Annotated in this window: 52 protein-coding genes; 18 read left to right on the top strand and 34 right to left on the bottom strand. The window is 57.4% G+C overall.

Annotated features, from left to right (window positions below; translation table 11 throughout):
• On the bottom strand, positions 1-726 hold a 726-nt coding region (locus ABGT74_RS02530), incomplete at its 3' end, for a M42 family peptidase (RefSeq protein WP_346704331.1).
• Entirely contained in the window at positions 723-1,757 is a 1,035-nt protein-coding gene (locus ABGT74_RS02525) for a M20/M25/M40 family metallo-hydrolase (RefSeq protein WP_346704330.1), read from the bottom strand. The genes ABGT74_RS02530 and ABGT74_RS02525, both read right to left, overlap by 4 nt.
• A gap of 247 nt (positions 1,758-2,004) precedes the next feature.
• Here ABGT74_RS02525 and ABGT74_RS02520 point away from each other — a divergent pair, with 247 nt between their 5' ends.
• Both ABGT74_RS02520 and ABGT74_RS02515 read left to right on the top strand, forming a co-directional pair.
• A complete protein-coding gene (locus tag ABGT74_RS02520) occupies positions 2,005-2,316 on the top strand; it encodes a DUF6442 family protein (RefSeq protein WP_297284266.1) in 312 nt (103 codons plus the stop codon).
• Positions 2,317-2,319: 3 nt separating this feature from the next.
• Positions 2,320-2,529 (top strand): helix-turn-helix transcriptional regulator, encoded by a 210-nt coding sequence (locus ABGT74_RS02515; protein ID WP_346704329.1) that lies wholly within the window; start codon positions 2,320-2,322, stop codon positions 2,527-2,529.
• Positions 2,530-2,581: 52 nt separating this feature from the next.
• On the opposite strand, the gene ABGT74_RS02510 is transcribed toward ABGT74_RS02515, so the two are convergent.
• The 19 genes from ABGT74_RS02510 to ABGT74_RS02420 form a co-directional block, all read right to left on the bottom strand.
• Positions 2,582-3,001 (bottom strand): hypothetical protein, encoded by a 420-nt coding sequence (locus ABGT74_RS02510; protein ID WP_346704328.1) that lies wholly within the window; start codon positions 2,999-3,001, stop codon positions 2,582-2,584.
• Positions 3,002-3,124: 123 nt separating this feature from the next.
• Positions 3,125-4,549 carry an Asp-tRNA(Asn)/Glu-tRNA(Gln) amidotransferase subunit GatB gene (gatB, locus tag ABGT74_RS02505; RefSeq protein WP_346704327.1) on the bottom strand — a complete coding sequence of 475 codons (1,425 nt, stop codon included), beginning with the start codon at positions 4,547-4,549 and terminating at the stop codon, positions 3,125-3,127.
• 15 nt (positions 4,550-4,564) lie between these two features.
• A complete protein-coding gene (gatA, locus tag ABGT74_RS02500; protein ID WP_346704326.1) occupies positions 4,565-6,034 on the bottom strand; it encodes an Asp-tRNA(Asn)/Glu-tRNA(Gln) amidotransferase subunit GatA in 1,470 nt (489 codons plus the stop codon).
• Between the two features lie 15 nt (positions 6,035-6,049).
• Positions 6,050-6,337: an Asp-tRNA(Asn)/Glu-tRNA(Gln) amidotransferase subunit GatC gene (gene gatC, locus ABGT74_RS02495; RefSeq protein WP_125114661.1), complete on the bottom strand. Its 288-nt coding sequence runs from the start codon at positions 6,335-6,337 to the stop codon at positions 6,050-6,052.
• Position 6,338: 1 nt separating this feature from the next.
• On the bottom strand, positions 6,339-8,327 hold the full coding sequence (ligA, locus tag ABGT74_RS02490; RefSeq protein ID WP_346704325.1) for an NAD-dependent DNA ligase LigA: 1,989 nt from the start codon (positions 8,325-8,327) through the stop codon (positions 6,339-6,341).
• Between the two features lie 65 nt (positions 8,328-8,392).
• Positions 8,393-9,085: a sporulation protein YunB gene (yunB, locus tag ABGT74_RS02485; protein WP_346704324.1), complete on the bottom strand. Its 693-nt coding sequence runs from the start codon at positions 9,083-9,085 to the stop codon at positions 8,393-8,395.
• A gap of 86 nt (positions 9,086-9,171) precedes the next feature.
• Positions 9,172-11,106 carry a bifunctional 4-hydroxy-3-methylbut-2-enyl diphosphate reductase/30S ribosomal protein S1 gene (locus tag ABGT74_RS02480; protein ID WP_346704323.1) on the bottom strand — a complete coding sequence of 645 codons (1,935 nt, stop codon included), beginning with the start codon at positions 11,104-11,106 and terminating at the stop codon, positions 9,172-9,174.
• Positions 11,103-11,690: a lysophospholipid acyltransferase family protein gene (locus ABGT74_RS02475; RefSeq protein WP_346704322.1), complete on the bottom strand. Its 588-nt coding sequence runs from the start codon at positions 11,688-11,690 to the stop codon at positions 11,103-11,105. The genes ABGT74_RS02480 and ABGT74_RS02475 overlap by 4 nt, the downstream gene beginning before the upstream one ends.
• On the bottom strand, positions 11,687-12,367 hold the full coding sequence (cmk, locus tag ABGT74_RS02470; RefSeq protein WP_297283678.1) for a (d)CMP kinase: 681 nt from the start codon (positions 12,365-12,367) through the stop codon (positions 11,687-11,689). Before cmk ends, ABGT74_RS02475 begins: the two co-directional genes overlap by 4 nt.
• Before the next feature lie 2 nt (positions 12,368-12,369).
• Positions 12,370-13,599 carry an NAD(P)/FAD-dependent oxidoreductase gene (locus ABGT74_RS02465; RefSeq protein WP_346704321.1) on the bottom strand — a complete coding sequence of 410 codons (1,230 nt, stop codon included), beginning with the start codon at positions 13,597-13,599 and terminating at the stop codon, positions 12,370-12,372.
• Entirely contained in the window at positions 13,596-14,465 is an 870-nt protein-coding gene (locus tag ABGT74_RS02460; protein WP_297283680.1) for a MurR/RpiR family transcriptional regulator, read from the bottom strand. Before ABGT74_RS02460 ends, ABGT74_RS02465 begins: the two co-directional genes overlap by 4 nt.
• Before the next feature lie 84 nt (positions 14,466-14,549).
• Complete coding sequence (locus ABGT74_RS02455) at positions 14,550-15,275, bottom strand: pseudouridine synthase (RefSeq protein ID WP_346704320.1); 726 nt, start codon at positions 15,273-15,275, stop codon at positions 14,550-14,552.
• 23 nt (positions 15,276-15,298) lie between these two features.
• Complete coding sequence (locus ABGT74_RS02450) at positions 15,299-16,384, bottom strand: D-alanyl-D-alanine carboxypeptidase family protein (protein ID WP_346704319.1); 1,086 nt, start codon at positions 16,382-16,384, stop codon at positions 15,299-15,301.
• 73 nt (positions 16,385-16,457) lie between these two features.
• Positions 16,458-16,889 (bottom strand): GerW family sporulation protein, encoded by a 432-nt coding sequence (gene ytfJ, locus ABGT74_RS02445; protein ID WP_297283683.1) that lies wholly within the window; start codon positions 16,887-16,889, stop codon positions 16,458-16,460.
• Positions 16,882-17,532, bottom strand: coding sequence for a DUF2953 domain-containing protein (locus ABGT74_RS02440; RefSeq protein WP_346704318.1), 651 nt, complete (start codon positions 17,530-17,532; stop codon positions 16,882-16,884). Before ABGT74_RS02440 ends, ytfJ begins: the two co-directional genes overlap by 8 nt.
• Positions 17,533-17,539: 7 nt before the next feature.
• On the bottom strand, positions 17,540-18,181 hold the full coding sequence (gene scpB / locus ABGT74_RS02435) for an SMC-Scp complex subunit ScpB (protein ID WP_346704317.1): 642 nt from the start codon (positions 18,179-18,181) through the stop codon (positions 17,540-17,542).
• A gap of 6 nt (positions 18,182-18,187) precedes the next feature.
• Entirely contained in the window at positions 18,188-18,898 is a 711-nt protein-coding gene (locus ABGT74_RS02430) for a segregation/condensation protein A (protein ID WP_297283686.1), read from the bottom strand.
• A 12-nt stretch (positions 18,899-18,910) separates the two neighbouring features.
• Positions 18,911-19,567, bottom strand: a complete 657-nt coding sequence (locus ABGT74_RS02425) for a site-2 protease family protein (RefSeq protein ID WP_297283687.1) — start codon at positions 19,565-19,567, stop codon at positions 18,911-18,913.
• A gap of 229 nt (positions 19,568-19,796) precedes the next feature.
• Positions 19,797-20,372 (bottom strand): hypothetical protein, encoded by a 576-nt coding sequence (locus tag ABGT74_RS02420; RefSeq protein ID WP_346704315.1) that lies wholly within the window; start codon positions 20,370-20,372, stop codon positions 19,797-19,799.
• Between the two features lie 248 nt (positions 20,373-20,620).
• Here ABGT74_RS02420 and ABGT74_RS02415 point away from each other — a divergent pair, with 248 nt between their 5' ends.
• Positions 20,621-21,703: a DUF4118 domain-containing protein gene (locus ABGT74_RS02415; protein WP_346704314.1), complete on the top strand. Its 1,083-nt coding sequence runs from the start codon at positions 20,621-20,623 to the stop codon at positions 21,701-21,703.
• A complete protein-coding gene (locus ABGT74_RS02410; RefSeq protein WP_297283689.1) occupies positions 21,700-22,407 on the top strand; it encodes a response regulator transcription factor in 708 nt (235 codons plus the stop codon). The genes ABGT74_RS02415 and ABGT74_RS02410 overlap by 4 nt, the downstream gene beginning before the upstream one ends.
• Before the next feature lie 89 nt (positions 22,408-22,496).
• Here the strand turns inward: ABGT74_RS02410 and ABGT74_RS02405 are convergent, their stop codons facing one another.
• The 3 genes from ABGT74_RS02405 to ABGT74_RS02395 form a co-directional block, all read right to left on the bottom strand.
• Entirely contained in the window at positions 22,497-24,422 is a 1,926-nt protein-coding gene (locus ABGT74_RS02405) for a WG repeat-containing protein (protein ID WP_346704313.1), read from the bottom strand.
• Positions 24,423-24,652: 230 nt separating this feature from the next.
• Entirely contained in the window at positions 24,653-25,075 is a 423-nt protein-coding gene (locus tag ABGT74_RS02400; protein WP_297275672.1) for an HIT family protein, read from the bottom strand.
• 70 nt (positions 25,076-25,145) lie between these two features.
• Positions 25,146-26,213: an FkbM family methyltransferase gene (locus tag ABGT74_RS02395; RefSeq protein ID WP_346704312.1), complete on the bottom strand. Its 1,068-nt coding sequence runs from the start codon at positions 26,211-26,213 to the stop codon at positions 25,146-25,148.
• Positions 26,214-26,365: 152 nt separating this feature from the next.
• Between ABGT74_RS02395 and ABGT74_RS02390 the strand changes: the two genes are divergently transcribed.
• Both ABGT74_RS02390 and ABGT74_RS02385 read left to right on the top strand, forming a co-directional pair.
• Entirely contained in the window at positions 26,366-26,974 is a 609-nt protein-coding gene (locus ABGT74_RS02390; RefSeq protein WP_346704311.1) for a hypothetical protein, read from the top strand.
• The gene (locus tag ABGT74_RS02385) at positions 26,974-27,837 is read left to right on the top strand and encodes a hypothetical protein (protein WP_346704310.1); all 864 of its coding nucleotides are present in this window, start codon (positions 26,974-26,976) and stop codon (positions 27,835-27,837) included. Before ABGT74_RS02390 ends, ABGT74_RS02385 begins: the two co-directional genes overlap by 1 nt.
• Before the next feature lie 51 nt (positions 27,838-27,888).
• Here the strand turns inward: ABGT74_RS02385 and ABGT74_RS02380 are convergent, their stop codons facing one another.
• From ABGT74_RS02380 to ABGT74_RS02350, 7 genes are all read right to left on the bottom strand, one after another.
• On the bottom strand, positions 27,889-28,851 hold the full coding sequence (locus ABGT74_RS02380; RefSeq protein ID WP_346704309.1) for a carbohydrate kinase: 963 nt from the start codon (positions 28,849-28,851) through the stop codon (positions 27,889-27,891).
• Positions 28,852-28,853: 2 nt separating this feature from the next.
• Entirely contained in the window at positions 28,854-29,714 is an 861-nt protein-coding gene (locus tag ABGT74_RS02375; protein WP_346704308.1) for a Cof-type HAD-IIB family hydrolase, read from the bottom strand.
• A gap of 2 nt (positions 29,715-29,716) precedes the next feature.
• A complete protein-coding gene (locus ABGT74_RS02370) occupies positions 29,717-31,123 on the bottom strand; it encodes a glycoside hydrolase family 32 protein (protein ID WP_346704307.1) in 1,407 nt (468 codons plus the stop codon).
• A gap of 15 nt (positions 31,124-31,138) precedes the next feature.
• Complete coding sequence (locus ABGT74_RS02365; RefSeq protein WP_346704306.1) at positions 31,139-33,025, bottom strand: glucose PTS transporter subunit IIA; 1,887 nt, start codon at positions 33,023-33,025, stop codon at positions 31,139-31,141.
• A 207-nt stretch (positions 33,026-33,232) separates the two neighbouring features.
• Entirely contained in the window at positions 33,233-34,237 is a 1,005-nt protein-coding gene (locus tag ABGT74_RS02360) for a LacI family DNA-binding transcriptional regulator (protein ID WP_297283698.1), read from the bottom strand.
• Complete coding sequence (locus ABGT74_RS02355; protein WP_346704305.1) at positions 34,234-34,749, bottom strand: M48 family metallopeptidase; 516 nt, start codon at positions 34,747-34,749, stop codon at positions 34,234-34,236. The genes ABGT74_RS02360 and ABGT74_RS02355 overlap by 4 nt, the downstream gene beginning before the upstream one ends.
• Positions 34,736-35,620 (bottom strand): DMT family transporter, encoded by an 885-nt coding sequence (locus ABGT74_RS02350; RefSeq protein WP_346704304.1) that lies wholly within the window; start codon positions 35,618-35,620, stop codon positions 34,736-34,738. The genes ABGT74_RS02355 and ABGT74_RS02350 overlap by 14 nt, the downstream gene beginning before the upstream one ends.
• Before the next feature lie 172 nt (positions 35,621-35,792).
• Between ABGT74_RS02350 and selD the strand changes: the two genes are divergently transcribed.
• Positions 35,793-36,830 (top strand): selenide, water dikinase SelD, encoded by a 1,038-nt coding sequence (gene selD, locus ABGT74_RS02345; protein ID WP_346704303.1) that lies wholly within the window; start codon positions 35,793-35,795, stop codon positions 36,828-36,830.
• Here selD and ABGT74_RS02340 read toward each other — a convergent pair.
• Complete coding sequence (locus ABGT74_RS02340) at positions 36,817-37,968, bottom strand: aminotransferase class V-fold PLP-dependent enzyme (RefSeq protein WP_346704302.1); 1,152 nt, start codon at positions 37,966-37,968, stop codon at positions 36,817-36,819. The genes selD and ABGT74_RS02340 overlap by 14 nt on opposite strands.
• A gap of 127 nt (positions 37,969-38,095) precedes the next feature.
• Between ABGT74_RS02340 and yedE the strand changes: the two genes are divergently transcribed.
• From yedE to yqeC, 4 genes are read left to right on the top strand one after another with little or no spacing between them, the layout of a single operon-like run.
• Positions 38,096-39,187: a YedE family putative selenium transporter gene (gene yedE, locus ABGT74_RS02335; protein WP_346704301.1), complete on the top strand. Its 1,092-nt coding sequence runs from the start codon at positions 38,096-38,098 to the stop codon at positions 39,185-39,187.
• The gene (locus tag ABGT74_RS02330; RefSeq protein ID WP_346704300.1) at positions 39,184-39,396 is read left to right on the top strand and encodes a sulfurtransferase TusA family protein; all 213 of its coding nucleotides are present in this window, start codon (positions 39,184-39,186) and stop codon (positions 39,394-39,396) included. The genes yedE and ABGT74_RS02330 overlap by 4 nt, the downstream gene beginning before the upstream one ends.
• The gene (locus ABGT74_RS02325; RefSeq protein ID WP_346704299.1) at positions 39,393-39,635 is read left to right on the top strand and encodes a DUF3343 domain-containing protein; all 243 of its coding nucleotides are present in this window, start codon (positions 39,393-39,395) and stop codon (positions 39,633-39,635) included. The genes ABGT74_RS02330 and ABGT74_RS02325 overlap by 4 nt, the downstream gene beginning before the upstream one ends.
• Positions 39,636-39,638: 3 nt before the next feature.
• A complete protein-coding gene (yqeC, locus tag ABGT74_RS02320) occupies positions 39,639-40,340 on the top strand; it encodes a selenium cofactor biosynthesis protein YqeC (protein ID WP_346704298.1) in 702 nt (233 codons plus the stop codon).
• A gap of 34 nt (positions 40,341-40,374) precedes the next feature.
• Here the strand turns inward: yqeC and yqeB are convergent, their stop codons facing one another.
• The gene (gene yqeB, locus ABGT74_RS02315) at positions 40,375-41,217 is read right to left on the bottom strand and encodes a selenium-dependent molybdenum cofactor biosynthesis protein YqeB (RefSeq protein ID WP_346704297.1); all 843 of its coding nucleotides are present in this window, start codon (positions 41,215-41,217) and stop codon (positions 40,375-40,377) included.
• A 2-nt stretch (positions 41,218-41,219) separates the two neighbouring features.
• A complete protein-coding gene (locus tag ABGT74_RS02310; RefSeq protein WP_346704296.1) occupies positions 41,220-41,576 on the bottom strand; it encodes a hypothetical protein in 357 nt (118 codons plus the stop codon).
• A gap of 246 nt (positions 41,577-41,822) precedes the next feature.
• Between ABGT74_RS02310 and ABGT74_RS02305 the strand changes: the two genes are divergently transcribed.
• The 7 genes from ABGT74_RS02305 to ABGT74_RS02275 all read left to right on the top strand — a co-directional run bounded on the left by ABGT74_RS02305 (position 41,823) and on the right by ABGT74_RS02275 (position 48,419).
• Complete coding sequence (locus ABGT74_RS02305) at positions 41,823-42,848, top strand: molybdopterin-binding protein (RefSeq protein WP_346704295.1); 1,026 nt, start codon at positions 41,823-41,825, stop codon at positions 42,846-42,848.
• A gap of 2 nt (positions 42,849-42,850) precedes the next feature.
• Positions 42,851-43,819: a GTP 3',8-cyclase MoaA gene (gene moaA, locus ABGT74_RS02300; protein ID WP_346704294.1), complete on the top strand. Its 969-nt coding sequence runs from the start codon at positions 42,851-42,853 to the stop codon at positions 43,817-43,819.
• A 1-nt stretch (position 43,820) separates the two neighbouring features.
• Positions 43,821-44,753 (top strand): molybdopterin-binding protein, encoded by a 933-nt coding sequence (locus ABGT74_RS02295; protein WP_346704293.1) that lies wholly within the window; start codon positions 43,821-43,823, stop codon positions 44,751-44,753.
• Between the two features lie 78 nt (positions 44,754-44,831).
• Positions 44,832-45,677 carry a molybdate ABC transporter substrate-binding protein gene (modA, locus tag ABGT74_RS02290; RefSeq protein ID WP_346704292.1) on the top strand — a complete coding sequence of 282 codons (846 nt, stop codon included), beginning with the start codon at positions 44,832-44,834 and terminating at the stop codon, positions 45,675-45,677.
• 67 nt (positions 45,678-45,744) lie between these two features.
• Complete coding sequence (modB, locus tag ABGT74_RS02285) at positions 45,745-46,413, top strand: molybdate ABC transporter permease subunit (protein ID WP_346704291.1); 669 nt, start codon at positions 45,745-45,747, stop codon at positions 46,411-46,413.
• The gene (locus tag ABGT74_RS02280) at positions 46,410-47,453 is read left to right on the top strand and encodes an ATP-binding cassette domain-containing protein (protein ID WP_346704290.1); all 1,044 of its coding nucleotides are present in this window, start codon (positions 46,410-46,412) and stop codon (positions 47,451-47,453) included. The genes modB and ABGT74_RS02280 overlap by 4 nt, the downstream gene beginning before the upstream one ends.
• A 12-nt stretch (positions 47,454-47,465) precedes the next feature.
• Positions 47,466-48,419, top strand: a complete 954-nt coding sequence (locus tag ABGT74_RS02275) for an XdhC family protein (RefSeq protein ID WP_346704289.1) — start codon at positions 47,466-47,468, stop codon at positions 48,417-48,419.
• Positions 48,420-48,434 lie beyond the last annotated feature (15 nt).

Here is a 48,434-nt window from a genome sequence, read left to right as displayed (position 1 = left end):
GCGCACGCGGCAAACTGCCTTGCCATCCTTCACCTCAGCCAGATCGGCTGCGGTCGTACCCTCAATGACCAACGCAAAGCCCGGATCAAGCGCATACGCCATGCTGGCCGCGCCGCGCAGTCCCACTTCCTCCTGTACGGTGAAGCAGAACCAAGTATCGACCGGCGGCTGCTCTTCCAGCAGCGTCAGCAGCGCTGCGCAGCCAATGCGGTCGTCGATCGCTTTGGCTTTGATGAGACCATCGCCAAACAATACGGCATCCGAATCAAACACACCATAGTCGCCCAGCGACACCTTGGCTTCCGCTGCCGCGCGGCTGGTCGCGCCGATGTCAATATACAAATCCTTGGTTTTGGGCATGGTGCGCCGCTCGGCTGCGGTCGTCAGATGCACTGCCTTGATACCAATGACGCCGCACGTCTCGCCAAAGCGCACGCCCTTGCCAATCACGACGCGCGGATCAACCCCGCCGACAAAACCGAATTTGAGCATGCCATCCTCAGTAATCTTTTTGACAATCACGCCAACCTCGTCCATATGCGCACACACGACAACCGGGCGCTCGAGCGTTTTACACCCTTTTCGGAACACCATCACATTGCCGATGGCGTCCATTCGGATTTCATCGGCAAAAGGCTTTACCTTTTTGAGCACAAACTCACGCACCGCATCCTCACAGCCCGACGGCCCGGGCAGCGCGCACATCGTTTTCAGCAGTTCGGTCATGCTTCCACCTCCCCGTCAAAGTCGCACAGGAAGCGATAGATCAGCTCCGCCACGTCCTCCACATCGGACGTTTTGACTACCTCGACCGGTGTGTGCATATATTTCTCCGGGATGGACAGAAGCGCGGTCGCAATGCCGTGTGTGACAATCTGCATCGTCCACGCATTTGTGCCTGTGTTGCCCTCCATCACCTCAAGTGAATAGTCGATATCATTTGCTTTCGCGGTTTTGATGAGCCGTTTGGTCAGTCCACGATGCAGGTTCGGCCCTACGCCGATAGCCGGACCGCTGCCCAGCTCGAACACGCCGTCTGACGGGCCGTCCGGTGTTTTACCGTGTGTCACATCCACCGCAATCGCATATTCCGGCTGCACCGCAAACGCGCCGGTCTGTGCGCCGAGACCGGTGACCTCTTCCTGCGCACTGATAAGCACCGCGATATTGCAGCGGCGTTTTTTATGCTTTTTCATTTTTTCCAACGCAAGCAGAATCGCGGCCACGCCTGCGCGATCATCCAGACATTTGCTGCAAATCTGCCCGCCCAGCAGCTTCACCGGCTGCTGCGCAAACACGATCGGCGTACCGATACGAACTTTTTCCTTTGCGTTTTCCAAACCGGTGTCGATCAGCATTTGGTCGACCGGCACAGCCTTATCCTGCTCGCCTGCTTTGAGCAAATGCGGCGGCATACAGCTGACCACACCGTACAGCGGCTCGTCCGCCAGAATGGTTACTTCGGTGGCGAGCAACATACGCGGGTCAACGCCGCCGACCGGCGCAAAGCGCAAAAAGCCACCGTCCAGCACCTCAGTAACGACAAAGCCGATCTGGTCAAGGTGCGCGTCCAGCAGCACGGTTTTGGCGTGCTTACGACCGCAGCTCTTGTAGCCCAGCACGTTGCCGTTGTGGTCAACCTCAACGGTATCGCACAGCGGCCGCAGCAGCGAGGCAACCGCCTGCGCTGCCTGTTCTTCAAACCCGCTCACCGCTGGCAGCGCGCACAGCGTATGCAGGGTTTTCTCTATCTGCAAGGAACATTCCTCCTTTTTTGATTTGGAAACGAGCAGTTACTCGCCCGTAGATTCTATTATACCCGTTTCCGCTTCCGGAAACAATACACCACCCGTCGTGATGAGCAGATTTTGTGTCCACTTTTGTTCTACCACACATTTTGTCAAGAAAACTTTGCAACCCTTCTTGACAAGTTCACTTGTCATGTTATACTGAATACGCCAAGAACACTTGGCGCAACGGTAGATAGAGACAAAGAGGTGCTTTATGAACAAAGAAGAAATTCTGGCGAAAAGCCGAAGTGAGAACACGGATGAAGGCAAAAAGAATGCAGAAGATCAGGGCAGACAAATCGGCATTATCGCATTCATCATCGTTCTGATTTTTCTCTTCATTTTCAACATGTGTACCAATCGGTCAAACGATGCGCTGGCCGCAGTCTTTTGGACATATGTTGCGGCCGAAGCCTATCCCCGCTATCGGTTCAGCAAAGAAAAATCTCTTCTAGTGACTACCATTGCAGGCGGTTTTCTTGCCATTGCTAACCTCATCACCTATGTAATGCGCGTGGTGGGATGAGTGATGGACAACAAACTGATTCTGCACAACCGACTGAAAGAAGCGCGCAGTGAAAAAAATCTATCGCAAGCGCAGCTGGCAGAGCTGGTCGGCGTGTCACGCAACACGATCAGTTCCATTGAAACCGGTCAGTTCAACCCGACCGCAAAGCTTGCGCTCGTCCTGTGTATTGCACTGGATAAAAAATTTGAAGAGTTGTTCTATTTTGAATAAGACACACAAAAAAAGATGCTGCAAATGCAGCATCCTTTTTCTATGTTCCCTATCAGGTGTCCAGTTCGCAGCAATACAGCGTATTGGTGTCAGTATCATAAAGCCCCACAGTAAAATTGAAAGAGCCCCTGTTCAAAATATCTGCACCGGTTGCCGTATCCTGCTCTGTATGCCGGTCAATCAAACGATAATATCCATTCTCGATCTCAGGCACCAGCGTTTCGCCATCCTCATCCGTCAAAAACGGGCCGATACTACCGGTTTCGTCCGATACCCCATATACCAGCGTTTTTACGGTTTCATCCAACGGAAACGGCTGCCAATTGGCATCCGCTTTGATTTGTTTTATCATCTCGTTACCGTCAAAATGCAGCACAACGCAGGAAGTACCGTCGCCGTTGCCGCTATGCGTATCCATACTGAACATTGTGCTGCCGGTAGAAGCATCCACCCCAAGTGCTTCCGAAACCATTTCCTGTGGCTCTTGTGAACCGCAGGCAGCCAATGAAAGAACGAAAACGAGAACAATCCCTATCCAACCTAATTTTTTCACAGCAAGCACCTCCGCTTGTCACGTGACCCAATCGAAAACCGCTTACAGCTTAGCCAGCTCCTGCGCGATCAGCTTATTGATGATCTGCGGGTTGCCCTGACCCTTGGAGGCCTTCATGCACTGACCTACGAGGAAACCGGTGACATTCTTGCCTGCCTTGAAGTCCGCAACTGCCTTTTCGTTCTTCGCGATCACATCCTGCACGATGGCGAGGATTGCGCCCTCATCAGACACCTGCTTGAGGCCCATGCGCTCCACGATCGCTTCAACCGTTTCGTCGGTCTCGAACATGCTCGGCAGAACCTTCTTGCCTGCCGCACCCGAGATCGTGCCCGCTTCGATCAGTTTGACCAGATCAACCAGCTTGTCCGCGGTCAGCTTAGTGTCCGGCAGCTCCACGCCCTTGTCGTTGAGGTACTTGGAGATATCGGACAGAATCCAGTTTGCCGCCGCCTTGGGCTTGACCTGCTTTGCCGCCGCGTCGAGCAGTTCCGCCTTCGCAAAGCTATCCGAAATCAGGCGCGCTTCCATTGCCGTCATGCCGTACTCGTTCAGATAGCGCTCATAGCGCGAGATCGGCAGCTCGGGAATCTCGCTTTCGATCTGCTGCATCCACTCGTCCGAAATCTCGACCGCGATCAGGTCCGGATCGGGGAAATAACGGTAGTCCTGTGCGTCCTCCTTGGTGCGCATGACCGTATTCTTCAGCTTCACATCATCCCAACGGCGGGTCTCCTGCTGAATCTCGCCGCCATTCTCAACGACCTCGATCTGGCGTGCGATCTCATAGTCGATCGCGCGTACCGCGCCCGAGAACGTGTTGATGTTCTTCATCTCCACGCGCGTGCCCAACTCCTCCGAGCCTTCCGGACGGATGGAGACGTTCACATCGCAGCGAATAGAGCCTTCCTCCATCTTGCAGTCGCAGATGTCGAGGTAGGACAGCGTGGTTTTGATCATCTCGAGGAATTCCTTGGCTTCCGCCGAGGAATGCAGGTCGGGCTTGGTGACCATCTCGATCAGCGGCACACCACAGCGGTTGAAGTCGACAACCGTGCCGTCGATCTCGTCGTGCAGCAGCTTGCCCGCGTCCTCCTCGAAGTGGATGCGCTCGAGACGGCAGGACTTCTTCTCGCCGTCAACGTAGAAGAACACCTCGCCGTTTTCGCAGATCGGCACATCGAACTGCGAAATCTGGTATGCCTTGGGCAGGTCGGGATAAAAATAGTTCTTACGGTCGGCCTTGCAGAGCTGGTTGACCGTGCAGCCGGTTGCCTTGCCCATCTTGGCCGCATAGTGTACCACCTGCTTGTTGAGCACAGGCAGCGCGCCCGGCATACCGGTGCAGACCGGGCAGGTGTGTGTATTGATCGGTGCGCCGAACGAAGTCGAGCACGAGCAGTAGATCTTGCTCTTGGTGGACAGCTCCGCATGCACCTCAAGGCCGATGACAGCTTGATATTTCATTTGTCGTTTCCTCCCTTACAGTGCCGCGATGATGTTCTTGAGGCCGGATGCCTGCTCAAATGCTAGGCCAGCGTCCAGCAGCTTCTGCTCACCAAAGCGCGGCCCGATGAGCTGCATGCCGATCGGCATCTTGTCCGCGTCAAAGCCGCAAGGCTGCACCAGACCCGGCAGGCCAGCGATGTTGACCGACACCGTGCAGATATCGCCCGCATACATCTCCAGCGGATTGGTGGTCTTGGAGCCCATTTCATAAGCCGTGGTGGGCGCAACCGGCGTCAGAATAACGTCGCACTTCTCAAAAGCGTTTGCAAACTCCTCGCGAATCTTGCGCTGCGCCGCGCGCGCCTTCTTGTAATATGCGTCATAGTAGCCGGAAGACAGCACATAGGTGCCCAGCATGATGCGGCGCTGTACCTCCGCGCCGAAGCCCTCCGAGCGGCTCTTGGTGTAGAGCGCAATCAGATCATCGCCCGCGTTCGGGGTGCGGTAACCGTACTTCACGCCGTCAAAGCGTGCCAGATTGGAGGACGCCTCAGCAGACGACAGGATGTAGTACACCGGCAGCGCGTATTCGACCAGCGGCAGCGAAATCTCAAACACCTCTGCGCCGAGGTTCTTGTAGGTTTCGGCAGCGGCAAGCACGCTCTCGCGCACCGCGTCCGAAATGCCCGCGCCGAAATATTCCTTGGGCAGACCGATCTTCATGCCCTTGATATCGGCATTGAGGTTTGCACGGATCGAGCCTTCAAACGGGGTCTTGACCGAGGTAGAGTCGTGCATGGGATCGTGACCGGTGATCGCGTCGAGCAGCATCGCTACGTCCTCCACCGAGCGGCCGAACGGGCCGATCTGGTCGAGCGAGGATGCAAATGCAATGAGGCCATAACGGGATACTGCGCCATAGGTCGGCTTGAGGCCGACCACACCGCAGAAGGATGCCGGCTGACGGATCGAACCGCCGGTATCCGAGCCGAGCGACAGCGGAACCTCGCCCGCCGCAACGACCGCTGCCGAACCGCCGGACGAGCCGCCCGGTACACGGTTCAAGCCGTGCGGGTTATGGGTCGGGTGCGCCGCCGAGTTTTCGCAGGACGAACCCATTGCAAATTCGTCCATGTTGGCCTTGCCGGTCATAACCACATCGTTTGCGGCAAGCTTCTCGACCACCGTCGCATTGTACGGCGGCTTGAAGTTATACAGCATCTTGGATGCACAGGTGGTCAGCGTACCCTTGGTGCAGATGTTGTCCTTGACGGCAACCGGGATGCCCGCCAGCGCGGACAGTTCTTCGCCCGCGGCGCGCTTCTTGTCCACTTCAGCCGCCTGCGCGAGCGCGGACTCCTCCGCGACCGTCACATAGCCCTGCACTTTGTCCTCGACCGCTTTCGTGCGGGCGAAAACATCCTGCGCAAGCTCTACCGCGGAAATTTCCTTATCGGCGAGCATTTTGGAAAGCTCGGCCGCTGTTTTCTCATAAAGTGCCATTGTTTTCCGTCCCCCTTATTCTACCACGCGCGGCACGGCTACGCCGCCCGCCTGAAAGTCCGGCGCGTTCGGCTCGATGAGCTGATCGGGCGTGTATTCCTGCACGACCACGTCCTCATGGAACGCATTCTTGCGCTCGGTGTTGATGACATCCGTGATGTCGCCAAGGTCCAGCTCCGCCAGCTTGTCCACCATGCCGACGATGCCCTGCATGTCGTCCGCGAGACGGTCGAAAATACCGCCCGTCGAGTCCAGACGCGCAAGGGATGCGATGTGCTCAATTTCTTTTCTGGAAATTGCCATGTCAAAGTTCCTCCTGCTGTATCATATTTTTGAATTCTTCCTCTGTTAAGACCGGGATACCAAGCTCCGCTGCCTTTTGCAGCTTACTGCCCGCGTTTTCTCCGGCCACCACATAGCTTGTTCTCTTGGAAACAGACCCAGCTGCCTTGCCGCCGAGCGACTCAATGAGGTCGTTGATCTCTTTGCGGGTATAAAGCGTCAGGCTGCCGGTGGCAACGATCGTCTTGCCGGCAAGCAGATCGCTCTTGGCCGTCTTTTCTCCGATGAAGTTGACGCCCGCCGCGCGCAGCTTTTCAATGAGTTCTTTCGACTGGTCGAGTTCGCGCCACGCCGCGATACTTTCCGCAGTCGTCTGGCCGATATCGCGAATTTCGGTCATTTCCTCAACCGACGCCGCGAGCAACGCATCCAAACTGCCAAAATGGTTCGACAATATCTTGCCTGCCTTCTGGCCAACGTGCCGAATACCGAACGCAAACAGCAGCCGCGACAGGTCGCGCGTTTTGCTCGCCTCGATGCCGCGCAGCAAATTGTTCGCCCAGGTGTCCACCTTTTTGCCGAGCGGCAGCAGCTGTTCCACTGTCAGATTGTATAAATCGGCAGCGGATTTCACCAGCCCCGCGTCAATCAGCTTTTGCAGATTGCCTTCGCCGCAGCCGTCAATGTCCATTGCGTCGCGCGAGGCAAAGTGCATCAGATTGCGCAGCAGCTGCGCGGGACACGCCGCACCCGTGCAGCGGATGGCAGCTTCTTCCTCATCGTCGTAAACCGGCGCGCCGCACACCGGACAAAACTTTGGCATTTCATAGGGCTGTGCGTCCGCAGGGCGCTTGTCCAGCGCCACCCCGATGATCTCCGGGATGATCTCGCCCGCCTTGCGCACCGAAACCGTGTCCCCCACCCGCACATCCAACTGACGGAGAAAGTCGCGGTTGTGCAGCGTCGCGCGCGACACGGTCGTACCCGCGAGCCGCACCGGCTCAAGCACGGCATTGGGCGTTAAAACGCCCGTTCGCCCGACCGAAATGATGATATCCTTCAAAAGCGTCTGCTTGACCTCGGGCGGGTACTTATATGCCGCCGCCCAGCGCGGGAACTTGGCCGTCGAGCCGAGTGCCTGCCGCTGTGCAAACGAGTTGACCTTGATAACTGCACCGTCGATATCAAAATCCAGTTCGCCGCGCGTCTCACCCATATTCTCGATTTCGCGCTGCACGTCCGCCGGATCGGTATAAACCGGATAACGCGGACTGACCGGAAAGCCGAGTGATTTCAGCAGGTCGAGCGAAGCCGTGTGGCTGTCCAGCGGCAGCTCGTCCGCATTCTGGATATTGAAGCAGAAAATGGACAGCTTGCGCTGCTTGGTGATCTTGCTGTCCTTCTGCCGCAACGAGCCTGCCGCCGCGTTGCGCGGATTGGCGAGCAGCGGCTTTTCGTGCAGTTCCAATTCGGCATTGAGCGCGTCGAACACCGATTTTTTCATATACACTTCGCCGCGCACGATCAAATGCGGCGGCGCGTTTTCCAGCTTTTGCGGAATATCCTTGATTGTTTTGAGGTTGGCGGTCACATCCTCGCCAACCTGCCCGTCGCCGCGCGTCGCACCGCGCACGAATTCGCCGTTGACGTATTCCAGCGCAACCGAAAGTCCGTCGATCTTATACTCGACCACATATTCCGCCTGCCCGACCGCGCCTTCCACACGGCCATAAAACTCGGAAAGCTCGTCAAAGGAAAAAACATCCTGTAAGCTCTCGAGTGGATAGGCATGCGTGACCTTAGCAAACCGGCCGGACGCCGTACCGCCGACGCGCTGCGTCGGAGAGTCCGCATCCGCGAATTCTGGATGCGCGGCCTCCAAAGCACGCAGCTCACGCTGCATCATATCATATTCGTAATCCGAAATTTCCGGTGCATCTTCGTTATAATATTTTTCGTTATGATACCGCAGCTTTTCACGCAATGCGGTGATCTGCCCGAGGGCATCCATGCAAGCACCCCTTCACATTCCAATACAGAATATAGTATACCAAATTTTCGACCCATTCGGAAGTATTATTTTCCGTTTTCCGACGAATTATCATAATCGCTGATCTCACCGAGCAGACCGGAGCCCAGATCGTCAATATAGGTATACCGTTCGGGCACCGTGCCAACAATCACCGTGTCGGTCACCGGATAACTGGTGACGATCTCGCGGTCCTCACCACCCAACGGCGTCAAAATGCGAAAGCCCGCATGGATTTCGATGATGATGTTATGCCGCGTCTGGTTAATGCCCGCCGCGGAAAAAGCGCTGACAAACTCGGCCTCCATCTGAGTCAGACCCGCCATGCCAATATCCACCGACGGCCCCATGCCGGTAAAATAGTTCGGGGCAAATACCGTGCCGAGCGGCACCTCGACTGTGGTCTGCTCCAAATCGCTCAGCCGTTCAAACAGCCCGTTGACCAGCTGCGCCTTGATCCGTCCGATGGCAATGACATCCGTGCGCAGCGCCGTAACGTGGTTTTCGCTGTCCCGCTCCAGAATCACCATATTTTCATAAGTCTCCGGGTCGGAAAAGACCTCCTCCTGCATCAGGTTGTTGATTTCCTGAATCGCGCTATCCTCACAAACGTTGGTGGCGTATTCCATGAAAATCTGCCGCATCCGCATGGTCACAAGGATGCCGGTGGCCGCAAGCACTACCAGCAGCGCAAACAGCCATATACCCTTTCTCTTTCCGCGATATCTGCGCCGCCGCATAACTTCCGCCCCCTCCGGGGACAGTATACGCGCCGCAAATGCAAAAAAGAAGCACCCGTTCGGGGTGCTTCTTTGCAGCTTCGGAATTACTCCTCGTCGTACTCGTCGTCCGCAACGAGCAGCGCACGGATAGACAGGGAAACCTTCTTCTTCTCATCGTTGATGTCGATGATCTTGGCCTCGACCTGCTGGCCAACCTCGAGGACATCCTCGGGCTTCGCGATGCGGTGATCCGCAATCTGGGAAATATGGATCAGGCCGTCCACGCCAGGAACGATCTCAGCAAATGCGCCGAAGGGCATGAACTTGAGGATCTTGACCTCCGCTACGTCGCCCACGCCGTACTTGGACTTGAATACGTTCCACGGATTGTCCTCCTCGCGCTTGTAGCCGAGGGAGATCTTCTTGTTTTCCTTGTCCAGACCGATGACAAACACCTTGACCTTATCGCCAACATTGACAACCTCGGACGGGTGCTTGATGCGGCCCCAGGACAGCTCGGAAATGTGAACCATACCGTCCACACCGCCGATGTCAACAAACGCGCCGTAAGAGGTCAGGCTCTTTACCGTGCCCTCGTACTCGTTGCCAACTTCGATGGTGCTCCAGATCTGCTCAGCAGCAGCCTTGCGAGCCTCCTGCTGGATCTGGCGGATGGAGCCAACCACGCGCTTGCGCTGACGGTTGATCTCGGTGATATAGAAGGACTGCTTGGTCTTAACCAGCTGGCTCATCGGCTGATCCTTCGGCACGCCGGTCTGGCTAGCCGGGATGAATACGCGCACGCCAAATGCAGTTGCAACAACGCCGCCGCGGTTCTCTTCCACGATGGTGCCTTCAACAACCGCATGCTCCTCATGCGCCTTCTCGATGGTCTCCCAGCCCTTGAGCTGGTCAACGCGCTTCTTGGACAGGGTAACCGTACCCTCGCCGTCATTGACACGGACAACAACCGCCTCGATCTCATCGCCCGGATGGATGTTGGCAGCTACGTCGTAGTTCGGATCATCCGACAGCTCGCTTACCGGAATATACGCAGTGTGCTTCACGCCAAGGTCGACCTGTACGTCGGTCGTGGACACTGCGACAACGGTACCGGTGACTTTCTCTCCTGTATTTAAAGTCTTGAAGGACTCTTCGAGCATTGCGGCAAAGTCCTCGCCATTTTCGATTTTCGTTTCTTCGCTCATCATGTTACTGACCTCCTTAATTATCCATGCCGGTGTCGATGCCCCTGCTGTGATCCCGACGCGCCCATCCCGGCAGAGCTCCTGCGTCGTAAGCTCCGCGGCGTCCTCGATATAAAGCACATTTTTGCACAGCGACCGGCTGATTTCATACAGCCGTTTTGTGTTGGAACTTTTCTTGTCGCCGATCACAATCATTTGATCCGACGCACCGGCAAGCAGACGAGCCTCCGACTGACGCTCATCCGTCGCTTTACATATTGTATCAAAAATTTTGAGGTTTGTACACCTTTTTTTTATCAGACCGACGGAAATATTCCAAATTGCCCGATTGACAGTGGTTTGAGCGACCACAGCAAGCGGCCTGTCAACCATCTCCGATCGCTCGGTGAACGCCCGCACTTGCTCTTCGCCCTCCAGCACGACCGACTCGCCGCACCAGCCTTGGATACCCACAACCTCAGGATGACCCGCGCTGCCCAGAATGACGATCAGGCGGCCATCCCGGCTTTCCCGGTCAGCAATGCGGTGGATTTTCTGGACAAACGGGCAGGTCGCATCAAAAACCTCGCAGTTTTTCGCCGCAAGAGTATCATAAACCGTGCGCGGCACACCATGGGCACGGATGAGCACCTTCGCCCCATCCGGGATCTCTTCCAGCGTATGGGCGGTGCGCACGCCGCGCTCCTCCAGCCGTCGAATCTCATGCATATTGTGAATGATTTCGCCGTAAGCGTAAATCACACCGTTTTTCCCCGCCTGCTGCTCAGCCAGATCGACCGCACGGCGCACACCGAAGCAGAAGCCTGCGGTTTTTGCAACTGTAACACTCATACTTTTTCCTTCAATGCGTAAATGCGGTGCAAAATATCATCCGCGATCACGCCATAATCCTTTTCGTTTGCATCCGGACGAAACGGCTCACCGATGACAACGGTTGCCTTGCAGCGAAAACCCTTGTTTTCCGTGATGTACATCGGCAGGATCGGCGCACGGGTCTTGACCGCGAGCATCGCCGCACCTTTTTTGGTTTCGCCCTCGCTTGCGCCGCGCGTGCCCTGCGGGAAGATAATCAGCTTGCGTCCCTCTCGCACTGCGCCAAGCGCAGTCTTGATCGCGGTGATATCCGCACCCGCACGGTCGATCGGGAACGCGCCCAGCGCCGCAATCACCCACGCAAACAGCTTATTGCCCTCAAACAATTCTTTCTTTGCCATCAAGCGCAGCGGCGTTTGATGGCCCAGCGCGACCGCCGCAAACGGCGGATCGGATAGCTGCACATGGTTGGGGCAGACCACGCATCCGCCCTCCGGGATGTTTTCCCGGCCAATCACCTTGTATCCGAAGTAAATATGAAAGCCCAGCGCCACAAACGGCACGGCAAACCATTGAAACCAGCGGTGGAATTTGAATTTCATCGGTCTCCCTCCGTTTTCTCCCGAATGATGCGCAGGACAGCTTCAATGCTCTGTTCCAACGTGATATCGCTCGTATCCAGCAGCACGGCATCCTCCGCCTGCCTCAGCGGCGCGACCGCGCGCGTCATATCCAGATGATCGCGCTGCCGAATATCGCGCAGCACCTCGTCCAGCGTCACCTGCTGTCCCTTTTCGCGCAGCTCCAGAAAGCGCCGCTGTGCGCGCGACTCTGCCGAAGCCGTCAGGAAAATCTTGACCGGCGCATCCGGCAGGATGACCGTGCCAATGTCTCGCCCATCCATCAGGATATTGCCATTTCGAGCCATATTCCGCTGGGTATCCAGCAAAAATTGCCGCACTTCCGGCACCGCCGATACCTTAGAGGCATATTTTGCGATCTCAGGCGTGCGAATGGCGTCCGATACATCTTCACCGCACAGCAGAATATGCTGCGCACCGTCCTGATACTCGAGCGCCAGCGTGATTTCAGGTAAAACCGAAACAATGCCCGCTGTATCTTCTCCGGAAATCCCTTTGCGGCACACCGCAAGGCCGATTGCACGGTACATCGCGCCCGTGTCCACATACACATAGCCCAGCTTCGCGGCTGCTGCGCGCGCAACCGTCGACTTTCCCGCGCCTGACGGGCCGTCGATTGCGACCGAAATATAACCCATGTTTATTCCTCCTTCTGCGCGGCGGAAAGCCCTGCTAACCGGCCGGTCGACCACGCGATCTGCAAATTAAAGCCGCCCGTATAGGCGTCTATATCCAGCACCTCGCCCGCAAAATACAGGCCGGCGCATTTTTTCGATTCCATAGTCTTAGGACTGACCTCGCGCACGTTGACGCCGCCCGTGGTCACGATTGCCTCCGCGATCGGGCGCTTGCCCGACACTGCCACGGAAAAATGCTTGAGCGTGTGCAGAAGCGAAGCGCGCTGCGCCTTGGTGATGCTGTTCACCTTGGCATGCGGATCAATCTCAGACAGCCGCACCACCACCGGAATCAGCTTACGCGGCAGCAAATCACCCAGCGCATTGATAAAATCACTGTTTTTATGCTTATCAAAGTCACTCAGTAACCGCTTGTCCAGCGTTTTTTCGTCTAACGCGGGCTTGAGGTCGATTTCTACCCGATATTCCTTGCTGCCGAAGTGCCGCATATGGGCAGACGCAGACAAAATCAGCGGGCCGGACAGGCCAAAATGCGTGAACAGCATCTCACCGAACTCGGAAAAAATCTTTTTGTTATTTTCGAACACAGTCACCTGTACATTGCGCAGACTGAGTCCCATTAGTTCGCGGCAGATATCCCCTGCCTCGACCAGCGGCACCAGCGACGGGTTGGGCGGCACAACCGTGTGCCCGACCTGTTTGGCAAAGAGGTATCCGTCGCCGGTCGATCCGGTTTGCGGATAAGAGGCTCCGCCAGTCGCAACAATGACCCGATCCCCCTCATAAAGCTTGCCGTGCGCGCGCACGCCAACGATAAAACCATCCCTTATTTCCAATTGCTCTACTGTTTTCTGTATGATTGTAACACCCAAACGTTTGACCCAGGTAAAAAGTGCGTCAATAATATCCGCAGACTTGTCCGAAACCGGAAAAACGCGGTTGCCGCGCTCGGTTTTAAGCGGCACACCATGCGCTTCAAAAAACGCCATCACATCCGCGGGCGAAAAGCAATCCAGCGCGGAATACAAAAAGCGCGGATTGACCGGCACGTTCTGCAAAACGGTCTGTGCATCGCAGTTATTGCACACATTGCAGCGGCCCTTGCCCGTGATGAACAGCTTGCGGCCGACCTTTTCGTTCATCTCGAACAGCGTCACGCGTGCCCCATTTTCCGCAGCGGTGCCCGCTGCCATCAGGCCCGCCGCACCGCCGCCGACTACCAGAATGTTCAATTTGTCTCGTCCTCCGGCTTCTCGTATACGTCGTATTCCTCCCAGATGCGCTCGAGCTTGTTGAAGGTCTGCTCGATTTCGTCGCGTCGGCTCATGCCGACGGCAACGATGAGCGCATTGATGACCGAAAGCGGCGCCACCAGCGAATCGACAAAGCTTGCCATATCGCTGCGCGCCAGCAGTAGATGGTCGGCCACACGCGCCAGTGGGGACAGCCGCGAATCGGTCAGCGCGATCACGCGCGCGCCGCGGTCCCGTGCGTACTGCATGGCGCTGAGCGTGCGCTTGGAGTAGCGCGGGAAGCTGACGCCGAGCACCACATCACCCGGCCCGACGCGCAGCACCTGTTCAAATATCTCACTGACGCTATTGGTATGTACCAGCGTTACATTTTCAAACAAAAGGTTAAAATAAAATCCGACAAAGCTCGATAATGCGCTGGAGGAGCGCACACCGAGCAGATAAATCCGTTTCGCCCCAATCAGTGCATCTACCGCGCCCTGAAACGCGTCGCGGTCGATCTCGTCCAGCGTTTGCCGGATCATATCCATATCCGCGTGCAGTACGGTCTGCAATACATCGCGCCCGCCCATGCGGTCGCTCGACACCTCCATGCGCTGCACCGAAGTCAGCTTGTTGCGGATCATCTCCTGCAAGGCGCGCTGTAAGTGCGGATAGCCGTCATAGCCCAGTTCGGTCGCAAACCGCACCACGGTCGATTCGCTTACGCCAACGGTTGTTCCCAGACGGCTGGCCGTCATAAAGGCCGCTTTGTCGTAATGCTCGAGGATAAAGCGCGCGATCTGCTTTTGCCCCTTGGAAAAGCTGGACAGCTCGCTCTGGATTTTATTGATCAGGTCGTTCATGGTTTCTCTCCCTTTGCATGCAAAACCTGCATTTTGCCGTTTCTATTTTAAGCGGTTGTTCTGCAAAATGCAAGAAGTTTTGCATCAACCCTGCAAATTTGCAGCAATTTCCTGCAAGTATGCCAGCTCATCCGCGGTCAAATCGCGCCACGCACCCGATTTCAGATGCGGGTCCAGCGGCAGCGCCCCGACTGCCACCCGCTTGAGGCGGCGCACCTCCAGCCCGCATTGCTCACACATTTTACGAATCTGACGGTTGCGGCCCTCATGAATCGTCAGGCGCAGCTTGGCACTCTGCTCGTCTCTCTCCAAAATGACAACCTCCGCCGGACGGATTGCATATCCGTCGATGGTCATTGGCTCGGACAGGCGCGGGATATTGTCCAGCCGCCCGCGCACACGCACCTCATAATGCTTTTCCACCTCATGCCGCGGATGGGTCAACGCATGCACCAGTTCACCGTCGTTGGTCAGCAAAAGCAAGCCTTCCGAGTTATAATCCAGCCGACCGACCGGCACCACACGCGCGCGGCAATCCCGCACCAGATCGGCCACGGTCTTGCGGCCGCGCTCATCGCTCAACGTCGTCACATAGCCGCGCGGTTTATACAGCATCAGATAGCGTTTTTCCTCAGCCATGCCGATCGGCTTGCCATCCACCTGAATTTTGTCGCGCCGCAGATCCGCGCGGTCGCCCAGCGAAGCCGCATGGCCGTTGACTAGCACGCGGCCTTCCAAAATCCAACGCTCCGCCTCACGGCGCGAGCATAGGCCCGCCTGCGCGAGCAGCTTTTGCAGTCTTTCTTCCACTTGTTGTCCTCCGTCCTATTCTGTCAATCCTCGCCGAACAACCGATCCCAGAGCCGTTCGGTCAAGCTCTTTTCCTCGGGCGGCAGCAGTACCGCCCCGCCGTATACCAGCGCATCATCCGCCAGCACCATTCCATCCAGCCGGTATTCAATCCGTCCGGCGAACGCACTCTGCACCACCGGCGCATAGCAGATCCGATCGCCGTACCGCACAGTCTGGATGCGCTCCTGTTCGCCGGGCAGCAGCATTGCGGTCACGGTATTGCGCGCGATCAGCGGCACAGTATCCGTGTTGCCGCCAAACACTTGCTGCTGCATGATTTGCTCGCCTGCTTCGTGCAGCGTCACCTCTTCATACTGCGCAAAGCCCTGATCGAGCAGCGCCATATGATCGTTCCAGTCATCCGGGTCGTTGAGCGTCACCACAATCACCGTGCGGCCGTTTTTCTCCGCGGCAGAGACCAGACAACGTCCCGCCGCCTTGGTATACCCGGTTTTGACGCCGATTGCACCGTCATACATGCTTAGTAGTCGATTATGGTTGGTAAACGTACGCTGTCCCACCGTATAATTCTCAGTCGACACGATCTGCCGGAACACCGGGTCGCGCAGCGCCTCGGCCGTGATGACGGCAAGTTCGTGCGCGGTGGTGTAATGTGTTTCACTCGGCAGGCCGTTCGGGTTGTCAAAATGGGTATTCGTCAATCCGAGGGCTGCCGCCTTGTCGTTCATTTTTTGCACAAAGGCTTCCAGTCCTCCGCATTCGCCTGCAATGGCCACCGCCGCATCGTTACCCGACTCCAGCATCAAGCCATACAGTGTATCGCGCAGGGTGAGCGTTTCGCCCTCCTGCAAGTACATCGACGAACCTTCCACCTGCGTATATTCCTTGCGGACCGTATATTCCCGGTCAAGGTCGCCCTCTCCGAGCGTCACCAGCGCCGTCATGATCTTGGTCGTGGACGCCATCGGCAGGCGTGCATCCGCATTCTGCTCCAGCAGCACTTCACCTGTGTCTGCGTCGATTACGATGGCCGCCTTCGCGCTGATTGCACCCGCGGCGGGCAGACAAAGCACAAAGCATAACAGTCCGCACAGTATTTTCTTCACGTTCGCATCTCTCCCCTGCATGACAAAACCTACTCAGCATATCTGTGAGTAGGTTTTGCGGAGAAACGCCGTCTTATTCTTCGGTTTCCGGGGCAGGCTGCTGATCGGGCTGCATTTTTCCTTTATAGCCCTCCACAAAGCTGGAAACCTTGTTAATCGCCCCCGGTATCATTTCCACCAGACGGTCGACCGTCGTGGATGCCTGCGCATTGACACCCAGAATGTTCGCGCTGCCGTCGCGTCCGATGATCAGGAAGCACACGGGCGAAACGGTCACGCCCGCGCCGCCGCCGCCGCCAAAGGCCAGCGGCGCGCCCGACGGCATATGCTTGGGCGCAAAATCGCTGCCACCGGAGGCAAAGCCAAAGGTCACCTTGGATACCGGGATAACGGTCGTGCCGTCCGGCGTGGTGATCGGCGTGCCGATGATCGTGTTCACGTCCACCATTTCCTTGATCTTAGCCATGGTTTCCGTCATCAGATTGCTGATGGGATGCTCACTCATGTGTTATCGCCTCTTCTTTCTTTATCATTCGTTTATACATCCGGTACAGTTCCCCGCTGTGCCGCAGCAGGCACCACAGCACCCGCAGCGGACGCAGCCAGCAGAACACGGTAAACGCCCATTCGGTGTGGTCAGCCTCAAAATCGGCGTCCACATCCACATGATAATCCCGCATAGAAAAAGTATTCTCCAGAAACGGGACAATCATGCCAGTTATCGCCGCGGACTGCCCGAGCAAAATGCCGGTTTTGGCGGCATCGTCCGTCCCGATGACCACACGCACCCGCAAACGGCTGACCTGCACCGCATCGGTCAACTCACTGTGCAGGCGGTGCGTCAGATCGGCCAGTTCCCCGATGTCCAGTTCGTCACGATTGAACGAATAGCGGTACTTTTTCTTTTTTTGTTTTTTGGGCGGCTTGTGCCCGCCCTCCTTCGGCTCAGATGGCGGCTGCTCTTTTTTTCGTCGGGGCCGCGGCCAGACCGGGATGCGTACCGGTCCATAGCACACCTCGGCGCTGATATCCCCGTTGACACCGACCACGTCTATGCCGGTTCGCACACACAGCAGTAGCAAAATCAGCAGCAGCGCAAACAGCACAAGCCCCACGAGTACCGCCAGTATCACGAGTAGTACCGACATGCGAGCTTCACTCCGTTTCCTGCGGTGCGTCCAGCGGCAAGGAATCCTCCCCGACAGACGGCTGCGGCGGTGTCAGTGTGATGATTTTCGCCGGCGGCTGATCGGGCACCTGATCCACATCAATCTCCATCTGCTCGTTTTCCTCCAGTGCGGGAAGCGCGGGCAGCTCCTCCAGACCGCTCAGACCAAAGGTGCGCAAAAACGCCTCAGTCGTGCGGAACAGCATCGGTCGGCCGGGCACGTCCAGACGGCCCGCCTCTTCGATCAGCCCTTTTTCCAAAAGGCCTGCCACCGTACCACCGGAATCCACGCCGCGCAGCTGGTCGATAAACGCACGGGTGACCGGCTGACGATATGCCACAATGGTCAGAACTTCCAGCGCCGCAGCGGACAGCGACGGCGGCTTACGCGACTCGGTCACGCGGCGCGCCGCTTCCGCATAAAGCGGACGCGAGCATAGCTGCAGCTTGTCCTCCAGACGCAGCAGCATAATGCCGCGGTTCTCGAAATCATACAAATTTTCCAGCGCGGCGGCCGCATCCAGCAGCGCTTCGCGCGAGGTTTCCAGCGCGGCGACGAGCCGTTCCACCGGCACTGCATCGCCCGCGGCAAACAACACGGCCTCCAGCCCCGCCTCCAGTTCGGTCATCGCACGTTACTCTCCTTTATCCTCTATCAACATCAGTTCCATATCCTCGCCATCCCCTTCCAGTCGGATGCGTCGGTTTTTGGACAGCTCCAGCACCGCCAGAAAGGTCGCCACAATCTCGGAGCGGCTCCTTGCATCGTCAAACAAACGGCGGAATGGCAGCCGGACATGATGCAAAAAACGCTTCAGAATAGAAGTGATCCGACCCTCAACCGGCACAGGCTCCCGCCCGACGATACCGGAAAACGCGCTGGCCGGCGGCGGAATGCGCCGCTGCGCCCGGCGCAGCATGTTGTTGGCTGCCCGGATCAGATCGTTGACTGACTGACGGTATTCCTTGGGCGTATCGCCCAGATGCTCCGGCGGTTTGACAAAAATATCCCGGCCCAACTCGCCTTTTTCCCGGAAAAAGGACGCCGTTTCCTTGATACGCTGATATTCCAGCAGCATTTCCACCAGACTGGTGCGCGGGTCCTCTTCTTCTTCCTCTTCATGGCGCGGCAGCAGCATTTTAGACTTGATGTACACCAGCTGCGCCGCCATGGCGACAAAATCCCCCGCTACATCCAGATCCATCGCTTCAGCTGCATGCAGAACTTCCATGTATTGATCCAGGATCTCCGCGATCGGAATGTCATAGATGCTGACCTTATTTTTTGCAATCAGGTGCAGCAACAGATCCAGCGGGCCGTCAAAATTCTCCAAATGAAATTCCATGCTGCTTGTTCCTTACAAAAACAGGGTGACCAGCTGCAGCGCCAAATGCAGAATGCGCATACCGACCCAGCTCATAATGCCGTCCAGCCAGCCACGCCACAGCGCAAGGATGAACACCAGCAGAATGATGCTCTGGTATCGCTGCAGCTTAAGCGACCAAGAGAACGGCAGAAAGGCATCCAGCACACGCGAACCGTCCAGCGGATGCACCGGAATCAAGTTGAATACACCCAAGCCGACCGACATGCCCGCCACGATCGACAAGAACATGCCCACCGTCTGCATGAATGCGCCCGTTCCGTATATCCAGACCGGCACATATAAACAATAGGCGATAAACGCCGTGAGGAAATTTGCAGCAGGACCTGCCAGCGCGGTCAGCGCCATGCCCCAACGCCGGTTTTTGAAATTGGAAATATTCACCGGTACCGGGCGTGCCCATCCGAAACCAAACAGCAGCAGGCACAAAAATCCAAACGGATCAATATGTGCCATCGGGGACAGCGTAATCCGTCCCGATGCCTGTGCTGTACGGTCGCCCAACAAATACGCCATACCGCCATGCGCCGCCTCGTGCACGGACAGGCACAATACAATCGCGGGAAGCGACAGCGCCAACGTAATAAACGCAGACTGCAGATCCCCACTCAGCAAAGCTCTCCAAAGCAAATCCAAATACCTCCTGTGGCAGCGCAGGCAAGCGGCAAAACCAGCCGGCACTCCAGTTTACCCGTTTTGGCCGGCTTTTAACGAACCCCGACCTGTATATGTCTGAAATTATATCACGCCCACAGGAAATTGTCACCTCTTTCTTTGTTTGCGCTGCTGTATCGTATCAGAAAAGGGCTGCGGAACCACGCCGCAGCCCTTTTCAGCTATATAAATATGTCGTATTTTGTCAGGCAGCTTTTTTGCAATTGCGCTGCTCAAGAATTTCCATTGCTCCCTTTATATCAGCTACGTCATAGAACACCATGCCGTCCACCTGTCCGCGATGCTCCGAATCCTGCATATTGATTTTAGGATGGCACGCTCTCCAACGCATCTCCTTGCGCATGTACTCAAAAATGCAGCTGCCCATGGCGATGCAAGCATGATTGGCAACATCTTCAACAACCTGCACCTCATCAATGGCAGAAAGCTCCATCGCATAGACCTTTTTGGAGTCCATCACCAGAAATGCCCGCTCATTGGTCAAAAAGAACCTCTGCTTTTGCACACGCGCACGCTCGATAAACGGGGCGGATATCACCAGCAGAGCAATCACTACGATGCCCACCACAAAACGCATTTCCCACGCGTCATTCTGCGTGCAATACGCTGCGATCATGCCGGCGGCAAACACCACAGTAATCGCCCACAACCGCAGCACACTGAGCCGATTGCCCTGTTCAATCAGTGGAAACGGCTCAGGTGCCCCCTGCCACAGAATGGTCTCACTTTTCCGCAGGTTGCTTTTCACGATATTTTCCATCAAAAACACTCCTTTTACGCCTTTTCTCTTGTATACTATCTTGTATACTTTATGTTTTTATTACAGCATAACCCTCCGTTTACTCGCTGCTAAGGCCATCGGCCATTCCGCTAAGTTTCTGATAAGGCATGCTGCCTTACCGTTTAGATTTCGTCAAGTTCTTAACAGCCTTTTAACGTTTTTTCTGCTATAATATAGTTGGAGTGTAATGGACTTTTTTGTGTTTCCCATATCGAAGGAGAATGTTCATGCAGCAGCCGACAAACAAAATCCCGCTTTTTTCGGTCACATTCCGGGACTTTTTAATCTTTATCGGCATTTTCGCCTGCGCGATCGAGCTTTGCATCCTGCTGCGCATGGCCGACAGCAGCGACGGCTTCGCCTCGCCCGTGTTTGTGCTTGCCGTTTTGCTGATCTCCCGGTTCACCAACGGCTATCTATTCGGAACACTGGCCGCCATTTTCAGCGTGATCGGCATCAACTACATTTTTACATATCCGTATTGGGAGTTCAATTTCACCCTTTCCGGTTATCCGCTGACCTTTCTGACCATGTTCGGCGTGTCGATCGTCACTTGCACGATGACCACCAAAATCAAACAGCAGGAACAGCTGCGGGTCGAGGGCGAAAAAGAAAAAATGCGTGCTAATCTGCTCCGCTCGGTCTCGCATGACATCCGCACGCCGTTGACCTCGATTGTGGGCGCGACCTCTGCTGTGCTCGAAACCGAAGGGCTGTCAAGGGAAGAACAGCGCGCTTTGCTGGAAGATGCGCGGGACGAAGCGCAATGGCTGATTCGCGTGATGGAAAATCTTCTGTCCATCACACGCATGGGCGACCCCCGTGCGCAGCTGTCGAAAAACCCCGAGGCCGCTGAAGAAATTCTCGGCGAAGCCGCACGCAAATTCCGCAAACGCTTTCCGGAAATACAGGTTTCCGTCTCCGTACCCGATGAACTGCTGTTTGTGCCGATGGACGCCATCCTCATCGAACAGGTACTTGCCAATCTGCTGGAAAACGCCGCAACACATGGACAAACCGTAACGCAGATCCAGCTCTCCGTCCAGCGGGAGGAGGCATACGCCCGCTTTTCCGTGCAGGACAACGGCTGCGGCATCCCACCCAAAGAATTGCCGCGCCTGTTTGACGGCACGCTCAAGCGCAGCGAGACCCCGTCCGGCGACGGCAAACGCAACATGGGGCTTGGACTTTCCGTGTGCATGGCAATCGTTCGCGCGCATGGAGGCTCCATGGAAGCCCGGAATCTACCCTGCGGCGCAGAATTTTCGTTCCGACTGCCGCTTTCTGAAAAGGAGTATCAAGCATTATGAATATCCGCGAAAAAGTACTGATTGTTGAGGACGAGAAGAGTATCGCGCATTTCATTTCCACCATCCTAACCTCTAACGGATACGAAACCATTCAGGCGCGCACCGGAAACGAAGCCATGACTATGCTCTCCTCCCATTGCCCCGATTTGGTGATTCTCGATCTTGGCTTGCCGGATATGGACGGTATGGAGGTGCTCAGCAGCCTGCGCTCATGGTCAAGTCTGCCGGTCGTTGTGGTTTCCGCGCGCTCCCATGAGCATGACAAGGTTGCCGCACTCGACCTTGGCGCGGATGACTACCTGACCAAGCCGTTCGGCACGGCGGAGCTGCTCGCCCGCGTGCGCACGGCCATCCGACATACCCGTACCACCTCCTCCAGCAGCGAAATCGCGCAGCGCGGTACGTATACGGTCGGGGAACTGACCATCGACTACAACAAGCATCAGGTGCTGGTGCGCGGCGAAAACGTCCATCTGACGCTCAGCGAGTTTCGCATCGTCGCGCTGCTGGGCAAGTATGCCGGCAAGGTGCTGACCTACGACTATATCATCAAAGAGCTATGGGGGCCGCGCGCAGGCGGAGATAATCAGATCCTGCGCGTCAACATGGCCAATATCCGCCGCAAAATCGAAAAAAATCCCGCCGAACCTGAATATCTGTTCACCGAAGTCGGCGTCGGCTATCGACTGGCGGAAAACGAATGACATTTCTTCTGACACAAAAAGGCGAACCCCGAAAAGGGGGTTCGCCTTTCTCTTTTTCAGCAAGCCGTTATTGCGTACTGCACATCAGATCACTCTGCAAGCACTGCCTGAAACAGACGATAGATCGTCACAAAGGACTGCTCACGCGTGTAGTTGTCATCCGGTGTGAATTTACCGCCGCCGGTACCGTTCATAACGTTGATCTGATATACGAAATTGACGGCATCGCGGAACGATGCGCTGATTTCATCTGCGTCCGCAAATTGTGCATCGGAAATTTGCGTGGTATCCATGCCCAGCACCTTTGCCGAACGCATCAGGAACGCCGCAGCTTCTTCTCGTGTGATCGACGCATAGGGATCGAATTGACCACCGCCGCGACCGTTTACGATCCCCAGCGCATAGGCCGCAATGATATCGCTGTTTGTCGTATCATAGAAAGGATACTGCTGCGTCCATTCAGTCAGTTCCTTACCGGTTGCCTGACGGACAATATCCTCTACTTCCTGATCCATGGTCTCGCTGACAGCCTGCATGGTCAGATCGCAGAACTCGTTGCGGTTGATGTTGTTGAGATACAGGTTCTGCAAATAGGTCGGCACCAGATTCTCCTCGATTGCAGCCGTGACCTCTTCATAGGCCCAGCTGCTCATCTCGGACTTTTCCGGCAGCGGCGGCAAATAGCTGATATGACCATAGCCGTACTTACCGTTCTCGTTGATTACCACATATTCATCCGGGCTGTACAGCACGCGAGAATCATCGGATTCATCTCCCTGAAAATAGGTGTCCGCATCCAGCTTCTCCGAACCGACAATGGTATTGCCCTTACTGTCGATCAAAAACGCCTTGCTGCCGTCATATGTCACGGCATAGCCACCTGAACCAAAGCTGGTCGCCTGTTCATACTGCGCCGCAATGGCAGTGGCGCCATTTTCATCCAGATAGCCCCATTTTCCGTTCTGCTCAAACAGAGCCAAGCCAAAATCATAGTTATACAGCTTATCATACTCGAACGGAATGACTGTATCTCCCGATTTATTGATGCCGCCATACTTGCCATCTGCATTCTGCGTCATCGCAACACCGGTATCTCCAAATACCTGATATGCACCATAGATGTCGGATACCGTAAAGCCTGCATACTGTGGCTCAATGACAAATGTTCCGTTTTTATCGATAAAGCCCCATTTTGCACTGTCCACCTCGGATGTGTCGTTCCACGAAACAACCGCAACCGGTGCAATCCCCTGATTAAATGGGCGCAAATCATAATAAGAATTAGCCGAAAGTTCAGGAAGGTCGATCACCCTACCGCTATCCAGCTGATAAAAGCACTGTTCTCCGCCAAGAACCGCGCCTTCACCAACAATAAGCGTATTTTCTGTCACCTGCCAGCCAAACGGATACCGATAACCTATCTCCTCATCATCCAGTTCCACAATGTCACCATTGGTATCATACAGATATCCGTCCGGTCCATCATACCCATTGAAGGTGATATAGCCGTTATAAAAAACGATATTATTCGTCAGCAAATCATCTGTTGTATATGTAGTAATTTCCTCAAGACCCGAATACTCACCATGATACGGATCCTTGAACGGCTTATAATTTCCGTCTGTGTCGATAAAGCCCATAGCAAAGGTATAAAGGGTTCTTCCGGTTTCATGCGACTCTCCGGTCTCCCAATCATACTCTGTTTCCGGCTCACTGGACACCAATGTGCCTACTACCGCATAGCCTTCGTTGAATATGCCCGCAGCGTCATACTGAAACGGAATGACAACTTCATTATCAGTATTGATATAGCCCCATTTCCCGTTCTGTTTGACCGGTGCCAGTTCGTCACTGAATACACCGGCCTTTTCATACTGCGGCGCGATGGCCTCAGTATATGTCAGCGTACCCCGATCCGATTCTTCCTGCTCGGCCGCAAACGCCGCAGGTGATAGTGCCGTCGTCATACAAATGGATAATGATAGTGCCAACAATCTTTTTTTCCAGTGATTCATAGTTTCCGCTCCTTTAACAAAAGTCTCTGCCGCAAAGTTGATCGTTAGAAAGAGCATTGCCTTGCTTTACCAAGGATATGACGCATTGCGCGCATCCCCCAACCCCTTTCCTTTTTCCGGCAGGATTTCCAATTCAAGTATATCGGAACGCTCAATTTTTGTCAATATTACACCAATATGTAAAAGGCGAACCTCTTAACAGAGGTTCGCCTTTTGTACCGTAAAACAAATCAGATGCCCAGCTCCTGCTTGAGCGCCGCGATCATTTCCTGATATTCCTCGTCCTTGAGATGTACCGGTTCAGGGTTGGTGATGGCAAAGCTGCCGCCGAACTCAAAGCCGCCCTCGTACTTCGGAACAATGTGGAAATGCAGATGCGGGTTGGTGTCGCCAAACGAACCAAGGTTAAGCTTGGTGCAGCCCCACAGCTTCTTGATCGCACCGGACGCCGCCGCCAGATCGGCCATAAAGTCGTTGCGCTCCTGCTCGTCGCACTCGCACAGCTCCTTCTTGTGCGTACCCAACGCCAGCACGCAGCGGCCCTTGTGCGCCTGATCCTTAAACAGATAAAGCGTGCCCGCCTTCATATCGCCAACCTTGAACATGATTGCCTCGCGGCCCTCATGGTGTTCATCACAGTAGAAACATCCCATTGTAAACCTCTCCTTTGCAGATTTCTGTATGTTTATTATACCGCTTGTCCCCTGTAATTGCCAGTGTTTTTTATGGGCAAACCGCATATAAATTGGTGTCCCACGCGGGCACATAAGGGTGATGCCGCAAATACAGCTGATAGTCTGGGCAGAGCGCATGAATGAGCAGCGGCAGCTGGAAAAAATCCTCGCTTTTGTGATACGCTGCGAGGTTCAGCTTCGGACGATACTGTCGGATAGTCTGCGCCGCACCTGCAATTGCCTCGCGCTCCGCCCCCTCGACATCCATTTTCAGATAGGTGCAGGGCGCGCCTCCCAGCACGCTGTCGAGCGCGCGCATTTGGGTTTCCCTACCCTTCTTTGCTACCCGCGACTGCCGCCCTGCCTGATCAGAAAAGCACAGCACGGTATCGCTTGACCACGCGCCTGCCTGTTCACACCGGACGCTGCCGGACAGCCCCTCCGCATAGGCAGTCAGCTTGCGGAAGCTGCGCCGATCCGGCTCGAGCGCAGTGATAGACGCAAACGCACCATCCGTATAATGCAGCAACTCACGGATCGTGTCGCCCGTATACGCACCCAGATCGGCAAAATGCTCTTCTTTTGTGGGACACAAAACGCTGCGGAATACCTCGTTTTTATCCGTTTCACTGGCACGCAAATAGCGCAGCTTACCGGACAGCTTGAACCGCACCGTATCGAGGAACACCTGCCGCGATTGCTCGTCTGTCAGCAGGTCAAACGCCTGCTGCATCTCTGCCCGATGCGCCTGCACAAATTGTTCGTCAAACACTGCCCCTGGCACGACCGGCACATCGGGCGCGACCACATCAAACCGCGCATCAAGCGCATACATCTTTTCCAACACCTCAGGCCGCTGGCTGGCAAATGCAATCACAATCACGATATCCTCGCCGAACTGCTCGAGCACTTCGGACAGCTTTTGCACCCGGAAGCCGTGAAAGCTGTGCCCGCGCACAAACTCGTCGCTAGCGAATACACCGGACGCGCGAATGCCGCACGCATCAAACTGCACCAGAATTTTATCCGCGCCATCGCCCATGCCGTACAGAACGATCGGGCGCTTTTCCTCGCGCAGCACCTGCCAAACCGACCGTTCCAGTGCCAAAAAATCCATATTCTTCTCTCCTTTTCCGTGCTTTCCATTATAATCGGTACGCACGTCTCTGTAAAGCGGAAAAACTTTTTCACGGCGCGATTTTCTCATTGCGCTTTATCCCGCGGTACAGTATAATTTGAATAGAAGGCAAATGGGAAGGGGGCGTGGCCATGTCAAAATCCAACGGTATTCTGGCGCTGGATCCAAGCAATTACCGGGAGATCGACGGGGTCGTTTTCGATCTGGACAGCTACGCCAAGCACTGTGCACCCGCAGCACAAGAGCAGCCCGCAGTCGAAGAACCTGCACCCGCCGAGCCGATCCCCGCACCGGAAGGCATCCTTGCCATGGACCCGGAGCACTATCGTGCACTCGACGGCGTCGCAATGGATGAGGACAGCTTTGCCCGCCATACGCAGCCGCCTGCTGCGGATGAAGCCACGGCAGAAGAAGAGATTATGGTCGAGCAGGCCGCACCCAACGGCGTATTCGCGGTCGATCCGTTTCCAAACGGCTGGTACCCCGCCGAGGACGGTCAACCTCCTGTACCGATCATGGGCGGCGCGCTGCCGCCGGTCGAGATCCTCGAGAACGGCACACATGTGGTCACCGTGATCCGCACGGTCTTTCTGCGCACCGGCTCGGGTTCCGGTTCCGGGTCGTATGTGACCTCATACACCACCTCGTACCGCACCAGCTATCTTTCTTCCGGCTCCGGCTCATATGTGTTCGGTTCCTGCACCTATCTGGTCGGCGGCTACGGATTGGAGCTGATTTGATGCTGCGTGCGTTTCACTCCACCTGGACGCGCCCGTTTTTCGTGCGCTCGCCCGACCAACCCTATGCGATCGAGCCGTTCGAGCTGCTGACGACCGCGCTTTCCGCGCTTGCGTGGCGGCGCGAAAACGGATCCATCCGTATGATCTGCGATACCAAGGCCCAGCGATACTATGAAGCGCTCGGCCTTACTTTTTTGTGGGACGAAGGCGTGCATCCCTTGCTTGACGCTGTGCCGGAGGACGTAAACCCCATGGCATTCTGGGCGGCAGGCAAGCTTTACGCCCTGTCCGCGATGCCCTCCCCCTGTGTGATGATCGACACCGATTTTATCTGCTGGAAACCGCTTACGCCGCTGCTGCACGGGCTGGATGCCGCTGCCATCCACCGCGAGGACATCATGCCGGACATCTATCCGGATGTGCGGTCGTTTACCCAAACACATGGTTTTGACTTTTCAGCCTTCGACTGGACAGTGCAGCCGTTCAACACCGCGCTTTGCTATCTGGCAAACGATGATTTTCGGCGGTATTATACGGATACCGCCATCCGTTTTATGCGATGCTCTCCAGACGCAGACGACGTGCTGACCTATATGGTCTTTGCCGAGCAGCGCCTGCTGGCAATGTGCGCCGCACGCAAACGCATTCGCGCTGCTGCGTTATCCGATCTGGAAGCGCTGTTTACCGGCACACAGCAAGGTTACTTTACACATATCTGGGGCTTTAAGCAGCAGATGCGGGATGAACCCGCACTCTACGAGGACTTTTGCCGTCGCTGCGCCGCGCGTCTGCGGCGTGATTTTCCGGACGCGGCCGTGCGCATTGCCGCCGCACCGACGCTTGCCCGCTATTTTACCGACTAAAACAACAAAATGGCTCGCACCACTTCGGTGCGAGCCATTTTTTCATGTATCTTAGTCCGGATATACCTGTTTCAGCTCATCCAACGTTGCCATGACCGCACCCTTATGCTGCACGGTGAGCGATGCATACTGCGCGGAAAAGCGCAAATAGGCTTCGAGCTGCGCCTGCGGCAACGTGGACAGATCATCCACGCCAATACCGTCCCGCGTCAGCTGATACAGGAATGAACCGATGAACGAATCGCCCGCGCCGGTCGTGTCAGTGACCGGAACGGACAGCGTTTCGGCAAATGCCTCAGTCTGCGGCGTGTAAACCGCCGAGCCATGCGCGCCGCGTGTGACCAGCAGCAGCTTGCAGCCGCCTGCAAACAGCTGCTTTGCCGCCTCGCGCTCATCCGTGCAGCCGGTGACAAACTCCACCTCATCATCCGACAGCTTGACCAGATCGGCAAAGGGCAGGAACGCGCGGATGGCTGCCTGACAATCCGCCGGATCGTCCCACAGCGGCAGGCGTACATTGGGGTCGAACGAAATCAATGCGCCTGCTTCGCGCGCCAGTTCGATGGCGCGCCGGTGCGCCGCCCGCACCGGCCAGTCGACCAAATCGACCGAACAGAAGTGCAGCACCGCGCAGTCATGGAACATATCCGGATGGATCTGCGCTTCATCGAGGAACAAATCGGCCGAAGGATTGCGGAAAAAGGAAAACTCGCGGTTGCCGGTCGCATCGAGCGAGACAAAGGCAAGACCAGTATTGGCGCGCCCTGTGCGGAACACCGTGGAAATATCCACACCGTTGCCTTCAAGCACCTTGAGAATATGCGTGCCGAAGGCATCCTCACCCACCTGTGAGATCATAGCCGCATTGCCGCCTAACCGCGCAACCGCCGCCGCAACATTGGCGGGCGCACCGCCTGCAACGCGCTCAAAATGCGTCACCTCGTCCAGCGCGCAGCCCTTCTGCTGCGGCACAAAGTCGATCAGCAGTTCCCCGATCGCCACCACTTTTTTCATGCCTATTCCTCCAAAATATACCGTTTGATCGCCGCCGCCACGCCGTCTGAAGCATTATCCAGCGTCACCGCGTCGGCTGCCGCGCGAACATGCGGCGCAGCATTCGCCATGGCAACACCCAGCCCTGCCGTTTGCAGCATGATCAGGTCATTGTCACTGTCGCCAATCGCCATCACCGCATTCATATCCAAGCCAAGCTGCGTGACAAGCCTGTTCAGTGCGTATCCCTTGTGCACACCCTTGCGGTTGATCTCTACATTTTTCAGTTCGCCGCCATACATCACCGATGGCGTCAGTTCAAACAGGCCGGTTTCCTCCAGCGCCTGCATGATTTTATCGATCTCAGCGGGATCGAGATGGTGCAAAATCGCCTTGACAATGCGCCCATCCTCGCGCGCGAGCACCTCGTCCCACTTTGCTTTATCCGGAACGAACTCATACCCTTCGTCCGCTTCATTCAGGGTCACATGTCCACGCCGGCGCAATTCCTCCAGAAAACGCAGAAAATCCCGTCCGTAATACAACCGATCCGCTGTATATATGCACAAGTCAAGCCCGAATTTTGCGCATATCGCGCGCACCGCGGCGCACATTTCCCGATCCAGTCCATCAAAGGCCATCTGCGCCCCATCCGAAAAGCGCATCACCGCCGCGCCGTTGGTGATAACTGCCCAGTCGGCGGAGGCATCCAGCTGCGCGTTGAATGCGCGCGTTTCGGTCAGATTGCGGCCTGTGCATAACACGACCTGTACACCCGCCTGCTGCGCAAGACGAACCGCGCGCGCGTTTTCACGCGACACGAGGCTGTCTGTTCCAAGCAGAGTTCCGTCCAGATCCAGTGCGAGTAGTTGTATTTTCGGCATGATTATTCCACATCCTGTTGCTCTGTGATTTGCAGCGAGCCCATCTCCCAGAGCTCAGCCTCCGCGCCGAAAATCGTCACGCCGTGCAGATATGGCGCGGGATAGTAGCGCGTGGACAGCACCTGCTCCCCGCCGTTGATGAACACTTCCAGCGAGGAAGTATCCGCCAGCACGCGCAGCGTCTCGACCGTATCCACCGATGCAACCCGCACGGTGCGGCCCTCGCCGCCGCCATCCAGCGTCAGGCGCAGCTGTCCTGCCTCCCATTCTATCACAGCGCTGCCGCGGATGACAAGTCTGCCCGCGTTCTCCGTGCGGCAAACCATATCGAATACCTGTGCGTCCTCCGGCGCAACCTGTGCGCCGCGCAACGCGTCGATCTCGGGCGCCGGCGTGCGCAGCAGCCGGTCGCCGTCGCGCCGCAGCAGACACGGCACGGTCAGGCAATGCTGCCAGCCCTGTTCGACAGTCGGGTTGGTGTACGGCGCATCCGGCATGCCCATCCAGCCGATGAGCACACGGCGGTCACCATCGAGGAAGGTCTGCGGCGCATAGAAATCAAAGCCGCAATCCATCTCCTGAAATTCTCCCAGCGTGTATTCACCGCGAAAATCGCCGTACAACGGGAAATAACCACAGGTATACACGTTTTGGAATCGGTTGCCCTGCTGCTTGACACCCTGCGGCGAACATTGCAGGAACCACTGCCCGTCCAGACAGAACAGATCGGGGCACTCCCACATATAACCGAATTTCTCCGGCGTTGTCAGCGTATTGATGTGTGTCCAGCTGCGCTTATCGGTCGATTCGTACACCAGCAGTTCGCCGCGGTCGTCGCGGGTACGAGCACCGAGCACCATATAATACTTGCCGTCCTGCGCCCAGACCTTGGGATCGCGCACATGACAGGTCAGATCGGACGGGTAATCCCGGTTTTCCAGCAGCAGTTCGTTGCTCTCCACCGTCACCCCGTCGCGCGACACGGCGAGCGCAGTGTTGTGACCGCGCCCCGCCGTAATATAATCGTAATCGCCCGCATGCTTGACGTTGCCCGTATAGTACAGGTACAGCGTGCCATCTTCGACGAGCGCCGAGCCGGAATACACCCCGTGGATATCCCACGGCTGATCGGGATATAGCATAGTCGGCAGCTGTTCCCAGTGCAACAGATCGCGGCTACGATAGTGTCCCCACATCTTGACACCGCCCGTGGGATCAAACGGACCGTACTGATAGAACACATGATACCACTCGCCGCAGCGGCACAGGCCGTTGGGATCATTCAGCCAGCCGACCGGCGGCATCAGATGGAATCGCTGCCGGAAGGGATCGGCCGCTGCACGCGGCCCATCCTCCCGCTCGATGCGGCGTACCAGCCGCGTGAGGTCCCGTTGTAATGCATTGCTCATGGCGATTTTCTCCTATCACTGAAGCGTCAGAACCGTATCTTTCCCGGCCTGTACCGTACCAAACGACGGCTCTACCGACGCGAATTGATCTGTATTGGTCACAATAACCGGTGTAATGACCGGATAACCGGCTTTTTGAATGCCTTCGCTGTCAAATTCCAGCAGCAGGTCTCCCGCCTTAACGTGCTGTCCCTCCTGCACATGAGCGGTGAAGAACTTACCCTCCAGATTGACCGTATCCACGCCCACATGGATGAGCAACTCTGCGCCGTTGTCGCATTCCAGACCGACCGCATGACCCATGACTGCCGATACAGTCGCGTCACACGGGGCAACGATGCGGTTTTCCGTCGGCTTTACCGCCACGCCCTTACCCAGCGCACCGGATACGAACGCAGGGTCATTGGTTTCCTCCAGCGAAACCGCCTCACCGGTCAGCGGAGACACCAGTGCGATACTGCTCTGCAGCGCAACGACCTTCGGTTTTTCCGGCTCGACAGGCGCCGTTTGGGGCTCGTTTTTATCCTGCGGAATGCCGAAAATCCACGAAAGCACAAATGCAACGCCGGTTGCAATACCAATGGTCAGGATATACTGCACCGGATGATGCAGGTGCAGCAGAATGCCGAAGATACCGGTGACACCCGTGCCGGTCGCGCCCAGACCAACGATCGAAGCATACAGCGCGCCGCACGCACCGCCGATGGACGCTGCGATAAACGGACGGACAAAACGCAGGTTGACGCCGAAGATAGCCGGCTCTGTGATGCCCATAAACGCGGAGAGCGATGCCGGAAGCGCCATGGACTTGAGCTTCTTGTTCTTGGTCTTGATGGCGACTGCGAGCGCCGCGCCGCCCTGTGCGACGTTTGCCGCGCTTGCCAGCGGCAGCCAGAAGGTCAGGCCGTAGGCACTGAGCTGTCCGAGGTCAATGATCGTGTACATATGATGGATGCCGGATACAACCGTTGTGGCATACAGACCGCCCATCAGGAACGAGCCGATACCAAACGGGATGGCGATGAGCCACTGCACGCCGTTAATGACGAAATTCTCGACCGTGGTAAACACCGGACCGATCGCAGCGAGCGTCAGATAGCCGGTCACAAACACGGAAACAAGCGGGGTTACAAACAGATCGAACATCGGCGGCACCACTTTATGCAGCTTCTTTTCGATCAAGCACATCAGCCATACCGCGATGATAACCGGAATGACGTGACCCTGATAGCCGACCAGTGGCACACTATACAGGCCGAAGAACACTTCCTGATAGGTATGTACGCCCTCGGTTGCCACCGTCCATGCATTTTGCAGATTGGGGTGCAGCATAATCATGCCGATGACCGCACCGAGGAACGGGTTGCCGCCAAACACCTTAGCCGCCGAGAACGCAATCAGGATCGGCAAGAAGGTATAAGCCACATTGGAAAACAGATCGGCAAATACGAACAGCGAGCTGGTGCTGTCAAACGTAATGAAGCCGTTGTTGACCATGAACTTGAGCGACTCCATGATGCCCATGAGGAAGCCCGATGCCACGATCGCCGGGATAATCGGTACGAAAATATCGCCCAATGTCTTAATGCCGCGCTGGAACCAGTTGCCCTTCTGCGCTGCCTGCGCCTTAGCCTCGTCCTTGCTGACCGCCGCCGCGCCCGACTGCGCAATGAACTCGTCATACACCTTATTGACCGTGCCGGTACCGAAAATGATTTGCAGCTGCCCCTGCGCCTCAAATACGCCCTGCACGCCCGTTGCATTTTCCAGAGCGTCCTTATTCACCTTTTTGTTGTCCGCGATCACCAGCCGCAGACGTGTTGCACAATGTGCCGCCGAGATCACATTGTCTTTTCCGCCGATGCTGCTGAGCACCTCGGAAGCCGCTTTTCCATAGTCCACCTTTGTTCCACCCTTTCGTCGTTATTTATGAAACCGATTTCATCTTTCTGCAATCATTATACCGCTGTATCCCTATTTTTGTAAATGCGCAATTATACCCAAACCTTTCGATTGGTTTTTGCACACTGTGCAACAGGCTCTGTATAATATATACAAAAAAGCGGCCTGCGTTTTGTATACGCAGGCCGTTCTCCGTTTTTCTTGCAATTATACCGATTCTCCGGCAAAAACCTCAAATCCAAGCATCAACTGTTTTTTTCGATCCACACCTTGACCGATAATCTCAAGAAGATCGTGCGCCGCTTCCTCTCCGCTGGTCTGGTAATAATAGTGCGCCGTCGCCAGTCGCGGTCGCACCAGCTCGCTCATACGGGAATGGCCGATGCCCGCAAGGGCAACATCATCCGGTATGCGCTTTCCTTGTTCCTCCAAGCGCTTCTTTGCGCCGATTGCTATGGAATCGGTTGCACAGAAAATCCCCTGAATATCCGGCACGCGAGCTAACAAACGCTCCGCCGCCGCATAACCGCCGTCAATGGAAAAATCGCTCTGCTCCATCCACTCCGGTCGAGGTTCCTGCCCGGCGGCACGCAGGGCATCCTGATAACCGGCCCGGCGCGCGGCGCCTGCCGCCTTATCCCGCGGCGTTACGCCGATATATCCCACCCGACGACGGCCGCTTTGCAGCAACAGCTCGGTTACTGCGCGCGCTGCGCCGCGGTCATCATGGAACACACAGGATATCCCGTCCATTTGCTGTCCTGCTAATACCACCGGCACGCCCAGCGCCGCGAGCGCTTTGCGATGCGCCGCAGACAGAATGGTCGCCACCAGAATCACGCCGTCTACGTTTCCGCTGCGCAGCACCTCCAGATATTCCAGCTCCTTTTCAATGCGGTTATCCGTATTGGCCAGCAGCAACCGATAACCATTCTCCTCCAGCACGCGGGAAATACCCGCCACCACACGGCTGATCGACTCCGAATCAATACGCGGCACGATCACGCCGATCATGCGGCTCTTACCCGTGCGAAGCGTCTGCGCCTGCTGGGAGGGAACATAGCCAGTCTCCTCGATTACACGACGGATCGCTTCCCGCTTTTCCGAGCTGACATAGCCATTGTTCAAATAACGCGATACCGCCGCTTTGGATACGCCCGCGCGGCGCGCGATTTCCGCAATCGTCATTTTCCTTCCTCCTTCGGCCCTCACTCCCGCAGCATCGCACGGCGGGCGCGGTAATCCGGCATATACTGTTCCACCAGCGCCCAAAACCGCGGGCCATGGTTTTTGTGTACAATATGCGCCAGTTCATGCACAACGACGTAATCGACCGCCGCATCCGGGTAGTCCATCAGTCTCCACGAAAAGCACAGCCGGTTCTGTGCGCTGCACGAACCGAACCGCGTGCGCGCCGACGTGATGCGGATGCCTGCCGGTTTTAGTCCCATTTTCTGCGCGTAATGCGCTACCTTGGGCGGCAGTTCCTCCCGCGCGCGGCGGATGAGCTCAGCCTGCCGCGCTGCATCCGGTTCGGGATGTGCCTCCAAACGTGCCCGCTGCCGTGCCTGCGCACGCGCAATCCAGTCCTCATGCTCTCGGACAAACCGCTCAATCGTGGCCGCCGACGCGCGCAGCGGCGCACGCACGATTACGCGCCCCTCGCGCGTGACCTCCAGCCCCAGCGTGCGGCGACGGGAGCGGCGCAACTCAACTCCGTCCACTGGCCTGCTCCCGGCTTTCCAAGGTGCGGTTATAGAAGAACATCAGCACGGATACGCTGCAGATCACCAGATAACCCAGCACACTCAGCCCGTCCGGAATCTGATCGAACAGGAAAAAGCCGAGCAGCGCGGAAAACAGCACCTGTGTATAGTCGAACACCGAGATTTCTTTCGCCGGTGCATGCGCATACGCCAGCGTTACGCCGAACTGACCGAGCGTGGCCGCCGCGCCCGCACCGAACAGACAGGCAAGCTGCGCCCCTGTCATTGGGTGAAAATCCAAAATCAGATACGGCAGGCAGAATAGCGTGGAAAACGTTGAAAAGAAAAACACAATGCGTGCGCTGTTCTCTCCTTTTTTCGATAAGGCGCGCACCGCCGTATAAGCCGCACCCGCAAAAATGCCGCCGAGCAAGCCGATCAGCGCCGGAAACATATCCGAAGAAAAGCCCGGCTTAATAATCAGCATGCTGCCGCCGAACGCTGCCAGCACCGCCAGATACTGCCAGACATTCGCGCGTTCCTTGAGCAAAAACAGCGAAAACAGAATTGCAAAAAACGGCGACATTTTATTGAGGATATTCGCATCCGCGAGCACCAGGCGGTCAATTGCATAGTAATTACACAAGATGCCCAGTGTGCCGCAGATCGCGCGCAGCAGCAGCATGGGCAGGTTGCCCTTTTCCCACTTCCAGCTGACGCCCTTGCGCCGCAGCGCCACCGCCGCGACGATCATCGCAACCAGATTGCGGAAAAACGACTTCTGCATGGACGGCAAATCGCCCGCCAAACGCACAAATGTACTCATCAGTGCAAAGCCAAATGCAGATAACAGAATAAACCCGATTGCCTTGCTTTTATTGGAAAGCAACGGCTTCCCCTCCCCATATTTTTTATTATTCGTTTTAAATTATAGCACAGTTTGGTTCGTCATGCAAAGGCGTGCGCGCATCCGCTTGACCTTTTTCCATACACATGTTATCTTTTTAATAGGATAACGGTTATTGTTCCGTTTCCTCCACTTTTTTATGAAGGAGCGGTCTATGGAACAGGAAATCAAACTCACCAAGCTCGCCAATTGCGCGGGCTGCGGTGCGAAAGTCGGCGCGGGCACGCTTGCCCGTCTGCTGGACGGCCTTGCCGTGCGCACGGACGAAAATCTGCTGGTCGGTTTTGACAAAAGTGACGACGCTGCGGTTTATCGGGTATCGGATGACCTCGCGCTTGTGCAGACCGTGGACTTTTTCCCGCCCATCGCGGACGATCCGTATCTGTTCGGACAGATCGCAGCGACCAACGCCTTATCAGACGTGTACGCTATGGGCGGCGAGCCGCGCATAGCGCTCAACCTGCTTTGCATCCCGAAGTCTATGCCCGACAGCGCAGTGCACGACCTGCTGCGCGGTGGCTACAACAAGGTCTATGAGGCCGGAGCAGTCATCGCGGGCGGTCACAGCATTCTGGACGAAGAACCCAAATACGGTCTGTGTGTGACAGGCTTTGTCCATCCGGACAAAATCCTGACCAACGCAGGCGCACAGCCGGGCGACGCGCTGTTTCTGACTAAGCCGCTCGGCGCGGGCATCCTGACGACAGCAGCGAAAGCAGACCTGTGCCCGCCCGACGTACTGGATGCCGTTTTTGCGCGCATGACCACACTCAACAAGGCTGCGCGTGATACGATGGTGCAGTTCCGTGTGCATGCCTGCACGGATGTGACCGGCTTCGGCTTGCTCGGTCACGCGCTGGAAATGGCACAAGGCAGCGGCGTACAGATCGAGCTGGACGCTTCCGCACTGCCTATTCCGTCCGAAGCACTGGAATTTGCCCGCATGGGGATTCTGCCCGAGGGCATGTACCGCAACCGCAAATATGCAGAAGCGTTCGTTTCCTCAGACGGCATACCACTCGAAGTGCAGGACGCGCTGTACGACCCGCAGACCTCGGGCGGTCTGCTGATCGCAGTCGATGCCGCAGACGCGGACGCGCTCGCAGCTGAACTGCAAAAAACCGTCCCGGATGCGCGGCGCATCGGAACGGTTTCGGATTTCGCAGGAGCAGCCCGCATTATTCTCCACTGACGGCGGCAATTGCCTCGAGCGCACAGTCAACTTCCACTTCGGTGGTAAACCAACTGAAGGACAGACGCACCGTTCCGCGCGGGAACGTACCAAGCGTGCGGTGCGCACTGGGCGCGCAGTGCAGGCCGCAGCGCGTGAGGATGCCGAAGCGCTCTTCGAGCGATACCGCGACCTCCGCATTGTCCTTTCCCGGGAAATCCAGACTGAACACGCCTACGCGGTTCTCTGCCGTGTCCGGGCCAATAAGCTCTGCGCCCTGAATAGTGCTCAGCCCGTCCAGAAAGCGCCGAGACAACACGCGGTCGTGCGTTTGAACCGCCTCAACGGTCACCTGCTGCAAATAGTCCAGCGCAGCTTCCCAGCCAAAAATACCCGGCAGATTGGGCGTACCCGGTTCCAGACGGTCTGGAAAATACGCCGGGACTTCCTCGGAATCCGACACGCTGCCTGTGCCGCCGCTGACCAGCGGCTCCAGTGTTTCCGCGAAGTCCGGCCGCAGCAGCAGCGCGCCGATGCCCTGCGGGCCAAGCAAGCCTTTATGCGCGGGGACAGAAAGCGTACTCAACCCGAGCGTCTCAAAGTCAATCGGCACATGTCCTGCGGTCTGTGCGGCGTCGAGCGCAAAGGGAATGCCGCGCGCACGGCAGATTTCCCCTACTGTCTGCGCGTCCTGCACCGTGCCGGACACATTGGACGCGTGTGCGAGCAGTACCAAACGGGTGTTTTCCCTCAGCAGTGACTCTATCTTGTCTATTTGCAAACGTCCTTCCCGGTTGCACGGGATGCGGTCGAACGTCACCCCGCGGCTGGCAAGCTGTCCGAGCGGCCGCATGACCGCATTGTGTTCCATTGCGGACACCAGACAGTGGTCGCCCGACCGCAGTGTACCGAATAAAAGCAGGTTCAGCCCCCATGTGTTGCCCGGCGTGAGGATCACATGCGGCACGGAGGAAAAGGAGAACAGCTCGCATAAACGCTGCCGCAAACGCAGCGTGACCAGCTCGGCCTGTTGCGCGGATGCATATGAACCTCGGTTGACGCTCGCGCCGATTTGATCGACATATTCCCGCATGCGTGCGGCAACAGCAGGCGGCTTGGGAAACGAGGTCGCAGCGTTGTCCAGATAAACCGAATGCATGGCATTTTCCTCCCGACGTCTGCGGAGCACTTTGTCCGCATACTTTTTCATCAGTGTAACACAGGACCGGGCAAATGTAAAACCAGCCTTGTTGCAGCATACATTTCACAAACCAAAGGAGATTCACATGAACAAAAACAAATATCTGGTGATTTTCACCGGTGTGATCGTCGGCCTTGCGGCGCTGGCGCTCACGGCGGCGGGCAATCCCGCCAATATGGGCTTTTGTATCGCCTGCTTCCTCCGTGACATCGCGGGCAGTCTTGGTCTGCACAGCGCGGAAAAGGTGCAGTATCTGCGCCCGGAGATCGTCGGCCTTGTCCTCGGCGCGACGGTTGCCGCGCTTGCGGGCAAGGAATTCCGCGCACGCGCCGGCTCTGCGCCCGCTCTGCGCTTTGTGCTGGGCATGATCGTCATGGTCGGCGCACTGGCCTTCCTCGGCTGCCCGCTGCGCATGATGCTGCGTCTAGGCGGCGGCGACGTGACCGCCATTGCAGGCCTTGTCGGCTTCGCCGCGGGCATCGGCGTGGGCGTGCTATGTCTAAAAAAAGGCTTTTCGCTCGGCCGCGCACGCAAAGTACAGAAAGCGGACGGCTTCGTGCTGCCCGGCTTTATGATTGCCGTGCTGGCGCTGCTGCTTCTCGCGCCGTCCTTCATCCGTTTTTCGCAGGCAGGTCCGGGTGCAAGCCATGCACCTTGGCTGATTGCACTGGCAGGCGGTCTGATCGTCGGCGTGCTGGCACAGAAAAGCCGCCTGTGCATGGCGGGCGGTCTGCGCGACGTGTTCCTGTTCCGTGATTTTCACCTGCTGACCGGTTTTATCGCCATTTTCGTGACTGTTCTAGTCGGTAACCTTGTGCTGGGTAACTTTAACCCCACCCTTGCCGTACAGCCGGTCGCGCACCATGACTATGTGTGGAGCTTCCTCGGCATGGCCATGGCTGGCTGGGGCTCGGTGCTGCTGGGCGGCTGCCCGCTGCGTCAGCTGATCCTTGCCGGAGAGGGCAGCGGCGACAGCGCGTTGACCGTGTTCGGCATGCTGGTCGGTGCGGCGCTCGCGCATAACTTCGGCATGGCAGGCAATGCGGACGCGATGACCGACGGCGTATTCACCGCAGGCGGTGTGGCGCAGGCCGGCCGCATCGGCATCGTGATCGGCCTGATTTTGCTTGCCGTGATTTCTTATGCAAATTTACACCGGGAGGAGAAAACAAAATGATCGACGCAAGAGGTTATTCCTGCCCCATGCCCGTGGTCATGGTGCAGAAGGAAGTCAAGAAAAACGCACCTGACAAGCTAGAAGTTTTGGTTGACGACCCGTGCGCGGTGGAAAACATCACCCGCTTTGCAAACAACAACGGCTACGAAGCGGCATCCCGCGAAACAGGCGACGAAGAGTTTGCCCTGACACTAACCAAAAAGGCATGAGCGAGTTTATTGCGACCTTCCACACACATCTGAGCGCAATGCTGAGCTTTCAGGCGCTGCAAAACGCCGGCTGCCAAGCGAAAATGCAGCCCGTGCCGCGTGTACTCAGTTCGTCCTGCGGCACCTGCGTGCGCTTTTCATCCGAAGCCGACTGCCGTGACCTGCTTGCTGCGGATGCGGAAGCGCTCTATGCTGTCGAGGACGGCAGCTATCGTCTGCTGTGGCAGAATGAGGACTGAGAAATGCAGCCGAAATTCATTTCTATCGTCGGTGCGGGCGGCAAAACGACCGCGCTGCGTGCTCTCGCCCGCGCGCTGACATCCCGCCGCGTATTGGCGACCACCACGACCCATATGTTCCCCGTCCCGCCGCCGGACTGCTGTACTTTTTTAATGGATCCCACGCCCGAAGAATTGCTTTTGCAGCTTACTCTGCCGGGCGCGGTCTGCGCAGGCCGACAAGCCGAAGGCGGCAAGCTATGCGCTCTCTCTCCCGCCCTGCTCACACAGGCAGCGGCGGCATCCGATTTCGTGCTGTGTGAAGCGGACGGCGCGCACCGCCTGCCGCTCAAATTGCATCGCGCCGACGAGCCAGTGCTTGCCCCGCAGACCGATCTGTGCCTGATCATTGCAGGACTGTCCGCACTCGGCAAGCCGGTGCGGGATGTGGTGCATCGCTATGCGCTGTGTCCGGACTGGGCTGTGAATCCAGAACAACTTGTCGGCATCCCGGAACTGCTGTACTGTGTGCGGGAAACTGCCGCAGCCTGCGGCTTACCGCCAGAAAAGCTGCGTGTGCTGCTCAATCAGGCGGACACGCCTACACTTTCCGCCATGGCGGAACCCGCGGTACAGGCGCTTCGCGCCGACGGTCTGGACTGCCGTATCGGCAGCCTGCACAGTGACCCAAATCTGCTGTATCGCTGGATTTTCTCTGAAGCATAAAAAAGAACGGGCGTTTGCCCGTTCTTTTTTCGTTTCACAGTAGCTGCATTTTCTTTTCCCGTGCGAGCAGCAAAAGCGCTTCGACAACGCCGCCACCGATGGCGCGCGCCTTATCGGACACTGTATCGCAATAAGCCACCTGTTCGGGACGCGGGTCAATGTCCGCGATTTTCAGTCCTTCCGTCACCGGATAACCCGCGCGAATCAGACCGCGTAGCACACCATCAATCGTCGCCAGCACCGGCACACCACCGACACGCGCGATTTCCTGTCCTTTGCAAACCAGCGCGCCGATGTCAACAGTCTGCCCGTTTTCATCCTGCACGAAGGTCATTTCGCCGGATGCAGGCGCGTGGATGACACGTTCGGCCGCATAGCCCGCGATCACCCCCGGCACACCCGTGTTAGGAATCGCGGCACCCTGCAAAATCACGCGTCCCAGATGATGCCCGCGCATGGTTTCCACCACCGCGTCCACATCCTCCCCCGCGGTAAAGCCCGGCCCCAGACCGACCGTGATGGGCGCCATAGCGCGGTTTGTCCCCAGATTGCGCTTGGCAAGAATTGCGTCCACGACCGCCGCCTGGTGCAACACGGACACACACGCCGCGCGTTCATCCACCAGCAGCGGCACCTCACCTACTTGCGATACATGCACAGCATCTTCTACGTCCGCCACACGCCGGCAGGTCACGCCCCCGACCGTCGCCTGTCCCTGCCAGACCGCCTCGCACAGCGCCGCGCGCCGCCGGATTGCGGAAGGGTTAGCGCACTCGGTCACCGCCACGCGAAAACCGCAGCGGTGCAGCCGCACAATCACGCCGGTCGCCAAATCACCTGCACCCCGCACCAATATCCAAGGTTGTTTCTGCATCATGGTCACCGTCCATCCAAAAGATCTGCAAAATATTCTTCCGCCATTTCGTCGAGCACTTCGTGCGCCTGCTTAGAAAATGCTTGGTAGCGCGCGAGCAGCGCTTTGGCCTTTTCGGTCAGTACCGCACCGCCACCCCCCGCGCCGCCGATACGCCGCTCGAGCAGCGCAAAGCCGAGCGCCTCCTCGCAGCCATGCACCACGCTCCACGCCTTGTTGTAGCTCATTTCCATGCGCGCCGCGCTGCGCCGCAGCGAACCAAACTGCTCAACTCCTTCCAGCAGCTGCGCCACCCCCGGGCCGAACAGCTTGTCCTCGCGCACAATGCGCAGGCTTGCGCGCACCTTCAGCGGCTGCTCCATTTGCGCCGTCTCCTTTCCTCACTGCATGCAGTATATCATTTCCCAAACAAACAAAACACAATCCACAAAAGTACTGTCCTATTTGCACACATTCGTTGAACTTTTATAAATATAACGAAAAACTTTGGCAACATTGACCGCCCCTGCAGAACGATTCGCGGTTGCTTGCCTGTGTTCAAATATGATACAATTTTACCATAGCAAGGATTGCATCTGCAATCCGCATTTTACTGTTGGAGGCTTATCATGAAACTGATGCGCACGCAGGACGCGGTCGGGCAAGTCCTGTGCCATGATATCACCCAGATCATTCCGGGCGTGACCAAGGATGCGGTATTCCGCAAGGGACACATCATCCAGCCGGAGGACATTCCGGTGCTGCTGAGCGTCGGCAAAGAGCATATTTACATCTGGGAGAACAACGAAAGCATGCTGCACGAAAACGATGCAGCGGACATCCTGCGCGCGCTGTGTCAGGGTGCACACATGCATGCAACCGACCCCAAAGAGGGCAAAATTGAGCTGATTGCAGATGAGGACGGCCTGCTGCTGGTCGATGTGGAGCGTCTGCGTGCAGTCAACGCGCTGGGTGAAATGATGATTGCAACCCGCGCGGGTGGCTTCCCGGTCAAAAAGGGCGACAAGCTGTGCGGCACGCGCGTCATTCCGCTTGTCATCGAAAAGGAAAAGATGGAGCGGGCGCGTCAAACCGCAGGCGCTATGCCGCTCTTGCAGCTTGTCCCCTTCCGTCCCCGTTCGTTCGGCGTGGTCACCACGGGCAGTGAGGTGGCAAAAGGATTGATTGAGGATGCATTTACACCCGTTTTGGAGCAAAAACTCGCCGAATATGGCTGTGAAATGGCTGCACACATCATTTGCGGTGACAACCCGGACGAAATCACCGCTGCAATCACCAAAATGGCAGACGACGGCGTGCAGATGATCTTTTGCACGGGCGGCATGAGCGTCGACCCAGACGACCGCACCCCGCTTGCCATCCGTCAAGCAGGTGCGCAGATCGTCAGCTACGGCGCGCCAGTCCTGCCCGGTGCCATGTTTCTTGTGTCCTATCTGCCGGATGGGCGGCCGGTTTGTGGCCTTCCGGGCTGCGTGATGTACGCAAAGCGTACCATTTTTGACCTTGTGCTGCCACGTCTGCTGGCCGATGTGCCAATCACCGCAGAATGGCTGGCGGGACTTGGCCACGGCGGGCTGTGCCTGAACTGCGAAGTCTGCCACTTCCCCAACTGCGGCTTCGGCAAGGGCGTATAACGATGCTGGATCCATTCGGACGTGATATCACCTATCTGCGCCTGTCCATCACCGACCGCTGCAATCTGCGCTGCCGCTACTGCATGCCGGAGGAAGGCGTTCCACCCACTGCGCACGATAGTTTATTGCGCTATGAAGAGCTGCTGCGCATCGCATCGGCAGCGGTCTCGCTCGGCATAGACCGTTTCAAAGTGACGGGCGGCGAGCCGCTGGTGCGGCGGGGGTGTGCCGACTTTATTCGGCATCTCAAAGCGCTGTCCGGCGTCCGTCAGGTCACACTGACCACCAACGGTCTGCTGCTGCCGCCTCTGCTGGACGAACTGTGCGCTGCAAGGCTTGACGGGGTCAACATCAGTCTGGACACGATGGACAATGTGCAATATCAGCGGCTCACCCGCCGCGCGCACACCGCAGACGAGGTGCTGCGCGCGGTACACCTGTGCGCTGCGCGCCTGCCGACCAAGGTCAACGCTGTGCTGCTGCCTGAAACCGCCGACCAGCTCATCCCGTTGGCCGAACTGGCGCAGACGCTGCCGATAGACGTACGGTTTATCGAACGAATGCCGCTGGGCGCAGATGAGAACGGCCAAACCATCCGCGCAGACGCCGTGCTCGACCGGCTGCGCGCACGCTGGCCTGACCTTGCACCGGTCAATCAGCCGCGCGGCAACGGTCCGGCGCGGTATTTTCGCGCCCCCGGCATGCAGGGCTGCATTGGCTTAATCGACGCGGTCAGCCACGGCTTTTGCAATCGCTGCAACCGTCTGCGGCTCACCAGCACGGGACTATTAAAGCCTTGCCTATGCTACGAACAGGGCGTGGAGCTGCGCCCTCTGCTGCGCGGTGGTGCAGGCGATACGACGCTGCAAAACGCCATCCGCGAAGCAATTTTGCAAAAACCTGCCGCGCACTGCTTTTCGCAGCAGGAAAACATCACGGAACACAAATCCATGAACCAAATCGGAGGATAATATGGGAAAGGTACTCGCCGTTTGCACCAGTGCAGTGCGCGGCGTTCAAAAAGAGGACCGCGGCGCGGCGCTGTTCGTGGCAAACCACGGGCTGGACGGTGACGCGCACGCGGGTGACTGGCATCGACAGGTCAGCCTATTGAGCGCGGACGAGATCGCCGCGTTCAATGCGCGCGGCGCGGATGTCGCGCCCGGCGCGTTCGGGGAAAATCTGGTGGTCGATGGCATCGACTTTCGCACGCTGCCGGTCGGCACGCTGCTGCGCTGCGGCGATGTATTGCTGGAAGTGACACAGATCGGCAAGGCCTGCCACCATCACTGCGCGATTTTTCACAAGATGGGCGACTGCATCATGCCGCGCGAAGGGATTTTCGCACGCGTGCTTGAGGGTGGGCGCATTGCGGCTGGCGACGAAATGACCATCCAGCCGCGCGAAGCGCCGCTGCCCTTGCAGGCGGCCGTCATCACCCTGTCCGACCGCTGCGCTGCGGGCGAGCGGCAGGACGAAAGCGGCCCTGCCGTCGCGACGCGGCTGCAAGAGGTGGGCTATACTGTGATCGAGCAACTTGTCCTGCCCGACGGCCGCGAAGGACTGGCTAAAGAACTCATCCGACTGTGTGATCAGCGCCAACCCGACTTGATTTTGACCACGGGCGGCACAGGATTCTCCCCGCGTGACCTCACGCCCGAGGCAACACTGGACGCTGCCGAGCGGCTTGCGCCCGGTATTGCGGAGGCCATGCGCGCGGCCAGTCTGCGTATCACCCCGCGCGCGATGCTGACACGCGCCGTCAGCGTCGTCCGCGGGCGGACGCTCATCATTAACCTGCCCGGCAGCCCCAAGGCCTGCATGGAGTGCATGGATGTTTTTCTGGACCAGCTTCCGCACGCACACGCGCTGCTGCGCGGCGAGCGGATGGACTGCGCCCGCTGACCTTTGATTCGACTGCGCCGTAAAGCCGGCAGGTTGAAAATATAACGTCCCTGAAAGATGGGACAAAGGAGAAATACCATGAAAAAACTACTTGCAGGGCTGCTTACCGCGTGTATGGCGATCAGCCTGACCGCCTGCTCGTCCGGCGGCGGAACGGACGCTTCGGCAGAATCGGACACCGGTGAGCCAACCGAACTGGTCATCTTTGCGGCAGCAAGCCTGACCGAAACGCTCGAGCAAATCGCAGAGGACTACAAAAAAGTCGCACCCGACGTGACGCTGACCTTCAACTTTGATTCCTCCGGCACACTCAAGACCCAGATTCAGGAGGGCGCGGACTGTGACGTGTTCATTTCTGCGGCACAGAAGCAGATGGACCAGCTGGACGCGGCAGCAGACCCATCGGTCAATACCGAAGGCCTGGACTTCGTGCAGTCGGACAGCCGCCTCAATCTGCTGGAAAACAAGGTCACGCTCGCCGTGCCCGAGGGCAACCCCAAGGGCATCGACAGCTTTGATTCACTCGCCGCGCACTTGCAGGCGGGCGATATCCTGCTGGCAATGGGCTACAGCGATGTGCCGGTCGGACAGTACACCCAGAAGATTCTGACGTTCTACGGGTTGGACGAAGCGGCGCTGGCAAGTGCAGGCTGCCTCACCTACGGCACCAACGTCAAGGAAGTGACCACGCAGGTGCGCGAGGGCAGCGTAGACGCGGGCATCATCTATGCGACCGATGCATTCAGCGACGGCCTGACCGTTGTGGACGAGGCGACCGCCGATATGTGCGGACAGGTCATCTATCCGGCCGCGGTGCTCAAGACCTCGGCACACCCGGAGCAGGCGCAGGCGTTCCTCGACTATCTCTCGACTGACGAGGCGATGACTGTATTCGAGTCCGTGGGATTCTCCCCGGTTTCCTGATTTCCAACAACACAGACGGGGCGGGGCGCGTGCCCTGCCCCGTTTGCAAAAGGAGTGATTTTCCCCCGTGGACTGGTACCCGCTCTTTAACTCGCTGCGCATCGCAGCGCTGAGCAGCATCATTGTGTTTTTCACTGGCATTGCCGCAGCCTATTATGCGGCACGCCTCCCGCGCCTGCTGAAAGGCGTACTCGATGTGGTGCTCACTCTTCCGCTTGTGCTGCCGCCGACTGTTGTGGGCTATTTTCTGCTGCTGTTGTTCGGCTCCCGCCGTCCACTCGGTATCGCACTCGAGCAAATCGGCGTCAAGTTCGTTATGACGTGGTACGGCGGCGTGATCGCGGCATCCGTTGTCGCCTTCCCCCTGCTCTACCGCACCGCGCGCGGCGCGTTCGAGGCCTTTGACCCGACGCTTGCCCAAGCCGGACAAACGCTCGGCTTGTCCAATACCTATATTTTCTGGCGCATCCGCATGTCCGCCTGCCGTCAAGGCATCATCGCGGGCGTGGTGCTTGCCTTTGCGCGTGCGCTGGGCGAGTACGGCGCGACCAGTATGCTGATCGGCTACACGCCCGGCAAGACTGCCACCATCTCGACCACGGTCTATCAACTCTGGCGCACAGGTGACGACTATCACGCCTTTCTCTGGGTGCTGGTCAACCTTGCCATTTCGGCAGCGGTGCTGCTGACCGTCAACCTGTTGGAACGTCGACAAAAGGAGGTCCGCCACGCATGAGCCTGCATGTGGATATCCGCAAAAAACTCGGTGATTTTGTGCTGGAAACTGCCTTTGATGCGGAAAACGCTGTCACCGGTCTGCTGGGCGCGTCCGGCTGCGGTAAGAGCATGACACTCAAATGCATCGCGGGTGTGGAAACGCCGGACAGCGGCTGCATTGTGCTGGATGGCGAAACGCTGTTTGACTCCGCGCGTGGTATCAATCTCAAACCGCAGCAGCGGCGCGTGGGTTATCTGTTCCAGCAGTACGCCCTGTTTCCGCACCTGACGGTCGAGCGCAACATCTTAACCGGTCTGCACCGTGAACGTGATGCTGGTGTACGGCAGCGCCGCCTGCGCGAAATGATCGAAATGATGCAGCTGGAGGGGCTGGAAAAGCTGCGTCCGGCGCAGCTCTCTGGCGGACAGGCGCAGCGTGTGGCACTCGCGCGCATGCTGGTGAACGAACCGCGCCTGCTGCTGCTGGACGAACCCTTTTCCGCGCTGGACAGCCATCTACGCGACCAATTGCAGCCGCAGTTTCTCAACTTGCTGCGCTCCTATGGGCGACAAGCCGTATTGGTGACGCACAGCCGCGACGAAGCCTATCACCTGTGCGGACAGCTGTGCGTGATGGAGGACGGCCTCATCGTGCGCGCCGGCGCAACCAAGGCCGTTTTTGCCGACCCACGCAGTGAGGCCGCCGCACGTCTAACAGGCTGCAAAAACATCACCCCCGCCCGAAAAATCGACGAGCGGACGGTTGAAGCACCCGCATGGGAACTGTGCTTCACTTCCGCGCAGCCCGTGCCGGACGATCTGTGTGCCATCGGTCTGCGTGCGCATTATTTCCACGCCCGCGCTGCCGCCAACCGTGCAAACGTGCAATGGGTGGGAGAATTGGAAGAACCCTTCGAGTGGATTTTACTGTTCCGCTATGCAGAGCAGGACGAAACCACGCCGCCCCTGTGGTGGCGCATGCCCAAAGACCGCAAGCCCGCCGTGCTGCCCGATATGTTAGGCATCGCGCCGGAAAACGTATTGCTGCTGACCCGATAAGGAGGACAAACCATGTTTGAGCAATTGCTGACCACCGCCCTGCACGAAATGGAGCAAGGTCGCCCTGTCCTGCTGGTTTCTGTCGCCCGCGCGACCGGTTCGACACCACGCAAGGAAGGCGCAATGCTGCTGGCAGGCACGCAAGGGCTGCTGTGCGGCACGATCGGTGGCGGCTTGCTGGAACACCGCTGTCTGGAACTTGCCGCTGCACAGCCCGCCTGCGGCCGCCTTATGCGCTTTGAACTGGATAACCGCAAAGCGGGCAGTCTGGGCATGATATGCGGCGGCTCGACCGAAGTGCTGTTCACCCCACTGACCGATCCCGCGCCGCTGCGTGCAGCGCTTTCCGCTTTGCAGCACAGAACGCCAGTCTGGCTGTGTCTGCCGCTGGACGGTACGACGCCCCATATCGCGCAGGATGACACACTGCCAGCACGGCCAACTGTTTTATCACGAAACGGCAAAGACGTGCTGTGTGTACGTCTGGCGGACGCAGGGCGGGTGTTTGTCATCGGCGGCGGACATGTATCACATGAGCTGTGCGCGCTGCTGCATCGGCTGGGCTTCCGGCACATCGTCATCGATGACCGTCCAGAATTCTGCTCCCCTGCCCGTTTCCCTCATGCGGAACAGACACTGGCCCTCCCCCTGACCGAACTTACAGCAACGCTCACGGGCACACTGCGCCCCACAGAAGCAGATGGCTTCTGCATCATGACGCGCGGTCATGAGGGCGACGCAGACGCCGTGCGCTATGCGCTGTCCACCCCGGCCAGTTATATCGGCCTGATGGGCAGCCGCCGCAAACGGGAAACGCTGTTTTGCACGCTGGCGCAGGAGGGATTTTCCTCCGAGGCGCAGCAGCGCATCATCACGCCCATCGGCTTAGAGATCGGCGCGCAAACTCCAGCAGAAATTGCTGTTTCTATTGCCGCGCAGCTGATCGCATGGCGTTCCACTCACTGAATTTTCGGAGCCGAA

Origin of the sequence: uncultured Agathobaculum sp. (genome assembly GCF_963927765.1) — a bacterium.
Taxonomy (GTDB): domain Bacteria; phylum Bacillota; class Clostridia; order Oscillospirales; family Butyricicoccaceae; genus Agathobaculum.
Note: the sequence above shows the minus strand (reverse complement) of the source record. Positions and strands in the feature narration are given on the sequence as shown.

Excerpts from the sequence above, each read along its gene's own strand:
- ABGT74_RS02520 (WP_297284266.1), top strand. The coding sequence starts at position 2,005 with ATGAACAAAGAAGAAATTCTGGCGAAAAGCCGAAGTGAGAACACGGAT.
- ABGT74_RS02515 (WP_346704329.1), top strand. The coding sequence starts at position 2,320 with ATGGACAACAAACTGATTCTGCACAACCGACTGAAAGAAGCGCGCAGT.
- ABGT74_RS02510 (WP_346704328.1), bottom strand. The coding sequence starts at position 3,001 with ATGGTTTCGGAAGCACTTGGGGTGGATGCTTCTACCGGCAGCACAATG.
- gatB (WP_346704327.1), bottom strand. The coding sequence starts at position 4,549 with ATGAAATATCAAGCTGTCATCGGCCTTGAGGTGCATGCGGAGCTGTCC.
- gatA (WP_346704326.1), bottom strand. The coding sequence starts at position 6,034 with ATGGCACTTTATGAGAAAACAGCGGCCGAGCTTTCCAAAATGCTCGCC.
- gatC (WP_125114661.1), bottom strand. The coding sequence starts at position 6,337 with ATGGCAATTTCCAGAAAAGAAATTGAGCACATCGCATCCCTTGCGCGT.
- ligA (WP_346704325.1), bottom strand. The coding sequence starts at position 8,327 with ATGGATGCCCTCGGGCAGATCACCGCATTGCGTGAAAAGCTGCGGTAT.
- yunB (WP_346704324.1), bottom strand. The coding sequence starts at position 9,085 with ATGCGGCGGCGCAGATATCGCGGAAAGAGAAAGGGTATATGGCTGTTT.
- ABGT74_RS02480 (WP_346704323.1), bottom strand. The coding sequence starts at position 11,106 with ATGAGTGTTACAGTTGCAAAAACCGCAGGCTTCTGCTTCGGTGTGCGC.
- ABGT74_RS02475 (WP_346704322.1), bottom strand. The coding sequence starts at position 11,690 with ATGAAATTCAAATTCCACCGCTGGTTTCAATGGTTTGCCGTGCCGTTT.
- cmk (WP_297283678.1), bottom strand. The coding sequence starts at position 12,367 with ATGGGTTATATTTCGGTCGCAATCGACGGCCCGTCAGGCGCGGGAAAG.
- ABGT74_RS02460 (WP_297283680.1), bottom strand. The coding sequence starts at position 14,465 with ATGAACGACCTGATCAATAAAATCCAGAGCGAGCTGTCCAGCTTTTCC.
- ytfJ (WP_297283683.1), bottom strand. The coding sequence starts at position 16,889 with ATGAGTGAGCATCCCATCAGCAATCTGATGACGGAAACCATGGCTAAG.
- ABGT74_RS02440 (WP_346704318.1), bottom strand. The coding sequence starts at position 17,532 with ATGTCGGTACTACTCGTGATACTGGCGGTACTCGTGGGGCTTGTGCTG.
- scpB (WP_346704317.1), bottom strand. The coding sequence starts at position 18,181 with ATGACCGAACTGGAGGCGGGGCTGGAGGCCGTGTTGTTTGCCGCGGGC.
- ABGT74_RS02430 (WP_297283686.1), bottom strand. The coding sequence starts at position 18,898 with ATGGAATTTCATTTGGAGAATTTTGACGGCCCGCTGGATCTGTTGCTG.
- ABGT74_RS02420 (WP_346704315.1), bottom strand. The coding sequence starts at position 20,372 with ATGGAAAATATCGTGAAAAGCAACCTGCGGAAAAGTGAGACCATTCTG.
- ABGT74_RS02415 (WP_346704314.1), top strand. The coding sequence starts at position 20,621 with ATGCAGCAGCCGACAAACAAAATCCCGCTTTTTTCGGTCACATTCCGG.
- ABGT74_RS02410 (WP_297283689.1), top strand. The coding sequence starts at position 21,700 with ATGAATATCCGCGAAAAAGTACTGATTGTTGAGGACGAGAAGAGTATC.
- ABGT74_RS02405 (WP_346704313.1), bottom strand. The coding sequence starts at position 24,422 with ATGAATCACTGGAAAAAAAGATTGTTGGCACTATCATTATCCATTTGT.
- ABGT74_RS02400 (WP_297275672.1), bottom strand. The coding sequence starts at position 25,075 with ATGGGATGTTTCTACTGTGATGAACACCATGAGGGCCGCGAGGCAATC.
- ABGT74_RS02395 (WP_346704312.1), bottom strand. The coding sequence starts at position 26,213 with ATGGATTTTTTGGCACTGGAACGGTCGGTTTGGCAGGTGCTGCGCGAG.
- ABGT74_RS02390 (WP_346704311.1), top strand. The coding sequence starts at position 26,366 with ATGTCAAAATCCAACGGTATTCTGGCGCTGGATCCAAGCAATTACCGG.
- ABGT74_RS02385 (WP_346704310.1), top strand. The coding sequence starts at position 26,974 with ATGCTGCGTGCGTTTCACTCCACCTGGACGCGCCCGTTTTTCGTGCGC.
- ABGT74_RS02380 (WP_346704309.1), bottom strand. The coding sequence starts at position 28,851 with ATGAAAAAAGTGGTGGCGATCGGGGAACTGCTGATCGACTTTGTGCCG.
- ABGT74_RS02375 (WP_346704308.1), bottom strand. The coding sequence starts at position 29,714 with ATGCCGAAAATACAACTACTCGCACTGGATCTGGACGGAACTCTGCTT.
- ABGT74_RS02370 (WP_346704307.1), bottom strand. The coding sequence starts at position 31,123 with ATGAGCAATGCATTACAACGGGACCTCACGCGGCTGGTACGCCGCATC.
- selD (WP_346704303.1), top strand. The coding sequence starts at position 35,793 with ATGGAACAGGAAATCAAACTCACCAAGCTCGCCAATTGCGCGGGCTGC.
- ABGT74_RS02340 (WP_346704302.1), bottom strand. The coding sequence starts at position 37,968 with ATGCATTCGGTTTATCTGGACAACGCTGCGACCTCGTTTCCCAAGCCG.
- yedE (WP_346704301.1), top strand. The coding sequence starts at position 38,096 with ATGAACAAAAACAAATATCTGGTGATTTTCACCGGTGTGATCGTCGGC.
- ABGT74_RS02330 (WP_346704300.1), top strand. The coding sequence starts at position 39,184 with ATGATCGACGCAAGAGGTTATTCCTGCCCCATGCCCGTGGTCATGGTG.
- ABGT74_RS02325 (WP_346704299.1), top strand. The coding sequence starts at position 39,393 with ATGAGCGAGTTTATTGCGACCTTCCACACACATCTGAGCGCAATGCTG.
- yqeC (WP_346704298.1), top strand. The coding sequence starts at position 39,639 with ATGCAGCCGAAATTCATTTCTATCGTCGGTGCGGGCGGCAAAACGACC.
- yqeB (WP_346704297.1), bottom strand. The coding sequence starts at position 41,217 with ATGATGCAGAAACAACCTTGGATATTGGTGCGGGGTGCAGGTGATTTG.
- ABGT74_RS02310 (WP_346704296.1), bottom strand. The coding sequence starts at position 41,576 with ATGGAGCAGCCGCTGAAGGTGCGCGCAAGCCTGCGCATTGTGCGCGAG.
- ABGT74_RS02305 (WP_346704295.1), top strand. The coding sequence starts at position 41,823 with ATGAAACTGATGCGCACGCAGGACGCGGTCGGGCAAGTCCTGTGCCAT.
- moaA (WP_346704294.1), top strand. The coding sequence starts at position 42,851 with ATGCTGGATCCATTCGGACGTGATATCACCTATCTGCGCCTGTCCATC.
- ABGT74_RS02295 (WP_346704293.1), top strand. The coding sequence starts at position 43,821 with ATGGGAAAGGTACTCGCCGTTTGCACCAGTGCAGTGCGCGGCGTTCAA.
- modA (WP_346704292.1), top strand. The coding sequence starts at position 44,832 with ATGAAAAAACTACTTGCAGGGCTGCTTACCGCGTGTATGGCGATCAGC.
- ABGT74_RS02280 (WP_346704290.1), top strand. The coding sequence starts at position 46,410 with ATGAGCCTGCATGTGGATATCCGCAAAAAACTCGGTGATTTTGTGCTG.
- ABGT74_RS02275 (WP_346704289.1), top strand. The coding sequence starts at position 47,466 with ATGTTTGAGCAATTGCTGACCACCGCCCTGCACGAAATGGAGCAAGGT.